Origin of the sequence: Thalassotalea insulae, assembly GCF_030161395.1 — a bacterium.
Lineage (GTDB): Bacteria > Pseudomonadota > Gammaproteobacteria > Enterobacterales > Alteromonadaceae > Thalassotalea_E > Thalassotalea_E insulae.
This window is the reverse complement of the sequence record NZ_BSST01000001.1, coordinates 1382680-1440350: the sequence shown is the minus strand read 5'-3', so window position 1 is coordinate 1440350 and position 57671 is coordinate 1382680. Positions and strand designations below refer to the sequence as shown.

Here is a 57671-nt window from a genome sequence, read left to right as displayed (position 1 = left end):
ATGCCTGCTTTCATAGATAATTTGCTAATTAGTGATATATGCTGGGATTATAGCGTGATTATCATAGGGAATTAAATTTTTTCTAAGTGACATCAGTAATTATCGACAAGTTCCTGTTCTCTCTATATACTCGCCGCGTTTTTGTTAACGCTATGTTAATTTTTGGACATGGCAGGGAAGTAATGAGGATAATTTTATGCAAAAAACGGCACTTTCACTTTTATTGTTAAGCGCTTCTGTTACCGCGACAGAAGATGATGCGCTGGTAGTTTATCAGGTTTCGCCGTCTGCAGAGCAGTTTTATCTCGGCGGATACTTAGGTAAGTCATCTTTTGATGTTGAACAAGTCGATTTGGAAATTAGTAACGATGCTGCTATTGATGATTCAGATTCAGCCTATAAGTTAATTGTTGGCTATAGCTTTAACCCGCATTTTGCTATCGAGGGTGGTTACGCTAACTTAGGCGAAGTGACGGCAAATTTATCTGGAGCATATGTAGATGAATACTATAGCTCTCATTATGAGGTTAATGCGGCAGTTGAAGTTTCTGGCTTGATCTTAAATTTGGTTGGCATTATGCCAGTGAATGAACAAGTAGCGCTTTATGCCAAATTAGGTGTTTTCTCATGGGATGCTGATTTGAAATATAATTTGAGCGCATCTGATGTTTATGATGGTCAGCGTTATAGCTATTCAGATGGTGATTCTGAGTCAGTAGATGATAAAGACGCATTTTATGGCGTAGGTATGAGCTATCAGTGGAATAATTGGTCACTACGTGGAGAGTACGAAATTTACAAAAGCGATAGTGAAGATATCGATGTTATGTCTGTCGGTGTTACTTATCACTTTTAAGTAAAGTGTTATTGGAAATACCATAATAAAAAATGGCTCAACGAGTGCGGGCTATTAAGTCAAGCTGTGGCTGGTGAATAATTTCACCAGCCATTTTTTTATCAAAACCCTTTAAAATCAATATCAACGCGCTTATTTTAATAAAGAAGATTTTACGAGGATTTTTTTAACCTATTAATAAAGCTTAAGATTTTAATAATTTAAACTATAATTACTTCATAGAGGTAATTATGGCATCAAAAAGAATAGTATTTCTAGATACTGAAACCACAGGGTTAAGTCCACATAAAGGCAATCACAGAGTTATCGATATTGCCTGCATCGAATATATTGACAAGAAACCATCAGGTAGAGTGCTTCAGTCCATACTTTGCGCAGGAAATAAGCCATCAAACAAAAACGCTCTTAAAGTACATGGCATCACGGACGAAAGCCGCATGAATAAGCCTGAGTTCGAGTCTATCGCTGATAACCTTTTAGAGTTTCTAGAAGATTGCCACTTAATAATTTACAACAAAGCATTTGATATTGGCTTTATTGAATCCGAATTTAGACTTCTTGGAAAAAATATTCATTTAGATAATCACTGCCATAAAATAAGCTGTGCGATGGAGCTAGCTAAACAGACATTTAATACTAGTCGGATATCCCTCGATGCGGCTTGCAAACGCTACCGTATAGATCTCTCTAATCGAAAGCAGCATGGTGCATATATAGATGCTGATCTTACGGCACAGCTCTATTTTAAACTTACTGATAAAGCAGAAAAACCACTATCTCGCACTCCACACACAAAACCACAACGAAAACCAAAAGCTGTTGCAATTCCGAGAGCATTTAAACACCCCAAAAACAATAAGCTAATTCAGTTAAATTATTGCAAAAATGCAGATTGTAAAAATTTTGGAATCCCTGCTAAGAATCCTAATCGCAATTCTGATGGTACGCCAAAGCGAGGACTAGGTAATGACTATAAGTTAACGCACAATAAAGACGGTACTCATTCTCTTACTTGTTCATTATGCAATCAAAGCTCCATCCTAATTAATAACAGAGCTTATATTCAAGAAAGCCTTCGTATTAAGCAATTGCTTGTTATTGAAGAACCATCATGCGGAAACACAGAACAGGCGTGTAAAAATGTTGGAAAAGGTATTTACACCTATCCAGAGAAATACAAAAAAAATGGATTTACACGTAAAACTCGCCAGTGGGTAGTACCATATGTTACCAAGGGAAAAAACGGAGGAAAACCAAGGCAAGAGCTAAAGATGCAACCTATGTACGGCTCACAACGATATCAATGTAAGTTGTGCAAAAAGAATTTCTCAGTAGTACTCGATCCTCAGCAAAAACATTATCGAAGAGATATAAACGAACCACTGTTTCTGGCCTTTGTAAATAAGGGGATTGTTAATCGACAAATTGAAGTATTGGATGTAAACCCTCAAACCATTTATGACAAAATTGATTTCTTCTATCATCAGGCTTTGACATTTGCTCGATTCTACGAATTTTTATTACCAGAATGCTTGGCTCAATATACTCCAATTTTAAGTTGCGACAGACAGTATTATCTATCTAATTGGAACGATACTAATAGCCCAATGCCTTCTCGTATTGTGAATACTTCAACGGTAGACAATATTACGGGATATACACTTGCATCGACTGTTAATTTCGACCCGAACTCTGATGCAAAAAAGATTAAATCTGAGCATCAACGGAAAAAAGAGTATTTAAAGGCAAGGTACTACAGACGTTTTGGTCAATACATATTGAATGACGAAGACATTGAATTACCAACAGACGATAATTACATCAATGTGCCTCTTCAAATGCCAAGGCGCGGACTTCTGGTACATCAGACCTATAGCACTCTAGCTCACTTCGAAAGAATAAAGTCATTCTTAAGAAAATGTGATCAGGTTATTTACTTTTTAGACAATGACAGTGGTTTTAGCACAATGTGTCCTGCTGTTTTTCATGACATGATTAAAAGCGAAAAGCTTCATGCTTATATGGTTACTACTGAAAAAAATGGTGGTGCAAATCTACTCGATAAAGGTATGGCTGACGAGTTGAATTCTCGTTTGAATGAGCTTAAAAGGGAGTACCCTGATGAATCAGAAAGACAGCTATGGCAGCGAATGTGGAAAATCCAATACAAAACCCCTGTTACTCAACCGGGAAGTCGTTCTGAGTGGTTGGTAAACCCAAATACGAAATCACGCTTTGTTGGAATACATCCATTATCAGGTACAAATAGAGAGTCAATTGAGCTTGCATCCAGTATTTTGCAAGACACTTCTCTTAATGGTGTAGACAACTGGTTTCAAATTTTAAGGCGTTTAATTAATATGCTTGAACGCCCACCAACCAGCGCGACAAATTCAAAGCGCTGGAATGCTTATGCTGGTTATAACCCTACATGGATGTCCAAGCTGATTGAAATTATGCGAGTTTATAACAACTTTTGCCGTACAAATGAAAAATCACTATTAAGTAAAAAAGATCATTCAGAACCAACAACAGCAGCACAGAGACTTGGCATTACTGATAAAGCCTATACAGCCTCTGACATTCTTAGTTTCAGTGTCCATAGTCGGTTTTCGGATGTACCTAAACACATTTCAAATTTTTGAAGTGATTGCTTAATAGCCACAGGGTAATTAATTTATGGTGTCTTTAGAACCCTCAGAAGCAACCACTGAAAGGGGCTTCTAAACGTATAATCTTTTTTCAAACTTAAACTTTGACAGCCTTAAATATTCACTATTTACTTTGTGCAATAATTCAATGAGTTGTGTTTCTACTTCGTAATAATGGTTTCTTGGTTGTGGTGTAATTTGAAAGCCACCTTTAGCAAGTATTTTAATCATTGATTTTTGATGTGATTTGTAACAAAAGCTATCTGCTTTTTTACCATTTATCATATTGTTAGAAGTTGCAATTTGGCTATTTATATCTTTTAACCAATTCGTATATTCATTTTTTTCTGTCAAGGAAATTACACCTTGCGATGAATTAGGAAAAGCCAAATTATAAAGTTTTAATACGTCTATATTTTCAAATTTAAAAAAGTTGTATGAATCAAAAAGGTACTCTACATATTCCTTAAATGATTTTAAATTTGAGAGGTGGATATTGGATTTAGATGAAGATATTGTACTCATATAGCTCACTAGAGCTAGTCTAGTCGCCATTACTCCAATAATCCAAAACGCAATTTGGAAAAGAAAAATTGAATCTTTCAATACCTTATTGAGTGTATCAAAGAAGCTTGCATAGCAGTTAATTTTACTGAGGCAGACGTTATTTAACCCCAAAAGACTTAGTTCATCATGCATTGATAACGAAATAGAAATAAAAATATAAGATGCAAGCCCAATTAAAGTTATTATTATTGTTCTATAGATCGAAGATAAATTATTCATATTAATTTCTTAACTTCTTCCCTGAGTATTATCGCATCTTGCTTATAGATACGTTGAATTAGATTAATGTCGTTGAATGCTATATTTACTATCTTCTGATAATAATACTTATGTTTTTCAGCGGTTCCCTTGTTTTGTAACTTTTTGATAAGGCTCGAAACGCGCTTAATATCATTTTTGTTTGGCAGTGGAAAAATCTTATCTAATCGTTTCATTAAAAGAGTTGCTTGGTTATGACCTACTCGTTTCATTCTTGTAACTCTTCCTAAGCATCGGTAGTAGCTTTTTCTATAATCGATTGTTGTCCTATAGTTGCTCTCTTTTACTGATTTTTCTAAGTTATTTACTGAAGCTCTAATTCTTGATACTTCTTTTGTGGGTAACCTCGGTTCCTTAAAGTTAACTCTCAACCCGTGTACTAAATAGTCAGAAGCGCCTTTTATTAGGTGTTCGGTTTTTTTCTCATTGATGGGCAGATCTTTCTCTGTTAATGCATTTGAGACTAAGTTTTTAGCAAATTCAAAATTGGCTTTATCGGATTTTGAGGAAATAGTAATGTCATCGACAAGCCTTGTATAAACCAAGCCTTTGTTTCTTAGTCTCTGTACTAACGCTGGCTCTACGTCCCATAAAATCATGCTAGCTATATAGCTTGAGGTTAAAGCACCTTGTACCAAAGTACCTTTATACGTACAAAGTTCTGCTAGTGTAGCTGACACATCTCTAGGGAATTTAAACAGCTTGGAAAACAGTTCTTCAACGTGACTTTTGGCGATGTTATCGAAAAAGTTTTCAATATCTATCTTAATCATTTGCTTAGACAAGCAATGATGTTTGGCACAAGAAATATAATCTCTAGATATTTCTTCCAGATTGCTTTTATGATCGAATACATAAGAGTTTGGAACAGAACCAAATATATAATCGGGCCAATGAACAAGACTTTTATTTATAGTTCTGCTGGATTGCTTTAATTGATTACGAGGATTGAATATTCGATTGTTGATTCTGTGTTGAATGTTTCTTAACAAGTTGTGGGGGTTATGAACTAACCTCTGAGTACCGCCTTTCTTATCAACTTTCTTTACAGAGTATTTTTTACTTTCTGGTAACGACAACGCATTATCTAGATCGGCTTCAGTAACCTTCAGCGCTTTGGCTAAATTAGTTTTATTTGAAATCCGGTTATTTGCTTTAATTTTAAATGCGAAATTTTCCATAATATATGCCTAGCTTTTCCCTTACATCTAGGGAGCAATCAATTAAGCCATCAAAAAATTCAATACCACGGTACATAAATACAAAATTGATTGCAGCTAGGCATATCATGCGCTACGGTCGCTTGCGGCCTTAGCGATTGACCTATGGCCATCCTGTTGCGAAATCTAAAACTTAGATATCGCGCTCACCTAAATGAGCTAAGTTGCACCGATTTAATATTGGCTTGATGGAACAGCGAGGCGCTGCCTATAACTTCATAATAAGAAAAAGAAAAACAATAAGCAAGGTTATATATCGGTGAAAGTGTTATAAGAAAGATAGCTGATGAACAATTCTCAAATCTAGACATCTATTTGTAATTTATATAATAAATTGTACGAGGATTACTTTTTGGCTCGAATAATCAATAAAACATCCTTTTTTAACCGAATGTTAGCTATTTATCACTCCTTAATTTCAATCTAATCATTTGAAAAATATGGCTATATGGTGATTACAATCATATAGCCACATTTTGACTTAATAGCCCGCAACGAGTGAGCCATTTTTTATGTTCAGGATGAACGGTATGCCGCGGTGTCAGGGCCGTTCTTAGGCATCCATACCTGCACGGCATTAGTATATCCTTATACGTCATGCACAGAAGCGGCGATGTATTCATTTTAAGCTAATGCGGCAGTGCGTGAGTTTGTGGCAATTGTCTCGGCATTGCAGTATGGGCAGATACCCCATTATTTGGTAACGCCTTTGCTGCAGCGCTTGTAATAACACCGGCTTCAGGTTTAGCTGCTTTTGTTCGTGCTTTTACTAAAGGTGCAGGGATAATTCGACCTTTTATTTTTGGCTCAGGTTTAGTATTACCTAAAATGCGGTTTTTAATACAAGCTCTGATTTCTTCTAGCGTATAGTTACTTTTTACTTTGATCCTTAGGTGAGGAATTGCTGCTGCTTCCATTGCACCACTAACAAACCAGTCTTTTTTCACTTTATAGCCTCTACCTTGAGTATCAACTAAATCGATAGCCCCAAGTAATTTCATGGTGCTTTTCTCGCAAATAACAAAATCCAGGTATTTATTATCAGCATTGCCGACTGCTGTCTGAGTGGCTCTTGTTGAAACACCACTGCGTATCGTGACAATATCAGAAAGCTTTACCCGGTTAATAATACGGTACTCTGTGCCGATAGCTTGTTCCAGCAAATTTTGGAAGTTCTTTTCTGCAGCAGTAAAAACAGTTGTTTTCTTATCAAATGGAAAAGGAAAACTATTGTCATTTAACCGGCTTGCTAGCAGGGCAACAATGACAATAAGGCTGATCATGGCGAATAAGATGAGTTCCATAGATATCTCCAGCTATTCAAAATTTTGACAACAATAGGGTGTACTGACATTAAGCAGAAATTGTGCCACTAGAAGTCATCAGAGCTATTTTATTTGAAGGGAAGTTTAGCTTGGCTATTATTTGAAAATAGCCAAGCTAATTAAGATAAGTATATGCTCGCTAAGGTAGCATTTTTTTAAGAGTATGATCTTTTTTAATTACATGGTGATACAGTGCGGCTAAAGCATGCACTGTTATTAGCAAATAAAATAGTTTACCTAACAGTTCATGGGTTTCTTCAAATACTTCTGCTAGTTCGTGATTTTCAGTTATCAGTCGTGGTAATTCCAATCCGAAATAAACTAGTGACTTCCCTTCTGCACTGAGGATCAACCAACCTAATATTGGCATGGTAATTAGCAGAAAATAAAAGCAAAGGTGCGCATATCTAGCAATTGGAGGGGTGATTGTTTGAATAGCTGCTAAATTATTAGGAAGGCGTCGGATAAACCAACGGATGGCGGTGAGCAATAATAAGGTAAACCCTAAAGTAAAATGGCAGAGTTTCATTAAATCCCTATTGTCGGTGCCTTTTGGGAATATTCCTCTAAACTCGATAAAGGCAAATGTGGCGATAATTAACACGAGCGTTAGCCAATGGAGTTTTTGTAATAAGCCTGAGTATTTAATCACTTGGTTATCGGACATTAGGAAACCTCACTTGTCGATGTTTTATCTCCTTATAGCAACTAATGAGGAAAATCGCTATCGGACATATGTCTATATTGATTAAATTATCATTAATAATCAAGTCGTTATAACGTCGCTAGCACTCGGTGAGAAAGTCTTCAAAAAACCAAGCAGCAAATTCATGTCTTCCTTCAACATTCGCTTTTGCATAAATATGTGATGCTTGTTGGCGCACTGTTTTTTCTTTAGTGTCACGAATGATACTAATTTCTTTGAAGTTCAACCCCTTGAGCATCAATAGGGCTATTTCTTGTTCGCCTTTAGTTAATTGCCATTGGAGAAATTGTTGTTTGATTGATTCACTGTATTGATGTCTGGCGGATGCCATTTCAGTTGAAAGTGCAAGAATTTTTTGGTCAGCGTCAATTAATTGCTGTTTGGTCTGGTGCAGGGCGCTTGCTTGTCGGCGCAGTTTGTGTACCAGTGATATAGATGCTAACGCGGTGGCAAAAACTAATAACGCTTCGGTAATCAGGTGCCAGGCAGAAGAACCACCTTTAAGGTCGTTGTAAAAATCAAACAGGTTAAGCAACATGATGATAACTAATAAGAGGATGATTAGAATATCACGCATATTATCTCGCCTTGATTAACGTTAGCGCTTTGCTGGCATGGCAGTAAAGCAATACCATGCCAATTTTAAGCTGGTTTTAGTTTGGGTACGCTTGTTCTAGGGCGTTATAAAGCTGTTGTTGAAAATCGCTGGCGCTGGCATCTAATTGCTTAACCAAACGAGCAAGTACTTCATTATCTTCTTCACCGTGCCAAATTTTGATGTAGCTACCGTCTTTATAGCCATGGTCCTGACGGAAAAAGTTTAGGGTATTTTTACCGACATATTGGCGGAATAATTCGTCTAAATCCATGCTCATTAAATGCATACAATCAGCAAATGCGTTAGCGTTAAATGCTTTATCTGTTACCGCAGATGAAGCTAATTGTTCTAATGCTAATTTAAAGTCGCTTTCATCCGTGGTTTGTGTCAATTCGTTCGCTAGTTTTTCAGTGATATTGGCGACACTTGCCCCAGTCATCAAACGTAAGCTTAAACCAAAGTGAAAAATATCCACTAACTCTAGTTGTACCTGAGCAACATCGATCTCCTGGTGTTTCCACCATTTCCAGCCATGATGATCGAGCATTTCTGCACATTCGACCCAAATTGCGCGATACCATTCGTAGCCATTATCCCGCCATGTTTCGCTGACTCGTGAATTCATTGCATCTTGCATTGATAGCATTTGGCTGATTTGATTGTTTGCTGTTAATAAATCGCTCATTTAATACTCTGTTTATTGCGTTAACTGTGTCTTGCTATAGTGTGCCGTAGCTCTTAACAAGTCACAAGTTTTACTGGCGGTGTTTAGCGGATTTATTTTTGCTCAGCGATAGATTTGAAACCTAACTTTCTAAAGGCAATGGCAGCCGGGCAAAAGCCAGTAAAAGTTGACTGAAGCATGTTGGCGCCAATAAATACGGTGAACCAGACAAAGCCTGGGTGAACGTAAACCGTTAATACCACGGACAATAACACCATAATGCCAGCGAATCTAAGTACTGCGTTTTCTAAGGTCATGATAAAGCCCTCAATTTATTTACATTAATAATTAAAATTGTGCCGTAACACGCAGCCAGGCGTTGCTGTTTGACTCATGTTGAGCGAAAAAGCTATTGGGCTGACTGCCCCAAAAAACATTGCCACCAAGCGCCACGGACCAGCGATCGCTATAGCGATAGTTGACCGAGGCTTTGACGTAGCCATCATCATCGGACGGCGAGTAAAAATTAAATAACGACCATCGCAACTTTTGTTGCATTGCGCGATAAGTTAAACGCATCGTCAGCACTTGGCGATTTTCCTCTGCCGCGAGTTTTGGTGTTGGATGAGTGCTTAAGTAAGCAGAATAATCTTTGGTTTGCTCGAGATAAAACTGCGCGCTGACGGTTAGATTTTTAACCAGTTCGGTTTCATAGCCGACTAGCCAACGTTGTTGACTATTAGCAATCCGCGGATTACTGCCGCTATTATCTTCCAAGCTATTGTAATTGGCGAATTCTGCATTAAATAAGCCGTTAGCTAATGGCATACGAACACTGGCACCCCAGGAATTTAACTGAGGAAAGTAGGGCAAGGTTTGACCATCTGATGTCTTAGTGATGCCTTGTGGTGTTGACCAGTGGCCTTTGTAACCATAAAGCGCATATTCAACTGAGTCGATAGATGTTGCGATGCGCATCGACCATTGGTCGTTATCGGTGTGCTTGACCTTAAACTGCTTCGCTGGCGCTATCTGACTTTGATTGTTGAGGGAATAAAATGAAAAACGCTCGCCGGTGAGATAGTTATCGGGAGTAAACTCCGGTGTCCACACGAAGTCAATTGAAAAGCCTTGACCATACCAGGTGGTTTTAACACTATCTGATGGTGCTTTAAGGTATTGATCGTCGCGACCGGAAAAAAATGATTGCCAGTCTTTAGCAAATAAATCATTGAGAAATACATAGTCGCCTGTGCCCCAGGTTAATATTTGACGCCCGGCTTTGATATCAAGGTTATTTGCTGGACTAAAAGCGATATTGAGCTCGCGGGTTTGCCAGTCGTTATCGTCAGTGACATGATCAAATAACAGGTCGCCTTTTGCTGTTAACTCAAATAATCGGTGGCTATAGTCAAGGTTAATGCGTGTGCGCAGCTCTTTTAGTGAATTTCTTGAACGGACAATGTTTGATTGTAAAAATTCGCCATAGGCGGCTTCAATAAAACCAGTGATTTGCCAAGGGGATGCTTGTTCTTCGCTCCAATCATCATCGCCCCAGTCTTCGTCACTAAAGCCACTGCTAGCGTTATTGTTCCACTGTTGCTCATTAGCCGTAGCCGTTTCTTGACCGAATGCAGTGAGATGAGCATTAAGAGCGAATAGTAAACTAATGAGTATTGGTTTATTCATAAACGTTGTCTTACTTCAACCAGGTTTTGGGCGGCGTGCGTAAACTACGTTCGGAGAAAATACTATTCGGTAAACCGATATTGTATTTGACATTGCGAAATTGCATTTCGGTATAGCCTCCGCTGTTTAATTGACTGATTTTGGCGTGCACGACTGTTGGAAACCCTTGAATGTTTTCAACTTTCAGCACCTGCATTTCGCGGATCGTTTTACCTTGGTCGTTAAAGTATTGCACTTCCATCGGAATAAAGCTTTGCTTGTCGATAGTGACCTGATAATAGGCGTATTCGACTGATTGAGGATCTTTGGGTTGAGCTTTAACTAGATAACTATCACCATCGTCATTTAATAAAGTAAAGTTATCTTCTGCCGGGTTTCGCCCAGAAACATCTTCGTAATAAAAATGGGCACCGACAAAGGAGGTGCGTTTATCTCCGGCGGAAATACGTTTCACCAGGTCGAGCGCCGGGAGATAGAGCCAGCGGTCATCATCAGCAGTCATTTTTTTGGTGACGCGAAATACAGTGCCTTTGACATCAGTTGGGCGGGAGAAAAACACCAGCATATCCTGGTCGCCTAAGTCCGATTGATCTTTGCGTAAAATGGTAAATTGGCGCATTTGCTTATTACCTTGGGCATCAACAATGATCATCCTAGCTTCTGCGCGGCCATCGTTACCGGCATAATAAGAAGCGAGGTTACTTTGCTTTATGATTTCGTTAACGTCGATGGCTTGAGCTGGTGCTACCAGCACAACCAAAGCAAATAGTGTTTTAGCAAGTATTTGAGTAGTAGTCTTCATTATAACTCCTAAGCGGCTGATACTTTTTTTGCTGAGCGATTAAAGCGTATTAATAGTGCCGGTAGTAAGACCAGAGTCACTATCGCGGAAACCATCATGATGCTGGCGAGGAAAAAACCGACAGTAATATAAGGCACCAAAGGTGATAGCAGCAGCGGGGTAAAACCGACGGCGATCACTATGGCATTGCGTGAAATGGCGCGGCTTGGCTCCTCAAACATTAATGTTAATGCTGTTGTTAAACTTTGCGTTTCTCGTTCTAACTCTCTGACCCGTTGTAAAAAGTGAATAGCGAAATCTATCGATAAACCTAAGGTTAAGGCAGAAAGCACGGCGATTGGCATATCGTAGGCCTTACCCAGCCAGCCGATTAATCCGTAAATCATGCTGATGGTAAAGGTCAGTGGTAACATTGCCATCACGCCGTATTTAAATGAACGAAAGAGTGCGACCATCATCAAAAAGACAATAACAAAAGACGATAATAAGCTGTTAAGCATGCCGTTAACCATGGCATCTTGCCAAACGATATTTAAGTAAGACTTACCTGCCCACGCAACTTCGATATCTGCAGGCGCTGGATTAGAGGCAAGGTACTGATTGACCCAGTCCACTACTGCACTGGTGTGCTGATTATCGCCACTGGTCATTTGTAGCCAGAGTAGTGATTGCTGGTAATCTTTAGTGACAAAGTGCCATAAATCTTGCGGGCGATGCGAAGACTGATATTGCAATAAAGTTTGTGCGACGCCGTTGCTACTTGCAGGAATAACAAAGTCGCTATCATCACCAGAATGTAATTCACGATTAACTGTGCGGACAATATCGCTTAAGCCATTGCTTTTGCCGATCAGCTCGGTGGCATTCATTGCTTGTTGTAACTTCGCAAGCCAGTTTAACATCTCTGGTTGGAGAAATAGTTTTTGCGTAGCATTTTGCTGTTCAGCAAATTGCACCATGTTATCGATGTAAACCTGTTGTTCACTGGTGCTGCTAAACGCCATATCGTCCAGAGCAATTAATAATTCTTGATTAAACAGAGAATTATTTTTATTTTTTTGTGCTTTATCGATAAGAGCCGTTATCGTCGACGTTTCAATATTTGCGGCACTAGCTTGCTTCACAAGGGCGACAAACTGCGCTTTAACTTGTGATGATTGTTCTGTAGCGCGTTTAAATACTAACCACGCATCGTAAGTGCCGGCAAAATGCTGATTTAATACTTTATCGGCAACGCGAATTTCATGGTCTGCTTTAAACCAATTGACTGGGTTATCATTAATTTCAATTTTACTGATACCCAGAATACTGAAGATGAGTAACAGGGTAAAGAGCGTTAAAATCGTTTTGGTCTTTTGGCTGGCAATCGCTCCTAATCCTTGTAGCAAGCTTGCTAATCTACCTTTTTGCTCCATTTTTGCCACGGCTATTTGTAAATTAATCAATGCTTTAGGGCTTAGTCTTGAAATATAAACAGGTAAATAAATCACCGTCAGAGCAAAGGCTAGCAAGATACCTGTGCCAATAAAGGCGCCAAACACTTTAACTGGTGGGATCGGCGTCAGCAACAGTGAATAAAAACCAACTGCTGAAGTAATTGAGGTATAAAGCATAGGAGTGTATAAATGCGACATCACTTTATTTAATACGGTGTTAACATCATCTCCGGCTTTATAACGATCGGCAAATTCCGATAATATATGGACGGAATCAACCACAGCGATCGGCATCAAAAAGATAGCGATCATTGAGGACATAATATGCACGGTAAAACCTAAGCCGATAAGCGCACCCATAATGGTGATAACGGTCGCCATGGCCACTGCCATCGGCGCTATGATCAATGGAATGTTGCGAAAGAAAAACCATAGTAATGCAAATATTGCACAACCGGCTAATGGCGCAGCGACTCCCATTTGGACAAACATTTCATAGCCAAACTGATCTTCGGCAATAGGCAGTCCTGTAATATGAAAATCAAGCTCGCTATTGGCATATTGCTGGCTCAGGGCTCTGATTTTTTCGGCAACCGGATAACTGAGATCCTTCGATGTGATCGGTACGTAAATCGCCGCCGCTTTGTTATCTCCTGATACTAAGGTATTATCTAACATCGGTAGGCGTTTTATCGCTTGCGCTATCGCTTGACTTGCTGCTTGCGTTGTTGGTGCTTGCTTCATCAGGTATTCAAAGCGAATACCGCCATTGGCTTGTTGGCTAATATTGTCGACGACGCTTAAGGACAGTAAATCCTGACTGATCACTCCTTCAATGTTTAAAATGTCGTTTGACAGTTGCGTTAGTATTGCTAATGTTTTTGGCTGATAGATACTGGTTGGGCTAACAATACCGACAACTATCATATCCGGCATATTAAATTGCGATTTAACCTGATTATGAAAAACTCGGTCGGTATTGCTGTGGCTGAGCATATTTTCAGGGTCGGTATCTATCGTCAGTTTAGGCATCATTGCTAAACTTGTTAACACCATGAATAATACCAAGGCGTAGATAGTTTTCGGCTTAGTTAATGCATATTGTAGCAATTGAGTATAACGCAACAGGACACCCTCTTATATTAGGATTTGTTAATATACTTTTATATTAGCATGTTCTAATGTAAAATCAATAGTAAGTTTTAATATGTGTGCATGGCAAAATGATGAATAAAAAGACAGAAATAGATATCGCCGAGTTACGTAACAATGCTAGTCAGGCCGCTGAGCTACTCAAGGTAATGGGCAATGAAAATCGTCTGTTGATTTTATGTCATTTAGGGGCAGAAGAGTTATCGGTCAGTGAATTAAATAGTTTTATCGATTTGAGTCAGTCGAGTTTGTCACAGCATTTAGCAAGGTTGCGTAAAGACGGTTTAGTGAAAACGCGGCGTGAGTCACAAACTATTTATTACAGCATTGCTAATCAGTCGGTGGTGCGTTTAATTGGCTTTTTACAACAGGAATTCTGTCGTTAATAACAGATGTGAAGCTTATTTTTCATGCTGGCTAAACAATTTGCGTTTTACCATCACCCGATAAGCACTTGGCGTAGTACTGAGTTCCTTTTTAAATAATTTAGTCAGTTGCCCCTGATCCTGATAGCCTATTTGAAAGGCAATTTCCTGTAATGTCAGGTTACTTGATGCCAGTAATTCTTTGGCAAGTTCCAGTTTTAACTGCCGCCAGTATGTCATGGCATTGATACCATTTGCTGCTTTAAAACGTCGGGTAAAGCTGCGTTGGCTAATGCCAAATTGCTGTGCAAGTTGTTGTAATGACAAATCTGAGCCTAGGTTAGTACGCATCCAAAACTGAATTTGGGTGATCAGTTCATCAGAATGTCGGTCGACGGCACCTTCCAAATAGCGTTGTTCTTCATATGGTTTGCGGATTTCATGAGAAAAATTGCGCTCAACTTGCTGCGCAGCATTTTTCCCATAAATTTGTTCAATAATATGCACTATGATATCTGCCAATGCATTTAGGCTTGCGGCACAATAAATTCGGTCAGATTGAGTAATAAAAAAATCAGGTTTGAGCTCAACATCTGGATAATCTCGCTTAAATTGCTCAACATAATGCCAATGGGTTGTTGCGGAATGACCATTAAGCACGCCGGATTCAGCCATAAAACAAACGCCGGTGCCGCCACCGATCAGAGTGCTGCCATGGTCCCAGATGGTTTTAAGCCATTTAACGAGTTTTGGCTGTTTTCTAATACATGGACGAGGATTACGCCACAAACTGGGAATAAAGGCGAAATCAGGCAGTGCGGCATGTTCAACATCGATATCAGGCAGTAGTTTAATCAAGGCTCGCGTTGTGACCGGGGCCGATGATTCTGCCACCATTTGAATACGCAGACGTGGTGCCTGTTTATTTTCCTGCAACCCCGCTGCTTCACCCGCTCGTAGCATTTCAACTGGTAAGCTAACACTAGTTGCTAGCATATGATCGTAGAGGATCAGTGCTATCGTTACGGTATTTGCTCGAGCTTTAGCCATCACTTACTTATTTTTCGCTTAATAATGAACTGGTGGCTATTTTGGCATAAATTTTGGCCGAAATTAACCATTATTTATTCAGTAATATTTTTACACTAGCGTTAATAGTGTTTTATTTGAATTGAGAGAGTATCTATGACTGCATTACCTGTCATTGTTGGTATGGGCGGCATTAACGCCGCGGGGCGTACGTCGTTCCATCAAGGTTTTCGTCGTATTGTCATTGATAAGTTAAATGCCGAAGCGCGTCAGGAAACCTTTGTTGGTTTGGCGACCTTAATGAATTTATTAACGTTTAATGATGGTCAGTTACATGATCAACAAGGAAATATTGTTGCCGCGAGTGAGGTGGAAGCCCGCTTTGGTGAGCAGATTTTAGCTGGCACCTTGATTCGTAAAATAGAAGCCGATCATTTTGATCCTGATGCGACACCATGGCAGCAGAAATTGGTAATGCAAGCGACAGATAACGCGATTTGCTTTGAAACGCGTGCTCGCGATTTACCTTCGCCGTTACCTCGTAGCTGGCAAGTAACTGAACTGGAAGATAAGCGAGTCCGAGTTGAAATTGCTGGCGAGGTTGAAGTGACTCACGCCGCAACTCGTGATAACCCGATCAAAGCCGCAGGTCAGTTTCCTACCGGTTTTAATCCTGCTGTTTTGTATAATAGCCGTTATCAGCCAAGAGGTTTGCAGGCAACTATTTTCGGTGCTGCCGATGCGATTCATTCTACCGGTTATTCATGGCAGCAGATTGCCAGCCATGTTAGTCCGGATGAAATCGGCACCTACTCGGCATCGGTCTTTGGTCAGGTACAATCAGAAGGCCATGGCGGTATGATGCAAAACCGCTTACGTGGCGAACGTGTGTCAACTAAAAATCTGGCGCTGGGTTTAAATACCATGTCGACTGACTTTATTAATGCTTATGTTACCGGTAGTGTTGGTACTACCTTTACCTCAACCGGTGCTTGTGCGACGTTTTTATATAACTTAAAAGCGGCAGTTCAGGATATTCAGGCCGGACGCATACGTTTAGCCATTGTTGGTAGTAATGACTGTGCGGTAACACCGGAAGTCATTGAAGGCTTTGGTAATATGAGCGCCTTGGCTAATGAAGAAGGCTTGAAAAAGCTTGATGGTATCACTGAGGGGGAAGCCAATCATCGTAAAACCAGTCGTCCGTTTGGTGAAAATTGTGGTTTTACTATCGGTGAAGCGGCACAGTTTGTCGTGCTAATGGATGATAGTCTGGCGGTCGAACTCGGGGCTAAAGTGCTGGGTTCTGTCGCTGATGTTTATACTAATGCCGATGGTATTAAGAAATCTATCACAGCACCTGGCCCTGGTAATTATATTACTATGGCGAAATCTGTTGCCTTGGCAAAATCAGTCCTAGGTGAAGACGCGGTACAAAAGCGTAGCTTTATTTTGGCGCATGGTTCAAGCACACCGCAAAACAGGGTGACTGAATCTTTAATTTACCATAGAGTGGCGGAGAGCTTTGCAATAAATGATTGGCCGGTTGCCGCTCCTAAAGCCTATCTAGGTCATACCATAGGTCCGGCAAGTGGTGATCAGCTGGCGTGGGCACTTGGCGTTTTTGAATACAATATTATGCCGGGGATCACCACTATTGATAATGTTGCCGATGATGTTTATAGCGAGCGTTTGAACATTGCTACCGATCATTGGCGCTGTCAGGCAATGGATGTTGCCTTTATTAATTCAAAAGGCTTTGGTGGTAACAATGCTACAGCTACCGTGTTTTCCCCTAAAGTTACTTTAGCTATGATGGAGAAACGCCACGGTGAGCAGGCATTTGCAGCCTATCAGGATAAGCTCGCTACGGTTGAGCACGCACAGCAAACGTATCAAACCAAGGCCGATAATGCACAGTTTGAGCTGATTTATAAATTTGGCGATGGTGTGCTTAGCGATGAAGATATTGAATTGACAGCGAATGATATTGCCATGACAGGGTTAACTCATAAAATTACTTTACCGAGTAAGAATCCATTCGCTGATATGGTTTAACAGCTCATTTTTACTGAATAAAAAAACGGACATTTTTTCTATGTCCGTTTTTTTATAACTTCAGGTTAACTCTTATTCTGCTACAGGGGCAGGAATGATGCCCCATTTTATTTTTAACCGTTTAATAATCCCTTGTTGTTCTATGGCTTGATAAGCTTGTTGAAAATGTTGCACCATGGCAGGATCCGACTTTTTACTAAAAGCGATGCTCAAATTATTATTTAGTTCGAGCACTTCCGTAATTTTTCTGATTTTTGAAGTATCTAAACTTAAGCGTTTAGCGCGGGATTGCATATTAAGTTCTGTATCGATCATTAAGTCAATTCGATTGCGATAAAGCATCTGCATCGCCTGTTGCTCATTGGTGATGTAATAGAGATGAAAAAAATTATTGGCTTCAAGATATTGGGCAACATTCGAGTCCTTTGATGTCGCAATTCGATACCCTTTTAATAAGGCGATTATCGGAGTAGGGGGCGGAAATTGATTTTGTAAGCCCCAGAAATAGAGGCGTTCACGAGTTAAGTGACCTACCCAGTGAAATAGTGACCGACGCTCTTTGGTTTGAGCGATGGAATAGATCATAACATTTTTTTCTGTTGTTGCTGTTTTATAGGCTCTGGCCCAGGACATTACTTGAAAATCCGCATTGCTATTGGCTTGTTTAAAGAGTGCTTTGATGACATCAGTTGAAAACCCACCCAATGAACCATCGCCATTTTTAATTTGATAGGGGTCTAAGTATTCAGTCACTACTTTAATTTGGTAAATCGGTGTGTTTGTCGCAGCAATTAACTTGCAAGAAAAAACTATCGAGAGAATTATGAAGAAGTGAATTTGGCTTTGTGTGCAGTTCATTCTACTTTATTTAGACCGTTACTATTTTTATCATGAGATAGATACTCTATCAGTTTAAATCTTAGACGATTACTTGTTTATTATTGAAGTATAGGGCATAAAAAAAGATAGCTTAAGCTATCTTTTTAATTTTAACTTGATTTTAATTTAATTATTAGTCACTTAATACATAGTCTAAAATGCCGAGCGCGGCTTTTCTGCCTTGATCTATTGCGGTGACTACTAAATCTGAACCTAGCACCATATCACCACCAGCGAAGATGTTTTCTTTTGACGTTTGTAAAGCAAAGTCGCTACTATCGACAGCAACAACCCGGCCTTTAGCATCGAGTTCAACGCCGGCATCTTTCATCCATTGCGGTGGACTAGGCAAGAATCCAAAAGCGATCACCACGGCGTCAGCCGCCATAATAAACTCGCTGCCCGCAATAGGCTCAGGACTGCGGCGACCATTGGCATCCGGTTGTCCTAGCTGAGTTTTAACAAACTTAACCCCACAGGCTTTGCCGTCTTGATCAACAGCTATATCTAGCGGTTGCAGGTTAAATTGAAAATTCACTCCTTCTTCTTTAGCATTTTGTACTTCCCGTGGAGAGCCGGGCATATTGGCTTCGTCACGGCGATAGGCACAAGTCACTTCGGTCGCACCCTGGCGAATTGAGCTACGGACACAGTCCATTGCTGTATCACCACCACCTAATACCACGACTTTTTTACCTTCAAAGTTAACGTAAGGTTTTACATTTTCTGTTAAGCCCATTAAGTGCTGGGTATTACCAATAAGAAAATCTAACGCGCTATAGACGCCTTGAGCATTTTCATGGTCAAAACCACCGCTCATATCGGTATAAGTACCTAATGCTAAAAAGACGGCATCATACTCATTGCTGAGCTGGTTAAACTCTATATCTACACCGACATTAGTATTAAGGCAGAACTCTATCCCCATGCCTTCTAGAATTTCACGACGCTTTTGAATAACAGATTTTTCTAGTTTAAATGCCGGGATACCGAACGTTAATAAGCCGCCAATTTGAGCATGTTTGTCAAATACCACACAGCTGACTCCGTTTCGGGTTAGTACATCGGCACAAGCGAGACCTGCGGGTCCTGCGCCAACAATAGCGACCTTTTTCCCAGTCGCTTCTACATGGGATAAATCCGGTTTCCACCCTTGGGCAAACGCGGTGTCGGTAATGTATTTTTCAATATTGCCGATAGTCACTGCGCCAAACTCATCATTTAGGGTACAGGCTGATTCACACAATCGGTCCTGCGGACATACGCGGCCACACATTTCAGGTAAGCTATTGGTTTGATGGCATAATTCCGCTGCTTCAAAAATCTTGCCTTCAGTGACCAGTTCTAACCATTGTGGGATATAGTTATGTACCGGGCATTTCCATTCACAATACGGATTACCACAGTCTAGGCAACGATCTGCCTGACCGGCACTTTGATCGCTACTTAGTGGATCATAGATTTCAACAAAATCGATTTTTCGCTGATCTATTGGCTTTTTCGGCGGATCGATACGTTTGACATCGATAAATTGATAAACATTTTTACTCATACTAATTCTTCCTCAACTCGCGCTCTGTATTACTGTGCTTGAACGCGTAGTTCAGCAGATGAACGGCTGCGATGCCCTAATAGGGTTTTTACATCGGTGGCTGTTGGTTTTACCAGTTTAAATAACGGCGCATACTGATCGAAATTTGCGAGAATTTCTTGTGCCCGTAAACTGCCAGTTTCTTCAAAATGTTGGCTGATAATGCCACGCAAATGTTCCTGGTGTATGGTTAAGTCTGCAATGGCTAAACTTTCGATGGATTCATTATTTAAACGAATTGCTAAATCATCTGCTTCATCGAGTACATAAGCAAAACCACCGGTCATACCAGCACCAAAATTGACACCGACTTGCCCTAATACAGTGACAATGCCGCCAGTCATATATTCACAGGTGTGATCGCCGGTACCTTCAACTACGGCATGACAACCAGAATTTCGCACGGCAAAACGTTCACCGGCACGACCACAAGCATAGAGCTTACCGCCTGTGGCACCGTATAAGCAGGTATTACCCATGATCATGGTGCGATGGCTTTGATAGGCTACGCCTTTTGGTGGTTTAATGGTTAATTTACCTCCAGTCATGCCTTTACCGACGTAATCATTAGCATCACCTGTTAGTGCCATTTCTAAACCGCCAGCATTCCATACACCAAAGCTTTGGCCGGCAGTACCGGATAAGTGAATCTTGATCGGTGATGACGCCATACCTTGATCACCGTGCTGACGCGCAATTTCACCAGATAAAGCCGCACCAACAGAGCGATCGGTATTTTGGATAGCAAAACGGAATTCCCCACCACTACTATGAGCAACCGCATCTTGGCAAGCGCTTAACAGTTGCTGGTTTAATTGCCCTTGGTCAAACGGTGTATTTGCCTCCGTTTGATAGAGCGCGGTATTCTCGCCAGCCACCACTGGTGCAATGATTGGAGATAAGTCCAATTTTTGCTGTTTGGCGCTGATCCCTGCTAGTGGCACTAACAGATCAGTACGGCCAATAATGGCCGTTAAACTTTCGACACCTAATTGCGCTAAAATTTCACGGACATCATGAGCAATAAACTTAAAGTAGTTCATTACCTGATCAGGCAAGCCTTTGAAAAATTGCTCACGTAAGACATCGTCTTGAGTGGCAACTCCCGTTGCACAGTTATTTAAATGACAGATACGGAGGAATTTACAGCCTAGGGTCACCATAGGTGCGGTGCCAAAACCAAAGCTTTCAGCCCCTAAAATAGCGGCTTTGACAATATCTAGGCCCGTTTTTAAACCACCATCAACTTGTAAGCGAACTTTATGACGTAGACCATTACTCACTAGCGACTGATGCGCTTCTGCTAAGCCTAGCTCCCACGGACAACCGGCATATTTTACTGAGGTTAACGGGCTGGCACCGGTACCGCCGTCATAACCTGAAATGGTGATAAAATCAGCATAAGCTTTGGCAACACCTGATGCGATAGTGCCGACGCCAGGACCAGAAACCAGTTTGACAGAAATCACCGCTTTTGGATTAATTTGTTTAAGATCGAAAATCAGCTGAGCTAAATCTTCAATTGAGTAAATATCATGGTGTGGTGGTGGTGATATGAGTGTCACCCCCGGCACAGAAAAGCGCAATTTTGCGATCAGAGGGGTTACTTTATCACCGGGTAATTGACCACCTTCGCCTGGTTTGGCTCCCTGAGCGACTTTGATTTGTAGGACATCAGCATTAACCAGATAATGTGGCGTGACGCCAAAACGACCCGAGGCTATTTGTTTGATACGGGAGTTTTTTACCGTGCCGAATCGACGCTCGTCTTCACCCCCTTCACCGGAATTAGAGAAACCGCCTAATCGGTTCATCGCTATTGCTAGCGCTTCATGTGCTTCCGGACTTAATGCACCAATCGACATCGCGGCGCTGTCAAAGCGTTTAAATAATTCGGTTTCCGCTTCTACTTTATCTAACGCTATCGCTTGAGTATCGTCTTTTAAGGCTAACAGATCTCTTAGCGCTGCTACCGGGCGGTTATTGACTTGCTGAGCAAATGTTTGATAATCAGCATAATCACCACTTTGTACGGCTTTTTGCAGGTAACTAACTACGTCTGGATTGTAGGCGTGGTATTCGCCACCGTGAACATATTTCAGTAGCCCGCCGTGATTGACTTTCTGATGCGCTAAGAAAGCTTTACGGGCGAGGTTGATATTATCTTGTTCAATATCATTAAAGTCAGCTCCCTGAATACGGCTTGGCAGATCAGGAAAACATAGCTCCATGACATTTTGCTGTAGGCCGATCACTTCAAACAGGCCGGCACAACGATAGCTGGCTATGGTTGAAATTCCCATTTTAGAGAGAATTTTTAACAAACCTTTATTAATGCCGTTACGGTAGTTGATCACTGCTTCGCGTGCGGTTAACTGAATTTGTCCCTGATCTACTAGCTGTTCAACTGTTTCTAATGCTAAATAAGGGTAAATTGCTGTCGCCCCTAGACCCAGTAATACTGCAAACTGGTGTGAGTCTCTGACAGAGGCGGTTTCTACTATGATATTTGAGTCGCAGCGCAGTTGTTCGTCAACTAAGCGTTTTTGCACGGCACCGACAGCCATTGCTGCAGGAACAGGCAGCATGCCTTTATGAATTTGGCGGTCAGAAAGTACTAAAATAACCGTGTTTTGATTACGAACCAAATCAACGGCTTCATCAGTGATGCGACGAATAGCGGCTTCTAATCCTTCTTCCGGATCATAATTTAGCGTCAAAGTATCACTGCGATAATGTTTAGGATCTAGTTCACGTAATTGTTTGAGACCGGTATACATTAGTACTGGGGTATCAAATAAAATCCGATCGGCGTGACCAGTGGTTTCATTAAAAACGTTGTGTTCGCGGCCAATACAGGTACCTAAAGACATGACGTAGCGTTCACGCAGTGGATCGATAGGGGGATTGGTAACCTGGGCAAATTGCTGGCGGAAGTAATCATACAAGGTACGAGGCTGGCTTGATAACACAGCCATGGGTGTATCATCCCCCATGGAGCCCGTTGCTTCCTGTCCATTTTCCGCCAAGGTTTTAATGACTTGCTGGATCTCTTCATAACTGTAGTTAAACAGTTTGTGATACTGAGCGATATGCTGATCGTCAAATACTCGTTGACCGATTTGCTCTGCCGCTAGCTCGTTAAAAGGCACTAGTCGGCGAATGTTTTTATCCAACCATTCACGATAAGGGTGACGTACCTTTAATTCATTATCAATATCGTTAGAAAGAAAGACATTGCCGGTATATGTATCAATTGCCAGCATTTCACCTGGGCCAACACGACCTTTTTCTATGACTTCGTCTTCGCCATAATCCCAGATACCGACCTCTGATGCTAAGGTAATAAAACCATTACGAGTGATCACATAACGAGCCGGACGCAGGCCGTTACGGTCTAAATTACAGGCAACATGGCGACCGTTGGTCATGACCACGCCAGCTGGGCCATCCCAAGGTTCCATATGCATGGAATTAAATTCGTAAAAGGCTTTGAGATCATCATCCATGAGTGGACTGTTTTGCCAGGCTGGTGGCATTAATAGACGCATAGCGCGGAACAAATCCATCCCACCGGCTAAAAACAATTCAAGCATATTATCCAGTGATGACGAGTCAGAGCCACTTTCATTAACAAACGGTGCGGCATCACGTAAATCTGGTAATAAAGGCGATTGGAAACGATAAGTACGTGCTCTAGCCCATTGGCGATTGCCTTTAATGGTATTGATTTCACCGTTATGAGCCAAATAACGAAACGGCTGTGCTAAATGCCATTGGGGCGAAGTATTGGTGGAAAAGCGCTGATGAAATACACAAATAGCGGTTTGCATGCGAATATCTGCCAGATCTAGATAGAAGTTTGGCAGATCTACCGGCATCATTAAGCCTTTGTAAATAGTCACTAAACAGGAAAGACTGGCGATATAAAAACGCTGATCATCAATGCGTTTTTCTGCCCGGCGGCGCGCCATATATAAGCGACGTTCAAGATCCCGGTTACGCCAGCCCGGAGGAGCATCAACAAATACTTGCTCTATAGCTGGTACATTGCTCGCTGCTATTTCACCGAGAATGGATTGATTAGTAGGGACTTTTCGCCAGCCTACCAGAGTCAGCATTTCTCGAGTAAGTTCTTGTTCTAAAATTTCTTTTGATTGCGCTGCCAGCACCGGATCGGGATTAAGAAAAATCATGCCGACGGCATACTTTCTTCCTAGCTGCCAATTATTCTCTTCAGCAATGGCACGAAAGAATGAGTCAGGCTTTTGCATAAGTAAACCGCAACCATCGCCGGTTTTACCGTCAGCGTTAATACCTCCTCGATGTTGCATACGATCGAGGGCTGAAATCGCGGTTTTTACAAGCTTATGACTGGTTTCCCCTTGTTGATGGGCGATTAAACCAAATCCACAATTATCTTTTTGCGTGTTGGGATCATAAAGCTGCATGTCATTTCTCCTAATAATAATACCGACTTAGCAACGAATTTATGCGAAAGAATAAAGCAGTGCTAAAATTGCATAAATAATCTATTTTGAGCTAAGAGGAATGGCTAACATTAACCACTTATTAGTGAAAGGTCAATAAAAATAGAGTTTTTGCTCGTAATTTTTTTACATTTTTGTAAGTTGTTGTTTTGTATTGTTGTTGTCGTTTTTATTGAGCGTTTGTATGTAAAATAAAATGAGAATTATTATCAGGTTTAGGCTATTTGTTAGTAAAACACTTAACCTTATGTAATTTAATTACATTTTTAGTGAGATCGAGATAGATATCAAAAATATTCATTATTTATTCAAAAAATATTGTTATTGCCTATATAAGCGTTTGTCGAGGGGATGCAAAAAGTTATATGCCCCTTATTTGAGTGATGTTGGGTCCTTATTAGGTAACAAGAATAAAGTTTGCTGGCCTGGCGTTTTTTCTGCAATGAGGCATTGCGCCCTTTGAATTGTGTTATTTATACTATATATTAAAGTTTGACATATTAAGGGGAAGGTAAATGATTAAATCAATTGTAGTGCTCGGTGGTGGAACCGCCGGTTGGCTAACCGCAAGCCTTATTGCTGCTAAGCATGTTAACGATTACTCTCCTTTTAAAGTAACTTTAGTTGAATCACCTAACATACCAACTATCGGTGTTGGTGAGGGCACTTGGCCTACTATGGTCAACACTTTAAAGCAACTTGGTATCAGTGAGTTAACTTTTATGCAGCACTGCGATGCATCATTCAAGCAAGCATCAAAATTTGTTCACTGGGTAAACGGTAAAGAAAACGACTATTACTATCACCCATTTACACCACCACAATCATTTGAAGATCTTAGTTTGGTCGCTGGATGGCAAAAGCTCAATGTAAATGGAAAAAATGAAAAGTTTGCTGATGCCGTTAGTTTACAAACGACGTTATGTCAGCAAAAAAAAGCCCCCAAACAGCTCAAATTAGGTGATTTTAACACCATTGAAAATTATGGTTATCATTTAGACGCAGGGAAATTTGCAAAACTATTAACTGAACACGGTGTAAATAAATTAGGTGTCATTCATGTATTGGATGATGTTATTGACGTTATAAGCGATGAAAATGGGGATATTGCCGCATTAATGACTCAAGAGCATGGTAACATTGAAGGTGATTTATTTATTGATTGCTCAGGCCAAGCCGCCAAATTAATTGGTCAACATTATAATGTCCCTTTTATCAGTAAAAAGGATGTGCTTTTCATCGATAAGGCCATTGCGACGCAAGTACCCTATAAAACAGTGCAAGATCCTGTTGAATCTGCGACGATTTCTACCGCTCAATCGGCAGGGTGGATTTGGGATATAGGCTTACCTACAAGACGTGGTGTCGGTCATGTCTTTAGCAGTAAATATATCTCAGTAGAGCAGGCAAAAGCACAATTAAAAGAATACTTACATAATAGCGTTACTGATGTAGAGCAATTGCAATTTAGAGTATTAGATATTAATCCCGGGCACCGTGAAGTCTTCTGGCATAAAAACTGTGTTGCGGTAGGTATGTCATCCGGCTTTTTGGAACCGTTAGAAGCATCAGCATTAGTTATGGTTGAACTTGCAGCTAAAACCATTGCTTTACATATGCCTGCCAGCAGAGAAGTAATGGATATTGTTGCTCTGCAATACAATGACAATATGCGTTTTCGTTGGCAACGTATCATTGATTTTTTAAAGTTGCACTACGTATTAAGCGAACGTGATGACGAAGGCTTTTGGCGAGATAATCGCGACTTAACGACTATTCCTGATTCATTACAAGCGTTACTGCGGCTGTGGTATCATCAGGCTCCTGATAACAACGGCTTTCTTAGCCCATATGATCTTTTCCCTGCAGCAAGTTATCAATATATTCTTTATGGTATGGGTTTTAAAACTCAAGAAAATCACTTAGGCAACCCCGTTATGCTTGCTAAACGAGCTCTACAAGCATTTAGTAAAGTAAAAGAACGCCAAGATAAAATGCCGGGTTTATTGCCAACAAATCGTGAAATTTTAAATGAAATACACCAGCTAAACCGAGATGTTACGCTTGACATTGACCAATCTACGCTTGGATATTGGCATTACTTATGTCCGACAAAGTTAAATGATATTAGTCAACGTTATCCGATATTTTTTAAAAAAGAATCACAGGGCTTTACGCCTATCTATTTAACAAGCTTGAGTGACAAAACCAAAAAAGCATTGTCTATGTCTCATGATACTCAGAAAAAGTCTTGGCTAACAAATGAATTAGCGACAATGCTTAATCAACCAAATTTTTTGGAACCGGTTAAATTAGCAATTACCTTAAATGACGATACCGACATTAATGTTTCAGGCTTACATGTTATCGAAAAAAATAAATGGCAGCAGGTAAAATTATCTAATAAGTTACCTGCACAGGTTAGCCAGCAATTAGAAGTGTTCATCTCTTCGCTACAGCATGTTCCCAGGCTTATTGAGCAAGAGAATAATGCCAGAAGTTAATAACTAGCAAAGAGGGCGTCTAGGAGCAATTTACTATTACGTATATGCTGTCAACTAGCCCTTTATTCTGTTGGTCTTTGATTAATTTAAGGTTGGTAGCCGCCAGAGACGCCTTTAGTGGTGACACTGACAGCGTCATGAGCATGTAGTGATTCCAAATGATTTATTTTAAGCCAGAAGTCATCGTACTCTGGTGCAAGATTCATCGCGTGTTGTAAGCGGCGAGCGGCATCTTCACAAAACATCAGGTTTTGACCATTAAGACGGGCAAACTCTTGTTCATCTTCTCGTTTGACTGCCGCTTGTACCGGTGTTTGTAAAGCATCTTCTATCAAGTCTACCAATTCGGTGATCGGAAATTCTGTGCTCGCAGCATTGAGTTTAACTTTAATCTCTGCGACCGAACGTTGGCTGTGAGGAGTGGCAACTATGCCTTCAGTAGTGCCTAACCATTCATGGATTGCATCTAAATCGACGCCGCTGTCAGCGCTAAATGAATCTCTAAAAGATTTCTGAATTAACTGACGTGCCAATGCCGCTGAACATGGACAAGTTGACGAGTAACGAACATCGATGGCTAATTCTACCATCAATTTACCTTTATCCAGGCGACCGGTAATGGTTATAGGATAGGCTTTCCAGCCTTGTTTACCACTGATCAGGGATTTGCGTCTTAAGTGATAGTCGAAGTTAAATACCACTTTTGCATTATCGCTAAGATCCTGATGACTAGAAATAAAGCCGTCAAGTAAGGCGACTAAACTCTGATAATTTAGTTCATTACTAGTAGATAATTCATCAAGCAATAGATAAAGGCGAGACATATGAATGCCTTTGGCTTGTGGATCGTTAAGGTTTACTAAGGCATCAACATAGGCTGAAACCATGCGTGATGATTCGCCTTTGGAAGCAAGCATAATAGGCATTTCTATATTGCTCATTCCAACCCAATCTAGGGTCCCTTCTGTTTGGGCCGTCGTGTGATTGGCAATATCAGGCATTGATGTAGACATGGTTTCTCCGAAGTGTGTTGTGCTATGTAAAGGGCTAGGTCTTTCCTAACTACAGTCATAACGAAATAGTTGGCAAACGTTATAGATTGATACTCTACTTTGTCGCGAGTTATCTTTTTATACCATGGCATAAAAAGGGCGGCTATTTTGAATGAATTCATGGATAAAAGCAATATAAATAGCGGGAGTTACCCTATTGAGTAAGATTTTATTGGGCTGATGGAGATGACTTTATTATTTGACTTGTTACAATGAGACGGACTTAAGGAATAAAGGGTTAGTTTGTGAGCGAAAATAATCAGTTAGATATGGCATTATTGTCGGGATATCTCGATAATTTAGGCGCAGAAATTGTTCAGCAAATGTTGGATCTCTATCAACAGCAATCTGTGGTTTACTTGAATGATATTAATCAGGCAATGGAAGTTCAGTCACAGCCAGATTGGCAAGAGTCTTGTCATAAAATGAAAGGTGCGGCGGGGAGTGCGGGCTTAATTGGTGTTCATCAAAAATTAGTAGCAATTGAAAAATCTACTGATAGTTGGCCGATAAAAAAACAATATTTTCAGGAGCTTAGCACACTTAATCAAGCGGCAATTAGTTGCTTTACCCAGTGGTTGAGTAACGAGCAATAAAAAAGGCTAGTGATGGACTAGCCTTAGCAAATCGGTTTGGTTATTCAACCGTACCAACAAAGCGATAACCTTCACCATGTATGGTGTTGATTAATTCCGGTGAGTCTTCTACCGATTCAAAATGTTTACGTAATCGTCGAATAGTAACATCGACCGTTCTGTCGTTAGAGCGAAGATCACGGCCAGTCATTTCTTTAATTAACTGCTGACGAGTCACTATTTGCCCGGTATTAGCAATCAATAACCTTAAAGCGCGGTATTCTCCCCGAGGTATCGAGATCACTTCGCCGCTCGGTGACGTCATCTTACGAGAATTACCATCTAGTACCCATTGATTAAAGCGGATAATGGCATTGTCAGATTCTGTTTTACCCTGAGACAGGCGGTTTAAAATATTGCGTGCGCGTATAGTTAATTCTCTTGGGTTAAACGGTTTAGTGAGATAGTCATCGGCACCAATTTCCAGTCCAAGAATTTTATCGATATCACTGTCTCTGCCAGTTAAGAAAATCAGCCCTAAGTTGGGATTGTTAGTTAATTCTCGTGCTAACAATAAACCATTTTTTCCTGGCAGATTGATATCCATAATGATGAGGTTAATGATGTTTTTCTGGAGTTGCGATTCCATTTCCTCACCGTTAATGGCTTCTGAAACTGTATAGCCTTCTGCTTCAAATAAATTGCGAAGGTTAAAGCGAGTTACATCTTCATCTTCTACGATAAGTATGTGAGGTTTTTGCATGCCTAATATCCAGTTGAAGTGCTGTTAATGTTGTGAACTTCCCTTTATGTTTTGCTTAAATTAAGGGCGTTGTTTTCACTATATTTACATAAATTAATATTAACTGTTAACTATGTTATACAGCCTAGCGTTAAAAAACAATTATTACGAACCTAATCTATAGCAGATCTTTAGTGTTTTTTGTAATCAATATAAGTTGATTAATATAACTAAAGTAATTGTTCACTAACGGGAAAATTGATTTCAAAGGTCGCGCCTTTGCCCGGTTCACTGTCTAAACGAATATTTCCGCCGAGTGCTTGGGTGACTAAATTGTAAACTAAATGTAGCCCAAGACCACTACCTCCTTCACCTCGTTTAGTGGTGGTAAAGGGATCGAATACTTTATCTTTAATCAACGGGTCTATGCCTTTGCCATCATCTTGATAATGAATATTGAGCTGTTCCCCTAGTTTCATTACTTTCACGGTAATCGTACCTTGAGGACTGTGGTCAAAACCGTGAGTAATTGAGTTTAAGATCAAATTGATCATCACTTGGTTGATTGGACCAGGTTTGCTGACGATCATTAAATCTTCAGGGCAATCAAAATGAATTTGATACGGAGTATTTTTTATTTGCGGTGCTAAGGTCAGTAAAATTTCATTAAGTAATTCGGCAAAGTTAAACTGACGAAATTCATCACTGGATTGATCTACGGCGACTTTTTTAAAGCTCGATATTAACTCGGCGGCACGTTTTAAATTACGATAGATAATACCGACATTTTCTTCCCCTTCGGCAAGAAATTTCCTTAGCTGACTAGATTTTAAGGTCTTATCATGAAAGGCTTTGGATATCTCGTTGAGGCGATCAGACAGTAAGGTTGACGCGGTCACACCGAGTCCTATCGGGGTATTGACTTCATGAGCGACGCCGGCAACCATATCGCCTAGTGATGCCATTTTTTCACTCTCAACTAACTGGTCTTGATACTGATGTAGTTTTTCTAATGTTGATAACAGCTCTTGGTTCGACTCTTTTAATGCTTCTGTTCGGGTATGGACCTTGCCTTCTAGCTCTGCATTGAGTTTTAGACTTTTTTGTTCGGCAGCCCTTAACTGATTAATGTGTCGCTCAACTCGGTTTAAAAAGCTATTGATGTTTCTGGCAAGAAAATCGAGTTCTTGATAAGGCATGGTTTTGATTCTCATCGAATAATTTTTCGATTGAGACATCGCCAATAAGTCACTACCGAGCAATTTAAGTGGCAAGGTTATGTTGTTTTCTAAACGAAACGCAATGATAAAAACCACTACCAGTAAGATAAAAAAGATAATCGTTAGCGCGATAATTAACTGAGTGGTTAAAGATAAACCATTCTGGCTGTCCATCTGAATAAAGACATATCCAATTGTCTCTTCTTTGTATTGGATTGGCCTGATGTATCTGACCAGCGCCTGATCAAATTGCGGCTCACGATAAATGGCTCTTTGTTCGGCAGTCAGTCCCACGACGTTTGGGCTTTGCTCGCCTCTTTTAAAGTGGTCATAAGTAGCAACAATACTATACTTGTTTTCAGGTTGCTGAAGTTGATAAATATCAACATGTTGGATACTTTTAATCGTTTTAAAATTAGCGAGCTGGTTGACAACATCATTGATTTGGCCGCTATTAAGTGCTGACGCACTCATTTGAGCAATGTAACGGCTCCAATGTTTTACATGTTGCGCTATTTGTTGTTTTGACTCATCAAGAAAAATATTGGCAATAAATATCATCGCTAGAAAAACAAAAGTAAACGCAAAGCCAATCATGGTTATTAAAACCGTTTGGCGTATAGATTTTATTTTCCTAATTTCTTGCATGCTTTACTTTTATTATGAACAACCATCTACTTGGATAATTGTTGATATTTGAAAAGATTGCAACCATTTCACTTTAATAATTCAATAAATCCTCTGCTATTTTTAGCGTTTGGCTTGATAAACACTAAAGCCCTGTTTTGTGCAAATAATCTCAAAGCTACCAAATGCCTGCTCGATAATAGGCTGATATTGGAGAAAGCTATTCGCGACTATGACTAAGCTGCCAGCTGGCGTTAGCTGATGTTTGATCTTCGCTAAAAATTGTTCGGTAGCCGCGTAGCAAGTTTTGACTCCTTGGTGAAAAGGGGGATTAGATATTACGAACTGATAATTGTCTTTTATGTGGGAGAGGCTATTGGTTGCTAAGGTTTGACCATGCAAGCCATTAATTTCAAGTGTTTTTTCGGACGACGCTAAGGCTAATGCACTGACGTCGGCTAGTGTCAGTGAAGCATCCGGATGATTAAGGCCAATAAAAGTGGCGATAACGCCGGCGCCGCAGCCAAAGTCCAGCACTTTACCCTCAATAGTTTTGGGTAAGTGTTCCAGTAAAACTTTGGTGCCGATATCTAGTGATTTTTGGCTAAATACTCCCGGTAAGGCAGCTACTTTAAACTGACGACCAGCTAAATTCACTTGATAGTAGCTATACCAATCATCTAAGTTAAAGGGCGCTTGAGATAGACGCAGACTGGCTTCAAATAAAAGGCAATGGCGCGCGGCATCCACTTTATGACAAAAATGACTTAACGAGTCGATGAGCTTGTTTAGAGATTTAATACCACTTTTATTTTCACCGACGATCAATAGTCTGTTTTGCGCAGTTATGCACTGATTAAGCATGGCTAAGGTAAACAGTAATTCTGGCTTACTTTTAGGGAATGAAATGATCACTAAGTCATGTTTTTCAGTGGATTGATAGTGCGCGTTATAGCTACAGTGGCTGTCGCCAAATTTTCTATGTGCTAAATGATACTGGTAATTAGTATCATAAAAGCTGAGCTGACAATCAGGATTTTGCTGTTTGATAAGTGCTGCTAGGTCATCATCAGGCATATTTACCAGTAACGGACGCTTACTACTTAATAATTCTTCATTTCTTTGAAGTACTTGGCTGAGGTTGGCTAAATGCATTAAAGTCCTAAAGGGGTTGTCAGGCTGAATTTAAAAAAGCGTATTACAACAAATTTATGTCATACTATCAGGGTATTTTACAGGGGATTTTCATAAGAACCAAACGCTTCTATCTTAATGTGAGGGAAAGACTATTTTTGTAAAGTGGCTGACAACGCTGAAAACCATCTGGTTGCGCAGTGTGTTGAGAAAACAATACCTGATATTAAGACATTATTATCTTGCTAAGTGGTTCGGTTATTCTCCTAAAGTTGAAGTTTACCTGGCGCTACAAGACCCTTATAGCTTTATGCTGGTGCAAGTATTAGCCGATCTGGCTGAGCGTTATCGTGTTCAGTTTAAGCTTTATCTCGTCTATCAGGCGGTGCCAGGTGTAACTATTGCGCCTGGTTTAATGCAGCAATGGGCGCTCAAAGATGCTAATTTTATCGCTTCTCAGTATCAGCTGACACAAGTCAAAGCTTACCCTAACGCTAAAGCCCTGTTAACTGGGCAGCAGTTGTGGCAGCTCAGCTCCCAAAATATTGAAACGGCAGTGAACATTTTTCATCAAACTTGGTTTGATCAATATGATAGTTACTACAGCACTTCGACGCCGGTGATTAATTTTCAGGTGAAAAATTTACATCGTTTAGTAGCGAAAGGCCATTACTTGCCTGGAGCATTATTATTTGCGGGGGAGTGGTTTTTAGGAGTTGATCGACTGAGCTTTTTTGAAGATAAATTATTAGCTCTGGGATTAAATTATGGTAAACCTGAACGTAAATACTTAGCCAATCAGCTGCAATTTATTACCGCAGAGGATTCACCTCAAAGTGACGGTGCGCACAGTGATAATGGAGTCATAGAAGCTTATATTTCATTACGTAGCCCATATTCTTATCTGGGGTTTGTTAAAGCCAAGAAAATGGCCGCGCATTATCAGTTATTATTAGTGGTTAAGCCAGTATTACCACTAATGATGCGAGGCTTTGATGTTTCACATAATAAACAAAAATACCTCTATCTCGATGCATATCGAGAAGCGCAACAAGCTGATATTGACTTTAGAGGTTTTGTTGACCCGTTAGGTAAAGGTATTATTGACTGTTATCAACTAGTTAGTTATGCCGATAGCCAAGGCAAAGCGATTGATTACATCGAACAGGTTTTTCAGGCGATATATGTTGATGGACTGGATGTCGCTAATCCTGATGTGATTAAAGAGGTTTGCCGGCGCCTAGGACTAAATTACCAGCATGCTATGCGTTATAACGAACAGCATGACTGGCAACAATGGGTCGATAATAATCAGGTAGAGCTAGAAAAAATGGGCTTTTGGGGCGTGCCCTGTTTTAAATATCGAGATATTAGTTGTTGGGGACAAGACAGATTAGTACAAATAGAACAAGCAATACAGAATACAGTCAACTAATGGTATTGAGATATTAAACGTCTTTAATTATCCATTCCTTAAGTTTGTCTTAAGGTTAGCCAGTTATAAATCAAAATTAAAAGGCTAAATTATGAAACACCAACAGATACTCATCACTTTTTTAAGCGCTACTTTGTTAGCCGGGTGTTCTTCCTTAGGAGTTGAACCCTGGGAGCGGGATATTCTGGCTAAGAAAGAAATGGCGCTAACTTCATCCCCTCTCGATGCGGCATTAGACGATCATATCTATTTTAGTAAGGAAGCGTCCAGTGGCGGTCGCAGCTTTGGTGGCGGAGGTTGCGGATGCAATTAACAAAAACAACCGATCTTAAAGGGTTGTTAACAACCGCAACTTGTGCGTTATTAACGACGAATCAGGTGAGCGCTACTGAAACGGCGGTAGATGAATGGCAGTTTGATACCGCTATTATGTATTACGGTGAGAGCGATAGAGTGACAGCCGTTGAAGGGATAGTTGCCGGACAAAAAACTTTTGCCGATGAACAAGTGCTAAATCTTAAAGTAACGGTAGATGCTTTAACTGGGGCGTCGGCAAATGGTGCTGTTGCTCAGCCTGATGTGCAAACTTTTACCCGGCCATCCGGTAATGGTCAATATCAGGTCAAAGCAAAACAAACGCCATTAGACGATACGTTTCATGATACCCGGTTGCAGTTAACCGGCTCTTGGAGTCAGCCGTTGTATCATGATTATACCTGGACAGTGGGGGGGAACTTATCAAAAGAGTATGATTACCTATCTGTCTCAGTTAACAGTAACTTAGCGCGTGATTTTAATAAGAAAAATACCACAGTGTCCGCTGGTTTTTCTTACGCCTTTGATCAAATAGAGCCGGAAGGCGGTTTGCCCAAAGCATTAAGTGAAATGACGGTTGAGCAATTTGGTAGCACTGAATTTGATGCGTTGTTTGAGCAAACTCGCATTGGTTCAAGCGATGATAAAAATACCCTAGATTTGTTATTAGGCCTGACTCAAGTTATTAATCGTAATACCATTGTTCAACTCAATTATAGTTATTCTGATGTTAGTGGCTACCTGACGGATCCTTTTAAAGTCGTCAGCGTGGTTAATCAACAAGGGTATAGTCAGCGGGCGATTTATGAACACCGGCCTGATAGTCGTACTAAGCATGCGGTTTTTGCACAGCTTAAAACGCATTTTAGTAATACGGTGCTAGATGCTTCTTATCGCTATATGACAGATGATTGGCAAATAGACTCACATACGCTGGATCTTCGTTATCATATGGCGTTAAATAACGGCCATTATATTGAACCTCATATCCGTTATTACACTCAGACGGCGGCGGAATTTTATACTCCTTTTATAATCGAAGGGCAGTCGATAAATCAGGACATAAGTGCGGATTATCGTATCGGCGAAATGGACGCTTATACCTTTGGTATAAAGTATGGCATGCCAATGAACAGCGGTGACAGTTTAGCATTTCGTCTTGAGTACTATCGACAATCACCCAAAAGCGATGGTACTGCGGCTGTTGGTGTGTTAAATGACGTTGAACTGTATGAGACTATTGATGCAGTGATTGCTCAGGTGAGTTATTCTTTTTAGTGCAGTAGGACTGATTAGCGTAATAGATGATAAGAGAAGTAGAATGTACTAAACGAGATAAGGGCTATGCGATAATATTTGATGCTATGGCAAGTCCTTGTGAAGTACTGATTGATAGCCCCGAACAATGGCTAGCTAGTTTAATTGGTGAACAGGTAGCTGGCGAAGCCTGGCGTATTGAAGATAAATATTCCCGTTATCAAACCACTAGTGTTTGTGGTCAGTTAAATGCGAATGCCGGTAAAAAATGCCCAATTGATAGTGAAACCTTTCATTTATTGCAGTTTGCCGATCAATGTTATCAGCTCAGTGATGGTTTGTTTGATATTACTTCTGGCGTGTTGCGTAAAGCGTGGCATTTCGATTGTTCTGATAATATTCCAAGCCAGCAACAAATTGATCGTTTGTTGCCATTTGTTGGTTGGCAACAACTTGAATTTGATGAAAATCATCTGCAAATGCAGCAAGGTATGGAAATAGATTTTGGTGGTATCGGTAAGGAATATGCGGTTGATAAAGCAATATTACTGGCCAATCAAGTGATAGCTCAACATGCGAAAAATTCTGTGCCGGTATTAGTGAATTTTGGTGGTGACCTGGCAGTCAATGGCCCTAGAGATAAAGAGCAAGCCTGGCACGTTGGGGTAGAACACCCGAGTTTAGCGGCACATAGCACTATGGTGGTGACGATCAAACAAGGAGCCATAGCGACGAGTGGAGACGCTAAACGTTTTTTACTCAAAGATGGTCGACGTTATAGTCATGTGTTAAATGTTAAAACCGGCTGGCCGGTAGAAAATCCACCTAAGTCTATTACTGTGGCAGCGCCAAAATGTATACAAGCAGGGCTGCTAGCAACACTAGCCTTGTTACAAGGGAAAAATGCCACAAAATTTCTTAAAACACAGGATATCACTCACTGGCAGATCAGCTGATGATCGCCCTGAGGCTCTTGTTCAATTTATTGGTAAATTGGTGATTTTATTTTATATTTCATAGTAACGATAAAATATAATCACGGCGATAAATGACACATCCTAAAGTCACCTTAGCGTTGACTGTGTTGACTGCTTTTAGTTGCTACGGCAATAATGCGGATTCCATTTTTGATTTGAGCTTAGCGGAACTGTCTAAGATCACGGTGGTAACAGCTGCCGCTGGCTTTGAACAACAATCCAGTAAAGCGCCCGCTAATGTCACTGTGATAACCGCTGAACAGTGGCAAGCGATGGGAGCACGCACCTTTGCTGACGTCTTAAGAACCATTCCCGGTGTTCATCTAAGTAAATCGATTCAGTATGATCATAATGCCATAATCTTTAGAGGGTTATCGGGTAATAGTTCATCAAAAATTAAAGTGTTGATCGATGGCGAGCCAATCAATTCTTTACAAGATAGCGGCAGTCATAGTGGTTTTCAGTTACCGCTAACTAGCTTTAAGCGTATTGAGATTGTGCTCGGGCCTGGTTCTGTGGTTTACGGTGCAGATGCTTTTGCCGGAGTCATCAATCTTGTTTCTTATGACTTTGATGAAATGAGTTCAGCCTTTACCGCTCGTGCCGGTAGTTTTGACACTTATGATTTTTCTTTGCGGCATAACGTTGACTTTGGGCCGTCAACGTTTCAGTTATCATTAGATTATTTAGAAAGTGCTGATGATAATGAACGAATAATTACAACGGATCTTCAGTCAATTTTAGATACGGTATTTGGCACCAGTGCTTCCAATGCGCCAGGACGTATTGATGAACATTACCGGGTATTTTCAGGCTTAGCTAAATGGCAAAGAAAAAACTTGGCGTTGTCATTTTTTACCTGGCGTAATTTTGATTTAGGTTTGGCAGCTGGTATTGCACAGGCCTTAGATACTAAAGGTCATTCATCTGTCCGTCATGATGTATATCGTTTAGATTATGATCTGAGTGAATATATCACAGGCTCATTAGATGCCACATTAAGTTATAAGGAACAAGATACTCAATCATTTCTCTATGTCTTTCCTGCCGGCACTGTATTGCCCATCGGCGCGGATGGGAATATAGATTTTGTTACTCCGACGACTGTTACTTTATTTAGTGACGGTTATATTGGTACGCCAAGTCCTAAAGGTAATAGTACTACTTTGCGTTTAACGCATTTATTTGAGCCAGCCGATCATCACTTTATTCGCTGGGAAGTGGGTGCAGAACGGCAAAGCTTCCGTGCAACGGAAGAAAAAAACTTCGGCCCCGGGATCTTAAATGGCATTGAGTTAGTGGTTGATGGCAAGTTAACTTCAGTGACCAATACGCCCTATATTTATATCGAAGATGTCAGTAGAGATTTTTATTATTTATCACTTCAGGATGAATGGCAGATAAATCAAGAGCTGCAGGCTACACTTGGCGTCAGATATGATAACTATTCCGATTTTGGCTCGACGCTTAATCCGAGAGTGGCGTTTATCTGGCAAGCAACAGAAAGTTTAAATTTGAAATTATTTGCCGGTAGTGCGTTTCAGTCGCCGTCTGTCGAGCAATTGTACGCGCAAAATAATCCGGTTGGTTTAGGCAATAAAACACTGCAACCAGAGACTGTTGATACGGTTGAATCGGGTTTAAACCTAGAATATTTCATTGATGATAATACCCTAGTGGCAATGAGTGTATTCCGTTTTCATGCTAAAGATATTGTGCAGTTTGTCTTTGACGAAACACGTAAAGGTAATGTTGCACAAAATATTGGTCAGCAAAAAGGTCATGGCGGTGAAGTTAGTTTTAAATGGAAGCCGATGGATAATATGACCATTAATGCAAACTATTCATTATTGTCATTAAAGGATGAATATGACAATAATGTCGCCGATGTACCTAAGCAAATGGCGTATTTAGCGATGAACTGGAAAGTCTCTGATAATTGGAACTGGAATCTCGATGCTAAATGGATAGGCGAACGTTTGCGCGGAGCATCGGATCTTAGAGCTAATGTCGCTCAATATACCTGGATTAGCACTAAGCTAGAACGCCGCGAACTTATCGATAACTTGTCGGCGGCAATCATTGTTAATAACCTATTTGATACCGATGCCAGAGAGCCGAGCAGTGTCAATATTAGTGATGATATTCCATTGCCTGGAAGGCAAGTATTGTTTGAGCTTAATTATCAGTTTTAGTTGAAAAATTACTAATAAGTGTTTTCATCGAAAGGCCACTGTCCTTACTTGTCATCAATTAAGGCAGTGGCAAAAAGGGAAATTGTTATTTAGCTAAGTTATTGTGCTAATCCATAACGATATAAGGCTGCTAATAATGGCATTAATTGCTCGTCAAGCTCATCGTTACCGACATATCCGTCTTCACCATTCATTAATACCACCAGACCGGTTTTTGTCGCGGTGTTATATTGCATGATAGCATTGGTACCGGGATCGCCGCCGCTATGGCCAATATATGCGCCATGTCTGTACCAGAATACCCCTTGAGTATCACGTTGGTTTAACACCTCTGTTTGTGAAGACAACATGGCTTCAACGGTTTCTTGTGCTAAAATTCGGGTGCCCTGATATTGACCGCCTTGGGTAATAGCGATTAAAAATCTGGCTAAATCACTGGCACTGATATTTAAATCTCCGTCGTAGAAGGTTGGATAGCTAAATTCCGGAACTGCTATCGGATTGAGCTCTGTATCAAGCGAATATTGTACTGCTTTGGCATTATTTGGATTCAGTTCAGTATGATGCCAGGCGGTATTGTTCATATTGAGCGGAGTAAATATTTGCTGTTGCATCACTTCGGAAAAGTCGATATTGAGTTTCTGTTCGACCGCATAGCCAGCCAAACCCGCACCAATATTGCTATATTGATGCGTTTTATTAGGAAAGCCGTCTTCGTCCTCATTATAAATACCGTTCATGACATAACGACCATTTTCGTTGAAGTACTCAGTGGCAAAGAAAGTGGTTGGCTCTACAGGAACAAACTCTGGGCACTCTTCAACACCATATAGACGGTATAACGAACGGTTGTTTTCGTGTAAGTAGTAGCTACAGCCGTAACCATCACTATCACGTATCCCTGAGGTATGAGTCACTAAGTGGCGTAGGGTAATGCCATCACTTTCATCTGTATTGGCAGGATTGTTGGGGTTAAAACTTAGGTTCATCTCGGTCAGCTTATCATCCAGGCTGATATTGCCTTGCTCTACTTGTTGCATGATACCTGCGGCAAGCATTGCTTTACTGATAGAACCGACATTAAAGGGTGTGTCCATAGTGATGGCAATGTCTTGTTCGATATTGGCTAAGCCGTGTGCTTTTTGATAAACAATTTTGTCGTTTTTAATGATGGCAACCGCAACGCCAGGTATTTTCGTCGGGACAAAATATTGCTCAAACGCCTGATCAACTTCGGCTTTGCTTGGCGTAGTATCTGTTATCGCGTCAGTTGCTTGCAAGACATAATCTATCGGTGTGTTGGAATAATATAACAAGTCTTGGGTGGCATAGACCGGCATTTCAACCTCAGGCGTGACACCTATACGTTCGACAACCTTACCTTCACTATCCCGGTATACTTCATTGCTTAAGGTTAATGCCCAGCCATTAGGGAGTTGATGGTCTAAGACATCAGAAACACTGCCATTAGTCGGTTCGCCAATCATGGTGACTTGTGGTAGGGCCTTTAATGCCATGGATAGCACTTCGCCGCCACTGCCAGTGCTACGACCGGTGATCACATAGACCGGCTTATCAAAGACTGCAATCGGAGATTTTGTTAGCTTAAGCTCATAATTGTCGCCCTGGTAATTGCGGTTATTGATGGATTTAGTGGCGATAACTTGTTCTTTATCGCTAAAGTAACTGGCTATTTTTAACGCGATATTATCAAAGCCACCACCGTTATAACGTAGATCGATAATAAGCGCGTCGCTGTTGGTAAAATCCGCTAATGCCGTTTGCATGATAATGTCGGTATCAGCTAGATCTTGGCTGATTAATGCTAGGGTGTCTAAAAAGTTGTCGCCATCCTGTTCTTCGCTGTCGTTAATATTTTGTACTCTATCGATACGTAGATATCCGAGATTATCAGCGAGTTTACCCCAGCGAATAGCATTGCTGTCTTGATAGCTGTTAAGTTGGTGTTCTTGCAGCAATTGGGCTACTACCTGGTCGTTGTAGTTCATTAATTCTTGCCAGGCTTGGGCAAAATCTTCTTCGGCATCAACTACCGAACTTCGAAGCACTTCTAAGATAAATCCGTTTAATGCATCTCCGCTAACATCTTCATCGTCGCCGTCATAAAGCGCTAGATGGCTATCACCAAAGGTCGAGATAATGTCTTCAATGATTTCAAAGAACTCCTGCTTAGTGGTTGAGCTGGTAATTAACGGACGATACTCATCATAAACCAATTGCCAATCGATATTACGTGTTTCAAAGAAGGCATAATAGTCGTTCATGGTATGCCAGAAATACTCAAAGTTAGTTTCTGGATCGGTTTGGGAAAGTAAACTTTCTTGCTGACAGTTTTCAGGTAATTGCTGCTTGCTGATAAATACTTGGTCATTGGAGCCGGTCCCACTAAACCTTAGCTGGTTGTTATCAATCGATAATAAACTGGCAGCCGCTTCAATATCATCAAGTTGGGCGCTGTCGGTTTTGACACAGCCATAGCTATTGAAGTTATAAGAACTAAAGTGCTCATTATCTATCTGCCATAAGTTACCCGTGCCTGGTAGCTCCCAGATGCCTTGATACTTAGCGAAAACCGAGGCGACAGGCTCGACAACATCCGGCTTTTTATTTTTTGCATCTGAACCGCCGCAAGCGCTTAACAGTACAGCAATGGCAATCAAACTAGGGATTGCAATGTTTTTCATTTGTTAAATTCCTTGTTAATTATTTAGACTCCAAGGATATTAAGTTCAAACGCAGTGAGAATCTGTGAGTAGATTGTGGTGTTTTTGTTGGCAAATGTCAGAAAGTGTAAAAGTCCGATAAAGTCGTTTTCGGCTATTGTCAAAAGTTAGAATAAATGTTCTAATAATCGCGTCCCTTATTCCCGTGAGTTAGTTTGTAGAATGATTTTTATTCATTAACTCACTAAAAAGGGCCAGAAGAGGAGCGTTAACTAGGTAGTTATCATGAAGAGATCAAACTCTAATGATTGATAATGATGGAGATTAACGCCGAGGCAGTGACATTTTTGATGATGCAACTGTCGGTTGTTTAGGTTGAATCCTAACAATTGTCACCTGTGCTTAATTTATTATTTTGATGAGTAATAAATTAAGCAAATTTATGGTGGAGAGCTTCTGGCCTTTGTAAGCCTCTCTGCCGTTCGTGGCGAATACAGGTATTACAAACGCCACTAAGTTCTCCGAACAACTAGAGTTCGTGAGAAATGAATCTGACAAATCACATAACAAATTTAAACCACATCTCATTGTGGACCGCTCTGGTGACGCCGATGCGGCCTGATGGTGCCATCGATTTTGATAATCTGATTGCATTGGCCCGGCTGCAGGCGAAGGCCGGTAATGGCATTACCTTACTTGGTAGTACCGGCGAAGGGCTTGCATTAACTCTTGATGAACAATTGGCCGTGGTTCAGTGTGTTACAAAGCTATCACTTAATGTCCCTATTATGGTGGCTGTTGGCGGCTATAACCTGGCGGCGCAAAAAGCCTGGATTAAACAGTGCAATCAAATGGCTATTCACGGTTATTTATTAACCTCGCCAATTTATGCTAAGCCGGGCACTGTAGGTCTGAGTCATTGGTTTAATGAACTGCTTGAGCAAGCCACTTTCCCTTGTATGATTTACAACGTGCCGTCACGTAGTGGCGTGACTATTCCTGTTTCAACGCTACAAAATATTCAGCATCACCCCAATTGTTGGGCGCTAAAAGAAGCCAGTGGCGATTTAGCCACTTTATTGGCGTATCGCCAGCATTGTCCCAAGATTGAAATTTATAGTGGTGAAGATGCCATGATGCCGTATCTGGCTGCTGCTGGAGTAAAAGGCTTAGTGTCGGTTGCCGCCAATATCTGGCCACAAGCTACCCATCGCTATGTCGAGCTGGCGTTAGCAGGTCAACATCATGAATTATTTCCTGTCTGGCAAAACGCGGTAGATGCCTTGTTTCAAGTGGCGAGTCCTATTGCTACTAAAGTACTGATGACAATGAAAGGGCAATTAAATCATAGCAGATTACGGGCACCGTTAATTGAACAGGAGTTAGATTCAGAGAATCGCTTAGCTGAAGTTGATCAACAAATTAGTCGCTGGTTTAACAGCAAACAAAATTTAGCAATTATTGAAAATAAACAAGTTATTGGAGTGAAGTAGTAATGAGCTGGCAAGACACATTAGCCGAACTAGAAACGGGCACTATTCGCGCAGCAAATCAGGACGAACAAGGTAACTGGCATGCAAATGTCGCTGCAAAAGAGGCTATTCTCGCGGCATTTGGCGCCGGAGAAAATATTGAATTTAACGGCAATTATCAAGGCTTTGTTGATAAACATAATCTCGCGGCTCGTCAGTTTACTGTCAGTGATGGCGTTCGTTTAGTACCTGGGGGCTCGTCTGTGCGCCGCGGTGCTTATGTTGCGCCTGGTGTCATTGTAATGCCGCCGGCCTATATTAATGTTGGTGCTTTTGTTGATTCCGGCACTATGGTGGATAGCCATGCATTGATCGGTTCTTGTGCTCAAGTCGGCAAAAATGTCCATGTTTCTGCGGCGGTGCAAATTGGTGGGGTGTTAGAGCCGATAGGCGCTAGTCCGGTGATTATTGAAGATGACGCATTTTTAAGTGCTGGTGTGGTGATCGTTGAAGGTATCGTAGTGAAAAAAGGCGCGGTGCTAGCACCAGGGGTGTCGTTATCGGCTTCTGTGCCTGTTTATGATTGTGTTAATCAAGTGATGCTAGAAAAAGGTGCAGATATTCCTGAGCGTGCGGTGGTGGTACCAGGTACTCGCCCAATGAATGGAGCTTGGGCGCAATCACAAGGTTTAAATATGGCGTGTGCTTTAATTGTGAAATATCGCGATGAAAAAAGCGATGCCTCGTTAGAGCTTGAGTCTGTTTTACGTTAATAGGTGAGCATATGTCAGCACATCCGCATTGGTTAGCTAAGCCGTTAGCCGCATCGTTACAGCAACAGTTTGCCGATGATATTGAGTATCAAGTCGCTAACGGTTGCTTTGTTTATGATCTCGAGCAGCTACAACAGCATTTAGCTAAGTTGCAGCAACAGGACGTGATCAAACTGTGGTTTGCCGTTAAAGCAAACCCATTGTCGCGTATTATTCAAACCTTAGATCAGGCGGGATTTAATTTTGATGTTGCCAGCACAGGCGAATTATCTCAAGTGTTGGCGCAAGGCATTTTACCTGAGCGAGTATTAAACACAGGGCCGGCAAAATCACAACGGCAAATTCATGCTTTTATAAAACAAGGCGTGCGGGTGTTTGTTGCTGAAAGTATTAATCAGCTTAAGTGGATAAACCAAGCCGCGGCTATTGAGCAGGTAACGCCTCAGGTCTTGCTGCGGGTGCAATTACAATGGCCAGAAGGTGAGAAAAACCCACTTGGTGGTAATGCACTGACGCCATTTGGTCTATCAGTGGCTGAATGGCAACACGTTCAGGTTAGCGATTTTCTTGCAATCGACCTTTGTGGTCTGCATATTTTCCAGTGGGGCAATATGCTCAGCAACGAGAAAATGTATCAACTGTGGCAGCAGATGGTACCACCGCTTTGTCAGCTTGCTGAATCAATCGGCATGCAGTTACGGATATTAGATTTGGGCGGTGGCTTAGGCATAGATTATTTACAGCAAGGGCAACAATTGTCTTGGCCGAAAATTATTGAAGATTTAGCAAAGATAAAGAGTGAAGCTGGTGTTGAAGAACTATGGTTGGAACTTGGACGCTATGCGGTAGCAGAATGTGGTTATTACTTAACGCCGGTTGTTGATAGAAAAACTAATTATGCTCAAGAGCAGTTAGTCTTAGCCGGCGGAATCAATCATTTGTTGCGTCCGGCAATTACCGAACAGCCGTTTCCGGTTAAATTATTACGCGATTCACATGCATCAGTTAAAGGGTTTGATGTTCACGGGCCATTGTGCACTAGTCTGGATAAGCTCGGACATTTACCTTTGCCCGACGATATCGCCGTAGACGATATTCTCGTGTTTGGTTTGTGCGGTGCTTATGGTTTTACCGAAAGTATGCCATTTTTTCTTTGTCATGAAATTGCCAGTGAATGGGTATGGCAAAACGATAAATTAACGCCTGTTCGTGATGCTGAGCCGGCGAACTGGTACCTGAGATAAGTGAAATAATAATGATGAAATTTTCTAAAGAAGTGATGCATGTTGGTGAGATGGCCAGTGGTGCAGCACTTACCGTACCTGTTTATCGTTTTAAAGGACTGGGTGATGGGCCTAGTGTTTATATTCAGGCCAATATGCATGGTGCTGAAGTGCAGGGCAATGCGGTCATTTTTCAGTTATTGGAATTACTGCGTAACATGGAAATCATGGGTGATATCACCTTAGTGCCTTATGCCAACCCGGTCGGCTGTAATCACAAAAATGGCGAGTATACCTTAGGGCGTTTTGATCCGATCACTGGGGTTAACTGGAATCGGATGTATCATTTTGATGAGTCGATTATCAAACCGTTTGTTCAACAATGCATCGGCAAAGATGATGCAACCATAGAGCGTGATTTTAAATTGCTGATGATAGAAACTATCGAACAAAAGCTCGATCATAATATTTTTGGCTTAACTACCGGGCAACGTATTGCCTATCAGCTACAACGGCTGGCGCACCAGGCAGATCTGGTCTTGGATCTCCATACCGGGCCGATTTCCAGTAAGCATTTATATTGTCCAGAATATGCTAAGGAAAGCGCGCAATATTTTGATATTCCCCATACCTTGTTAATTCCTAATGTCTTTGATGGCGCGCTCGATGAAGCCACATTTTGTCCGTGGTGGAAATTACAGCAAGCATTTGCCGAATTAGGTATTGAATTTTCTATTACATCACAACAAGTTAATAAGGAAAGTTTTACTGTCGAATTAGGCTCACAGGAGCAAATTGATCTGGATGTTGCATTAGAAGACGCGAAAAGTATTTTAAGTTACTTGCAGCACAAAAATGTGATTGCTACTACTGACTATCAACCGAGTACCATGACACGTTATGCCTGTTATTTAAAAGACTATAAAGCGTATTATTCTCCTATGGGGGGCATGGTGGATTATTTAGCAAAATTTGGCCAGCCGTTAGCTGCAGGAAAACCACTGGCTCGGATACTGCGTATGGATAATTACGGTGATGGTGACCCTTTACACTATTTGTCTTTGGATCAGGAAGTGATCCCGATTTTGCATTTCGCTTCGGCTAGTGTTAATCAAGGCACCGAACTTTATAAAGTGTTTACCAATTTTTTTACTTTGTAAAAATCAGCAGTCTACGAAAACCATTGTAGAAAACTGTGAGAAACGCTTGTATCTGTTATTTTTATTGGATAAGGTACAAAGTGCTTATAATTTAATCACTTAAGATAATAAGGATGTATGATGAAACAAGCTTTTGCCAAGGTATTGGCTGTTGCAGTGTTATTTCTTAGTCTGTGCTTAGCCGTCGATGCTATGCCAACTAAGCTCCCTAATCACAATGAAAAATCTCAACGTATAGTCATTTATTTAAATGAATACATTGAGCAATTAGCCGCTAAAGGTGAATTTTCCGGCACAGTGTTGTTAGCAAAAGGGGATAAGATTTTCTATAGCGCTGCTTATGGTTTGGCAAGTAAGCGCTTTAATGTACCAAACAATTTGGACACTAAGTTTAACTTAGGCTCGATGAACAAAATGTTTACTGCAATAGGGATAATGCAACTGGTGCAAGCGGGTAAATTATCGCTCACTGACAAGTTAAGTGATTTTGTTGATGAAACCTGGCTGGCGAAAGAGGTCAGTCAGAAAATTGAAATTCATCACCTACTTAGTCATTCATCAGGGTTAGACAATTATTTCAATCGTACTTTTATGACTAGTTCGAAAAATAATTTTCGTCAGCTAGATGACTACAAGTCATTGATTGTCGATAGTACTTTGCTGTTTGAGCCTGGAAGTAAGGCTCGTTACAGCAATACCGGTATGTTTATGGCAGGAGTTGTAATCGAAAAAGTCAGTGGCCAGGATTATTTTAGCTATATTCGTGAGCATATTTATCAACCGGCAAAAATGGTTAATTCTGATAGTTATGAAATGGATCAGCCGGTGGCTAATCTTGCTATTGGTTATGAAGCTAACGAGAACAAAGCAACCGGTTGGCAAAATAATAACTATATGCATGTGTTAAAAGGAGGGCCCTCAGGAGGAGGTTTTTCTACCGTGCATGATTTACATCAATTTGCGCTGGCACTGACTCAGTATCAATTGCTAAATGAGAAACTCACCAAGGAGCTATTTTTAGCCAAATCAAAATTAGCCTATTTTGATTATGGTTTTGGTTTTACTCTCCGTGGCGATGCAAGTAATCGTATTGTCGGACATGGCGGAGGATTTTCCGGCATCGGTTCAAATCTCGATATTTATTTAGACCAAGGTTATGTCGCAATCGTTATGTCTAATTACACACGTGGTGATCGTCAGGTTCGTAATAAGATCAGAGAGTTATTAGTAAAATCCTAAAGATAGGATTTACTTTTTGCCGATAGTGATAAATTAAAAGTTGTTAAACTCCAGTTAACGCTATGTTGTTTACTGGAGCTTTATAAGTGTTAAATTAATTCGACATCTAACGCTTCTGCCAGTCGTTTACGATACGAGTTTAGTTCATTGTAAGGTCGTAAATTGGCGATAAGTGCTCTGATCAAGGTATTATTTGACTCGGCTTTGGCTAATTCCGTTTCGATTAATGTCGTGGTTTCCAAGACTAATTGCTGTTGCTCTTTAGGCATATCATTGGCTTCAAGCTTAATGCTTTCGATCAACTGTAGCGCTTTTTTGCTTTGTATCTGTGCGATGTCGGTGTGCTTGATTAATGGAAAGTTTTTGGCCGTTAATAACGGTTCAATATCTGAATGACTCAGCGCGACAATGGCGCTGTCTAAACAAAAAGTCACTAACTGGGCGCAGCGCTTAATCGAGAAGTTGGCATTATCCAGCGTTAAAAACACGGTATATTCTTGCAGCAAACCGTTAACCAGCGACACTATGTCGTATAACCAGGGATTGATGTGCTCGCCATAGGCCTGTAGCAGCACTTTTTGTTGCGACAAATGATAGTTTATCCGACATTCCTGAACCACGGCCATTACTTCACTGTCCATGATCACCATATCATCGGTTAAGAATACCTGAATAAATGACCGTTCGTTCAAAACTTCCTGAAACTCGGTGGTCAGGTATTGCTCCAGCAGTCCCTTACCTTTACTTTTTTCATTGAGCAATAGTTGCTCAACCATTAGCTGGTTTTTTTCATCTGATTGTAAAAACAGCGCTTTAACAATATCAAGTTTGCTGGTGAAGTAGGAATATACCGAGCCTTTAGCGATACCTGCAGCTTCTGCAATGCCTGCTATCGTGGTTCCTCTAAAGCCTTTTTCAATAAATAATGACTTGGCTGTCGCCATAATTAAATCACGTTTTGACCTTGTATTCTGTGACATAGATGTTCAGACCTTAAGAATATATGACTCGCATATTGTGCCATAAAAATAATATTTGACCAATAAGTCATTTGACAAATGACCAGGTGGTCACTATAGTTCAGAAAATGAAGTTTGTGATGACCAACAAGTCATTTAGTGAGGATGTATGAAGAATTCACCAGATAATACCCAATCTTTGTGGCAGTTATTAACGCCGCATAAACCTAACCGTAAAGCCTTTAGTTACTTGGTACTGTTAGTCATTATTGCCACCGGACTGGAACTGGTCTTGCCAATTTATTCCAGTTATTTGGTCGACTCGATCAGTAGTGATGGTATTGACCATATTATCATTATTGGTCTGGTAGCGATTGTTTTGACCGCGGCATTTTTTGAAGCGGTACTCGGCTGGTATGGTGGCAGGTTAGGGCATAAGGTTAGTTTCAGTTTACGTTATAGCCTGATCGGTCGGCTCTTACACAGTGAAAGTCAATCGTTAGATGATGAGCATAGCGCTGAGCTCAGCGCCAGAGTGGTTAACGATTCAAAAGAAGTGAAATCTGTACTGGCTGAAGACTTAATCGGTTTACTTAGTGGGGTTATTTCATTGCTGGCTGTGGTTACCATCATGTTTATCTTAGATTGGCGCCTGACTTTAGTGCTGGTGACTTGTGTCTTGACCGGCTTTGTCTTGATCACGCCAATAGCCTTGATGATGAATAATATTGGTAAGGCAACCCAGACAGCAGAAGCAAATTTACTTAAACAGGTTACCGAATGGTTACGTTATGGCAAGTTGATCAAATCGCACAATGCGGCAGCGCAATTACAACGGCAGTCAAAATCATTATTAGATGACTGTTTTACCCAGGAGATGCGAGCAACTAAGGTGATGGCGCTGATCGGGCCAATTTCAAATTTAGTGCTGATGATCAGCATGATAGCTATCCTGGCATTTTCCACATACTGGCTTAAGCAAGGCACCATGACCTTAGGAACTATCACGGCGTTTTTATTGTATCTGTTTGGTCTGGCGTTTCCATTAATGGCGATGGCAATGTTTTTTAGTAACTTAAATAAAGCGGCAGGGGCAGCCAGCCGGTTGACACACATTAGCCAGCTAAAAAGCGAGCATAGTGATGCAACTTTGATGTTGGAACAAGTCAGTGATTTTTCCGTCAGAGATTTAACTTTTACCCGGGGTGATAAAACGATTTTAAACAAGGTCAATTGTCGGTTTGGCAGTAAGGGGCTATACCTGCTGTTGGGTGAGAGCGGTAGTGGTAAATCCAGCCTGTTAAATCAATTTTTGGGCTTTTATCCAGAAACGTTTGAGCAGGTTCTGATCAACGATAAACCTTTAACTGCCTATAACTTATTATCGGTGCGGCAGGCATTTGCCTGGGTCGATCAAGAACCTAAGCTGCTACATGCCACCATTAGAGATAATTTAACATTAGGGCTAGATACACAGGTCAGTGATGAAAAGATTTTTCAAGTGTTAACTGTGGTTGGTTTAGATAGCTGGTTACAACGCATCAACAGGAATTTGCAGTTAGTGGTGTCAGAGCAGGCGATGCAATTCTCGGGTGGCGAAAAGCAGCGTTTTGCAATTGCGCGTGCGTTGTTGCGTCAGGCCAAAGTGTTGTTGCTGGATGAACCAACTTCCGCCTTGGACGAGGCTAACAAAAAAGACCTGATGGCCCTGATCAGAGAATTGGCGGCTACGATGCCGGTAGTGATGATCAGTCATCACCTGGAGCTGATGGAGCCGGACGATCAAGTGATAGAAATGGCTGCAGGCGAAGTGATGACGACTATGGATAGAAAGCTGGCTTAAGGCGAAATGTCCAGCCAGATATTAAGGGTCTGGCTGGGTAATACTTAATTTGTGATATGTGATTTCAGATAAGCGAGCAGTTCATTAAAATACTTGCCCGGTTTTTCCGCTTTTTGTTCTTTACTGGCCTGACGAATTAACTGACGCAGTTTTTGGCGTTCCATTGATGGATTTTCTGTCAGTAATTCTTCTATTACTTGATTATCAGCATTCAGTAGCTGATCACGTAAATCTGCCAGTTGTTGATGACGGTTAGATTCTTGTTGATGTTTATTCGCCATAATATCTAGCGCTTTGTGAATCGGCTCCAGATCAGTTTCGGTTAATACTTTAGCCATAAAACGGACATGGCGACGTAACGCTTCCGGCTTATTTTTAATTTTATCTGCCAGAGTTAATGACTCCAACAGCTCTTCAGTAAAAGGCACCTTGCTTCTCTGGTGCTTACTGAGTTTCACCAAACTAAAAGCAAACTCTTGCATGGCGTGCATTTCACGCTTTAAGTCGGTTTTACTTTTATAATCTTCATCGAATTCATCGATATCGTGCGCAGAGTGGGGCATAATAATAACAATAGATAATTTAACCTTGTATTGTGCATTATACATCAAACTCAGTTAGGCACTCTAGCAAGAAATAAGAGATATTCATTTTAATGACAGATTCAATCAGTATTCCCAAGCAAATGGAACAAGTAGAAAGTCGTGTTGCCGAAGTATTGGCGTTAGCTAAATCCTTAGGTGCCGATGGCGCGGAAGTGGCAATGAGCAAGCAACAAGGCTTAAGTGTCAGTACTCGTTTAGGTGAAGTTGAAACGGTTGAATTTACCAATGATGGTGCGCTTGGTATTACCGTTTATCAGCAGGGACGTAAAGGGAGTGCCTCAACCGCTGATTTATCCGACAAAGCGTTACACCAAGCAGTGCAAGCAGCTGTGAATATAGCTAAATATACCTCAGTTGATGAATTTTCTGGCTTGGCAGATAAAGAGTTACTGGCAATGTCGCCTCCCGATCTGGATTTATACCATAGTAAAGAATTATCAACCGATAGTGCAATTGCGATTGCTAAAGAATGTGAAAATGCAGCATTATCGAGTGATAAACGTATCACTAATTCAGATGGTGCGACCTTAGCATGTTTTGAAGGCTTTAAAGTTTATGGCAATAGCCATGGACAATTGGTTGGTTACCCAAGCTCTCGTCATACCTTAAGCTGTGTGATGATAGCCAGTGAAAATGAAGATATGCAGCGGGATTATGCTTACACTATTAATCGGGATTTTAACTTACTGGAGCAGCCACAACAGGTTGGTATAAACGCTGCTAACGAAGCGATTTCTCGTTTGCATGCAAGAAAAATAGCTACTGCTAAGGTACCAGTAATGTTTCGTGCTGATATTGCGAATACCTTTTGGGGCCATTTTATTGCGGCGATCAGCGGTGGCAATTTATATCGAAAATCATCGTTTTTACTCGATGCGTTAGGACAACCGATATTTCCTGAGTTTTTAACTATTGAAGAACAACCGCATATTAAAAAGGCATTAGCGAGTAGTTCGTTTGATAATGAAGGTGTTGCCACAGTCGACCGCGATATTATTAAAGCGGGTGTGTTGGAAACTTACCTTTTAACCAGCTATTCCGCGCGAAAACTGGGTATGACAACTACAGGTCATGCTGGTGGTATTCATAATTGGCAGGTATCAGCAAACGGCGGTGATTTTCAACAGATGCTAAAACAGTTAGGTACTGGTTTATTGGTGACCGAACTTATGGGGCAAGGGGTTAATGTTGTTAATGGTGACTACTCTCGCGGAGCTGCAGGTTTTTGGGTGGAAAATGGTGAGATTGCTTATCCGGTCTCAGAAGTAACTATTGCAGGTAACTTAGCGGATATGTTCAAAAATATTGTTGCTGTTGGTAGTGATACTGACGTCAAAGGCAGTATTCGTACCGGCTCTATTATTGTTGATCAAATGCAGATTGCTGGTAATTAACTTAGTATATTCTAGCTTGCTTGTTACAGGAACTTAGCGCAAGTATTTGTTAAGTTCCTAAAAATAAAGTGGCGGTGCCAAGAAAAGCAAAAATACCGACGACATCAGTAATAGTGGTTAAAATTACGCTACCAGCAAGCGCTGGATCTATATCCATTTTCTTTAAGATTAATGGAATACTAACTCCAGCAATACCCGCCGCAGTTAAATTCATTAGCATGGCAAAGGCAATGACCCCACCTAACACCATATCTTGCTTCCATAGCGCGACCACGGTAGCGATTAATAACGCCCAGATAATACCGTTGAGAAAACCAACCGCTAATTCTTTATAAAGTAATGCTTTTGAGTTACTTTCGCCGACGTGACCCAAAGCAATACCGCGGATCACCAGAGTTAATGTTTGATTGCCAGCTACGCCGCCCATACTGGGTACCAGAGTATTTAAAATCGCGAGAATGGCTAACTGACCAAGAATTTCTTCAAACATGCTGGAAACGGCAACCGCCATTAAGGCGGTAACTAGGTTGACACCTAGCCAGATTGAGCGCTGTTGAGTACTTTTTACTATCGGTGCGAAGGTATCGGCTTCGTCATCTAGACCCGCCATACTCATCATCGAGTGTTCTGCTTCTTCCCGAATAATATCAACGACATCATCAATAGTAATACGGCCGAGTAAGTGTTTTTCTTCATCGATAACCGGCGCAGAGACCCAGTCGTAACGTTCAAATAGCTGTGCGACTTCGGTTTCTGGCATCTCGACATTGATAGCGGTGATTTCTTCGTCGATTAAGCTGGAAATAACTTCTTCTGGCTTGCTGGTTACTATTGCGGTCAGTGAAACCGCACCGATAAAGTGATCTTGACGATCGACGACATAAAATGAATCTGTAGCTTCCGGTAGTTCGCCTTTAAGGCGTAAATAACGTAATACCACATCAACGGTGACATCTGGTCTGATAGTCATGGTATCGGTATTCATGATACCACCGGCGGTATCTTCTTCATAAGATAACGCGGTTTCTACCCGACTTCTGTCCTGAGAGTCCATCGAGTTTAGCACTTCCCGATAAACACTGTCTGGCAAGGTACGTAATACTTCTGCCAGATCATCGACATCCATGCCTTCGGCAACAGCGGCTAGTTTTTCCGGACGAATATTTTTCAGTATGCCTTTACGAACTTCTTCATTCAGTTCTTCTAAGACTTCACCATGATGATCGTGATCGATGAGTTGCCATAAGATAGTACGGCTTTTTGTCGGGGAAGATTCTAAGATCAGAGCGAGATCATAGGCGGGCATGTTTTGTAATAACTTACGAACATAGACAAACATACCGCTACCAAGTGCTTCATTGACTTGTTGTAGGCGTTGTTGGCTGTATTCTTGCTCTGAAATTTCCGGCATATATTGCTATCCTGTGCCGTTATAAAACGAAATTCGAAAATTGAAAAACTGGGCCGAAATTACGAAACTCGTCGAATAATTATTGGTTGCCCAGTGAGTGTAAGTCTATCTCAACTTACTGGTTTTATCAGCTTTTTTATTAGTTTATCTGAAAAGTTTTATCTTGAAGCTGATTGTCGGTGCTAAAATTATTCACCTTCATCAAATTTATCGGTGAATAATTGACAGACGTCGGCTAATGCTTGTTCGGCATCCTGGCCTTCGGTGATGATAGTAACCGTTTTCCCTTGTCCGCCGGCTAATAGCATTAAGCCCATAATACTGGTAGCTTCTGCTTGGTTATTATCTAGTTCAATGATGACTTTGGCATCAAATTTTTGGCTCAATTGGGCTAGTTTAGTGGCGGCTCTGGCGTGCAAACCAAGTTTATTCGAGATAGTTAATGATTGTTGTAAGCGTTTTGTCATTTACTTGCCTTACATCAGGTACTTTTGACTTGTAAATCTCGGTGACGGGCCTGAACATCTTTGCGATCTTTTTTCAGGTTGGCTGCGAGCAATTCTGCTATGTATACAGAGCGGTGTTTACCACCAGTACAGCCGATAGCGATAGTAATATAACTGCGATTATTTCGCTCTAAATGTGGTAGCCAAGTCATCATAAAGCTATTGATTTGCCAGATAAATTTAGTCACTATTGGCTGGCTGGCAAGAAAGTCCTGTACTGGTTTATCTAAGCCGGTATATGGCTTGAGGTCTTTTTCCCAAAAAGGGTTGGGAAGAAAGCGCGCATCAAAAACAAAGTCAGCGTCTTTAGGGATGCCGTGCTTATAGCCGAATGACTCAAATACCACTACCATGTTTCCTGTGGTTTTACCCAAAATGCGTTCGCGAATTAAATCTGCTAGCTGGTGTGGTGTTAACTGGCTGGTATTAATGTATAAATTGGCGCGGCTGGCTATTGGCTCTAAAAGCTTTTTCTCCAGCGAAATAGCTTGATCAAGAGCGATATTTTGTTTGATCAGCGGATGTAGTCGGCGCGTTTCACTGAATCGTCTGATCAGGTCGCTATCATCCGCATCTAAGTAAACGATACTTAGTTCTACGGCACTAGGGAGATAATCTATGATCTCTGAAACATCACTTGGTTCTGCCGGCAGGTTGCGAACATCAAGGCTTACTGCGACTGTTTCATAGTCGTTGATCACCGTATGAGTTAATGCTGGCAGTAAATTTACTGGAATGTTGTCAACGCAGTAGTAACCTAAATCTTCTAGAACGCGAAGAGCTACAGTTTTACCAGAGCCAGAACGGCCACTGACAATCGTGAGTTTCATTAATATTGATTTCCTTTTAGCCGTGTTAACAGTTGTCTTTGATTAACTGATATAATTCGGCATTACTTTGACACTTTCTTGCCTGTTTGCATACCTGTTTATTACTAAAGATTTTTGCAATACTTTGTAATGTCGATAGGTGTTGCTGGCAATGTTCTTCAGGTACAAATAGCGCGATAAAAATGTCGACCGGGCGGTTATCTATGGCGTCAAAGGCAATGGGATTTGCTGATGTTGCCACGATAGCAATCACTTGCTCTCCGTGTGGTAATCGTCCATGTGGAATCGCAATACCGTTACCTATGCCGGTTGAGCCCATTTTCTCTCTGACCAATAAACTTTCAAGTAACTGATAAGTGTTGTAGTGAGTGTTGGAGGCTGCTGCTTTTTCACACAGCGTTTCTAGCATTTTCTTTTTGCTAGTAGCAGGAACTGCACACATGGTGCAGTCCTGAGTAATGATGTCAGATAAATTCATAAGGTTCTTTCGAATTTGACATAAAGAATGGGTTAGTGCTGATTAAGCTTACCCTTATATTTTAATACTTGTTTATCCAGTTTACTGACTAAGGCATCAATAGAGACATACATGTCACCATTTTCAGCTTTAGCGTGTATTTCGTTACCGTTTAAATGCACGGTTGCTTCGGCGATTTGATTTAGTTTTTCTACGGTTAGCACGACATGGACATTATTAATATGATCAAAATGTCGTTCTAGCTTTGCAAACTTGCTATGAACAGATTCGCGTAATGAGTCGGTAATTTCTACATGGTGACCGGCAAGATTAATTTGCATAAGCTTAAATCCTTATTGTTAATTAAAGAAGACTCTTACGTTGGTTCGACGGAGGAATAGACAAAGATTCACGATATTTGGCTATAGTGCGACGAGCAACGTTGATACCTTGTTCAGCTAATAATTCTGCCATTTTACTATCGCTTAATGGCTTAGCTGGAATTTCTGCTGCCACGAGTTTTTTGATTAACGCGCGAATTGCAGTAGAAGAGCACTCTCCGCCATTTTCGGTACTGACATGGCTGGAGAAAAAATATTTCAGTTCAAAAATCCCTCTTGGGGTATGCATGTATTTTTGGGTAGTTACACGGGAAATGGTCGATTCATGCATATCAACAGCTTCGGCAATGTCATTTAGTACCATAGGGCGCATGGCTTCTGGGCCGTGTTCAAAAAAGCCTTGCTGACGTTGTACTATGCAATTGGAAACTTTTAATAAGGTATCGTTTCTGCTCTCCAGACTTTTAATAAACCATTTCGCTTCCTGCAGGTTAGAGCGAATAAACTGGCTGTCACTGGATGACTTCATTGAACGTGCCATTGAAGCATATTGTTGATTAACAGAAAGTTTAGGTGCTGTATCTGGATTAAGTTCAACTACCCAACGACCGTTTTTCTTCTCGACCGAGACGTCTGGAATAACGTATTGCTCTTCGCTTTTAATAACACTGTCGCCAGGACGAGGATCTAATGATTGAATGAGTTTAATGACTTCTCGCAATTGATCTTCTTTCAAGCGGGTTTTACGCATGATTTGTCGATAATCACGGTTACCTAATAAATCTATATGCTCAGTAATGATCTGCTTGCTTTCTGCTAGCCAAGGCGTACTTTTATCAAACTGATTCAGTTGGATCAATAAGCACTCAGGGATCGAGCGAGCACCGACACCAACGGGATCAAACATGTTAATGCGCTTGAGTACGGCTTCCACTTCGTCTAATTCTACGCCTTCATGGCCAAGAGATTCTAAAATGTCTTCTGCCGTTACCGTTAAGTAACCAGCATCATCGATGGCGTCAATAATAGCCGTGGCAATGGCTAAATCTGTTTCACTAAAAGGTGTAAGTTCCATTTGCCAGCGCAGATGATCTTGAATGGAATCTGTGGTTTCACCTTGGTAAGTATAATCTTCAGAAGCAACGCCTACGCCTGAACTAGATACACCGGCACTAAAAGATTCGTCCCAGGTAGTATCAATATTTAATTCTTCCGGGATATCCGATTTATCCATGGCTTCTGTAGTGCTGATTTCATCTGCAGTAGGTGTTGAATCTTCACTACCATCGGATGAGTCATTGTTTGGTGATGAACTTGTGGCGGAAAAAGCTTCTTCTAAATGATCGGGCTGCGATTCCTGATTGTTTGGAGTTGATTCATCGACCTCTAGTAAAGGATTGCTTTCTAACGCTTCCTGAATTTCCTGTTGAAGATCCAATGTGGATAATTGCAGCAGTTTGATTGCTTGCTGCAATTGTGGCGTCATTGTAAGTTGTTGTCCAATTCGGAGCTGCAGACTAGGGCGCATTAATGAATATATTTCCTGTTAATTGTTATCATTATCTTCTCTGGAGCATATCATAACTATAGCGTGAATTGCTCACCAAGGTATACATCTCTTACTTGTTGATTAGCAAGAATTTGATCTGCATTGCCTTCGGCGATTAATTCGCCATGGCTGACAATATAGGCATGCTCACAAACATCTAGTGTTTCTCTGACATTGTGGTCTGTGATTAAGATTCCAATGCCTCGTTGCTTTAAGTGTAGAATAATTTTTTTTATATCTCCTACTGAGATGGGGTCGACACCGGCAAATGGTTCATCTAACAGAATAAATTTTGGTTCTGCGGCTAATGCTCGGGCAATTTCAACTCGGCGTCGTTCACCACCGGAAAGACTCATGCCTAAATTTTCGGTAATATGGCCAATATTAAACTCTTCGACCAGGTGCTCGAGTTGTTCTTCCCGCTCCACTTCAGAAAGTTCTTTTCTGGTTTGCAGAATCGCCATAATATTTTCATAGACAGTGAGTTTACGAAAGATTGACGCTTCTTGAGGTAAATAACCTATGCCTTTACGCGCTCTTTCATGCATTGGCAGTAAAGTAATATCTTCATCATTTAAGGTAATAGTGCCACTGTCATTGTTAACCAGACCTACTATCATATAAAAAGACGTGGTTTTACCGGCACCATTTGGCCCTAGTAAGCCAACGATTTGCCCTTCTTTGACTTTCATGCCAACGTTTTTGACAACTTTTCTACCTTTATAGGATTTGGCAAGGTTTTGAGCAATTAAAGTAGCGCGAGTCATTTTTTCTTCTTATCTAAAGCTTGTGGCTGTAATACCGTTTGAACGCGTTCGTTGCTGTCACTATTTGCCAGTACTTGTTCGGTCAGAAA

The 57671-nt window shown here is 41.0% G+C and carries 48 protein-coding genes and 1 riboswitch (2 of these 49 only partly in view); of the genes, 18 read left to right on the top strand and 30 right to left on the bottom strand.

What is annotated here, in order from left to right; all coding sequences use genetic code 11:
- Positions 1-14 carry the beginning of a 5'-methylthioadenosine/S-adenosylhomocysteine nucleosidase gene (gene mtnN, locus QQK06_RS06565; RefSeq protein ID WP_284243869.1) on the bottom strand. 700 nt of this gene lie to the left of the window's left edge, so 14 of the gene's 714 nt are visible here — the first part of the coding sequence; the start codon lies at positions 12-14; the stop codon falls past the left edge of the window.
- 182 nt (positions 15-196) lie between these two features.
- Here mtnN and QQK06_RS06560 point away from each other — a divergent pair, with 182 nt between their 5' ends.
- Together QQK06_RS06560 and QQK06_RS06555 are read left to right on the top strand one after the other, a co-directional pair.
- A complete protein-coding gene (locus QQK06_RS06560) occupies positions 197-856 on the top strand; it encodes an outer membrane beta-barrel protein (RefSeq protein ID WP_284243868.1) in 660 nt (219 codons plus the stop codon).
- Positions 857-1086: 230 nt separating this feature from the next.
- A complete protein-coding gene (locus QQK06_RS06555) occupies positions 1087-3501 on the top strand; it encodes an exonuclease domain-containing protein (RefSeq protein WP_284243867.1) in 2415 nt (804 codons plus the stop codon).
- A gap of 78 nt (positions 3502-3579) precedes the next feature.
- Here the strand turns inward: QQK06_RS06555 and QQK06_RS06550 are convergent, their stop codons facing one another.
- The 10 genes from QQK06_RS06550 to QQK06_RS06505 all read right to left on the bottom strand — a co-directional run bounded on the left by QQK06_RS06550 (position 3580) and on the right by QQK06_RS06505 (position 13897).
- Positions 3580-4293 carry a retron Ec48 family effector membrane protein gene (locus QQK06_RS06550; RefSeq protein ID WP_284243866.1) on the bottom strand — a complete coding sequence of 238 codons (714 nt, stop codon included), beginning with the start codon at positions 4291-4293 and terminating at the stop codon, positions 3580-3582.
- Positions 4290-5513, bottom strand: coding sequence for a reverse transcriptase family protein (locus tag QQK06_RS06545; RefSeq protein ID WP_284243865.1), 1224 nt, complete (start codon positions 5511-5513; stop codon positions 4290-4292). The genes QQK06_RS06550 and QQK06_RS06545 overlap by 4 nt, the downstream gene beginning before the upstream one ends.
- Positions 5514-6181: 668 nt before the next feature.
- Positions 6182-6856, bottom strand: coding sequence for a DUF2726 domain-containing protein (locus tag QQK06_RS06540; protein WP_284243864.1), 675 nt, complete (start codon positions 6854-6856; stop codon positions 6182-6184).
- 160 nt (positions 6857-7016) lie between these two features.
- Complete coding sequence (locus tag QQK06_RS06535) at positions 7017-7544, bottom strand: cytochrome b (RefSeq protein WP_284243863.1); 528 nt, start codon at positions 7542-7544, stop codon at positions 7017-7019.
- 118 nt (positions 7545-7662) lie between these two features.
- Positions 7663-8160 carry a helix-turn-helix transcriptional regulator gene (locus tag QQK06_RS06530; protein WP_284243862.1) on the bottom strand — a complete coding sequence of 166 codons (498 nt, stop codon included), beginning with the start codon at positions 8158-8160 and terminating at the stop codon, positions 7663-7665.
- Positions 8161-8236: 76 nt separating this feature from the next.
- On the bottom strand, positions 8237-8866 hold the full coding sequence (locus QQK06_RS06525; RefSeq protein WP_284243861.1) for a dUTP diphosphatase: 630 nt from the start codon (positions 8864-8866) through the stop codon (positions 8237-8239).
- Between the two features lie 92 nt (positions 8867-8958).
- A complete protein-coding gene (locus tag QQK06_RS06520; protein ID WP_284243860.1) occupies positions 8959-9162 on the bottom strand; it encodes a YgaP family membrane protein in 204 nt (67 codons plus the stop codon).
- A 31-nt stretch (positions 9163-9193) separates the two neighbouring features.
- Entirely contained in the window at positions 9194-10534 is a 1341-nt protein-coding gene (locus tag QQK06_RS06515; RefSeq protein ID WP_284243859.1) for a hypothetical protein, read from the bottom strand.
- Positions 10535-10544: 10 nt separating this feature from the next.
- Positions 10545-11336: an outer membrane lipoprotein-sorting protein gene (locus QQK06_RS06510; RefSeq protein WP_284243858.1), complete on the bottom strand. Its 792-nt coding sequence runs from the start codon at positions 11334-11336 to the stop codon at positions 10545-10547.
- 8 nt (positions 11337-11344) lie between these two features.
- Positions 11345-13897, bottom strand: a complete 2553-nt coding sequence (locus QQK06_RS06505; protein WP_284243857.1) for an efflux RND transporter permease subunit — start codon at positions 13895-13897, stop codon at positions 11345-11347.
- A 98-nt stretch (positions 13898-13995) separates the two neighbouring features.
- Here QQK06_RS06505 and QQK06_RS06500 point away from each other — a divergent pair, with 98 nt between their 5' ends.
- Positions 13996-14310, top strand: a complete 315-nt coding sequence (locus QQK06_RS06500) for an ArsR/SmtB family transcription factor (protein ID WP_431313641.1) — start codon at positions 13996-13998, stop codon at positions 14308-14310.
- A 15-nt stretch (positions 14311-14325) separates the two neighbouring features.
- Here QQK06_RS06500 and QQK06_RS06495 read toward each other — a convergent pair whose 3' ends face one another.
- Positions 14326-15339, bottom strand: coding sequence for a GlxA family transcriptional regulator (locus QQK06_RS06495; protein WP_284243856.1), 1014 nt, complete (start codon positions 15337-15339; stop codon positions 14326-14328).
- 135 nt (positions 15340-15474) lie between these two features.
- Between QQK06_RS06495 and QQK06_RS06490 the strand changes: the two genes are divergently transcribed.
- A complete protein-coding gene (locus tag QQK06_RS06490) occupies positions 15475-17376 on the top strand; it encodes a beta-ketoacyl synthase (protein WP_284243855.1) in 1902 nt (633 codons plus the stop codon).
- A gap of 72 nt (positions 17377-17448) precedes the next feature.
- On the opposite strand, the gene QQK06_RS06485 is transcribed toward QQK06_RS06490, so the two are convergent.
- The 3 genes from QQK06_RS06485 to gltB form a co-directional block, all read right to left on the bottom strand.
- Positions 17449-18129, bottom strand: coding sequence for a substrate-binding periplasmic protein (locus QQK06_RS06485; RefSeq protein ID WP_284243854.1), 681 nt, complete (start codon positions 18127-18129; stop codon positions 17449-17451).
- 259 nt (positions 18130-18388) lie between these two features.
- Complete coding sequence (locus QQK06_RS06480) at positions 18389-19807, bottom strand: FAD-dependent oxidoreductase (protein ID WP_284243853.1); 1419 nt, start codon at positions 19805-19807, stop codon at positions 18389-18391.
- Positions 19808-19836: 29 nt separating this feature from the next.
- On the bottom strand, positions 19837-24297 hold the full coding sequence (gene gltB / locus QQK06_RS06475) for a glutamate synthase large subunit (RefSeq protein ID WP_284243852.1): 4461 nt from the start codon (positions 24295-24297) through the stop codon (positions 19837-19839).
- 554 nt (positions 24298-24851) lie between these two features.
- Between gltB and QQK06_RS06470 the strand changes: the two genes are divergently transcribed.
- Positions 24852-26840, top strand: coding sequence for a tryptophan halogenase family protein (locus tag QQK06_RS06470; protein WP_284243851.1), 1989 nt, complete (start codon positions 24852-24854; stop codon positions 26838-26840).
- An 86-nt stretch (positions 26841-26926) separates the two neighbouring features.
- Here QQK06_RS06470 and folE2 read toward each other — a convergent pair whose 3' ends face one another.
- Positions 26927-27853, bottom strand: coding sequence for a GTP cyclohydrolase FolE2 (gene folE2, locus QQK06_RS06465; protein ID WP_284243850.1), 927 nt, complete (start codon positions 27851-27853; stop codon positions 26927-26929).
- A 284-nt stretch (positions 27854-28137) separates the two neighbouring features.
- Between folE2 and QQK06_RS06460 the strand changes: the two genes are divergently transcribed.
- Positions 28138-28488, top strand: a complete 351-nt coding sequence (locus QQK06_RS06460; RefSeq protein WP_284243849.1) for an Hpt domain-containing protein — start codon at positions 28138-28140, stop codon at positions 28486-28488.
- Positions 28489-28528: 40 nt separating this feature from the next.
- Here QQK06_RS06460 and arcA read toward each other — a convergent pair whose 3' ends face one another.
- From arcA to QQK06_RS06445, 3 genes are all read right to left on the bottom strand, one after another.
- Positions 28529-29230: a two-component system response regulator ArcA gene (gene arcA, locus QQK06_RS06455; RefSeq protein ID WP_284243848.1), complete on the bottom strand. Its 702-nt coding sequence runs from the start codon at positions 29228-29230 to the stop codon at positions 28529-28531.
- Positions 29231-29439: 209 nt separating this feature from the next.
- The gene (locus QQK06_RS06450; RefSeq protein WP_284243847.1) at positions 29440-31077 is read right to left on the bottom strand and encodes a sensor histidine kinase; all 1638 of its coding nucleotides are present in this window, start codon (positions 31075-31077) and stop codon (positions 29440-29442) included.
- Between the two features lie 102 nt (positions 31078-31179).
- Entirely contained in the window at positions 31180-32211 is a 1032-nt protein-coding gene (locus QQK06_RS06445; RefSeq protein ID WP_284243846.1) for a methyltransferase, read from the bottom strand.
- A 181-nt stretch (positions 32212-32392) separates the two neighbouring features.
- On the opposite strand from QQK06_RS06445, the gene QQK06_RS06440 reads away from it, so the two are divergent.
- From QQK06_RS06440 to QQK06_RS06420, 5 genes are all read left to right on the top strand, one after another.
- A complete protein-coding gene (locus tag QQK06_RS06440) occupies positions 32393-33625 on the top strand; it encodes a DsbA family protein (RefSeq protein WP_284243845.1) in 1233 nt (410 codons plus the stop codon).
- A gap of 91 nt (positions 33626-33716) precedes the next feature.
- Positions 33717-33938 (top strand): DUF4266 domain-containing protein, encoded by a 222-nt coding sequence (locus QQK06_RS06435; RefSeq protein WP_284243844.1) that lies wholly within the window; start codon positions 33717-33719, stop codon positions 33936-33938.
- Positions 33929-35218 carry a DUF3570 domain-containing protein gene (locus QQK06_RS06430; RefSeq protein WP_284243843.1) on the top strand — a complete coding sequence of 430 codons (1290 nt, stop codon included), beginning with the start codon at positions 33929-33931 and terminating at the stop codon, positions 35216-35218. Before QQK06_RS06435 ends, QQK06_RS06430 begins: the two co-directional genes overlap by 10 nt.
- A 26-nt stretch (positions 35219-35244) precedes the next feature.
- Positions 35245-36153 carry an FAD:protein FMN transferase gene (locus QQK06_RS06425; RefSeq protein WP_284243842.1) on the top strand — a complete coding sequence of 303 codons (909 nt, stop codon included), beginning with the start codon at positions 35245-35247 and terminating at the stop codon, positions 36151-36153.
- Between the two features lie 92 nt (positions 36154-36245).
- Positions 36246-38369, top strand: a complete 2124-nt coding sequence (locus QQK06_RS06420; RefSeq protein WP_284243841.1) for a TonB-dependent receptor plug domain-containing protein — start codon at positions 36246-36248, stop codon at positions 38367-38369.
- 98 nt (positions 38370-38467) lie between these two features.
- Here QQK06_RS06420 and QQK06_RS06415 read toward each other — a convergent pair whose 3' ends face one another.
- On the bottom strand, positions 38468-41074 hold the full coding sequence (locus QQK06_RS06415; protein ID WP_284243840.1) for a serine hydrolase: 2607 nt from the start codon (positions 41072-41074) through the stop codon (positions 38468-38470).
- Between the two features lie 229 nt (positions 41075-41303).
- A riboswitch (Lysine riboswitch) is annotated at positions 41304-41517 on the top strand.
- Positions 41518-41598: 81 nt separating this feature from the next.
- On the opposite strand from QQK06_RS06415, the gene dapA reads away from it, so the two are divergent.
- The 5 genes from dapA (at position 41599) to QQK06_RS06390 (ending at position 46920) form a co-directional block, all read left to right on the top strand.
- Positions 41599-42546 carry a 4-hydroxy-tetrahydrodipicolinate synthase gene (dapA, locus tag QQK06_RS06410; protein ID WP_284243839.1) on the top strand — a complete coding sequence of 316 codons (948 nt, stop codon included), beginning with the start codon at positions 41599-41601 and terminating at the stop codon, positions 42544-42546.
- A gap of 2 nt (positions 42547-42548) precedes the next feature.
- Complete coding sequence (locus QQK06_RS06405) at positions 42549-43298, top strand: 2,3,4,5-tetrahydropyridine-2,6-dicarboxylate N-succinyltransferase (RefSeq protein WP_284243838.1); 750 nt, start codon at positions 42549-42551, stop codon at positions 43296-43298.
- 11 nt (positions 43299-43309) lie between these two features.
- Complete coding sequence (locus tag QQK06_RS06400) at positions 43310-44542, top strand: PLP-dependent decarboxylase (RefSeq protein ID WP_284243837.1); 1233 nt, start codon at positions 43310-43312, stop codon at positions 44540-44542.
- An 11-nt stretch (positions 44543-44553) separates the two neighbouring features.
- Complete coding sequence (locus QQK06_RS06395) at positions 44554-45681, top strand: succinylglutamate desuccinylase/aspartoacylase family protein (RefSeq protein WP_284243836.1); 1128 nt, start codon at positions 44554-44556, stop codon at positions 45679-45681.
- Positions 45682-45798: 117 nt separating this feature from the next.
- Positions 45799-46920, top strand: a complete 1122-nt coding sequence (locus tag QQK06_RS06390) for a serine hydrolase domain-containing protein (protein WP_284243835.1) — start codon at positions 45799-45801, stop codon at positions 46918-46920.
- Between the two features lie 89 nt (positions 46921-47009).
- On the opposite strand, the gene QQK06_RS06385 is transcribed toward QQK06_RS06390, so the two are convergent.
- Entirely contained in the window at positions 47010-47900 is an 891-nt protein-coding gene (locus QQK06_RS06385) for a TetR/AcrR family transcriptional regulator (RefSeq protein ID WP_284243834.1), read from the bottom strand.
- 148 nt (positions 47901-48048) lie between these two features.
- Between QQK06_RS06385 and QQK06_RS06380 the strand changes: the two genes are divergently transcribed.
- Complete coding sequence (locus QQK06_RS06380; RefSeq protein WP_284243833.1) at positions 48049-49722, top strand: ABC transporter ATP-binding protein; 1674 nt, start codon at positions 48049-48051, stop codon at positions 49720-49722.
- A 44-nt stretch (positions 49723-49766) separates the two neighbouring features.
- Here the strand turns inward: QQK06_RS06380 and yjgA are convergent, their stop codons facing one another.
- A complete protein-coding gene (yjgA, locus tag QQK06_RS06375) occupies positions 49767-50285 on the bottom strand; it encodes a ribosome biogenesis factor YjgA (RefSeq protein WP_284243832.1) in 519 nt (172 codons plus the stop codon).
- A 92-nt stretch (positions 50286-50377) separates the two neighbouring features.
- On the opposite strand from yjgA, the gene pmbA reads away from it, so the two are divergent.
- Positions 50378-51721 (top strand): metalloprotease PmbA, encoded by a 1344-nt coding sequence (gene pmbA / locus QQK06_RS06370; protein ID WP_284243831.1) that lies wholly within the window; start codon positions 50378-50380, stop codon positions 51719-51721.
- A gap of 49 nt (positions 51722-51770) precedes the next feature.
- Here the strand turns inward: pmbA and mgtE are convergent, their stop codons facing one another.
- From mgtE to lptA, 8 genes are all read right to left on the bottom strand, one after another.
- Positions 51771-53132 (bottom strand): magnesium transporter, encoded by a 1362-nt coding sequence (gene mgtE / locus QQK06_RS06365; RefSeq protein ID WP_284243830.1) that lies wholly within the window; start codon positions 53130-53132, stop codon positions 51771-51773.
- 188 nt (positions 53133-53320) lie between these two features.
- Positions 53321-53599 (bottom strand): HPr family phosphocarrier protein, encoded by a 279-nt coding sequence (locus QQK06_RS06360; RefSeq protein WP_284243829.1) that lies wholly within the window; start codon positions 53597-53599, stop codon positions 53321-53323.
- A gap of 14 nt (positions 53600-53613) precedes the next feature.
- Positions 53614-54468 carry an RNase adapter RapZ gene (gene rapZ / locus QQK06_RS06355; protein WP_284243828.1) on the bottom strand — a complete coding sequence of 285 codons (855 nt, stop codon included), beginning with the start codon at positions 54466-54468 and terminating at the stop codon, positions 53614-53616.
- Positions 54469-54493: 25 nt separating this feature from the next.
- Positions 54494-54946 (bottom strand): PTS IIA-like nitrogen regulatory protein PtsN, encoded by a 453-nt coding sequence (ptsN, locus tag QQK06_RS06350; RefSeq protein ID WP_284243827.1) that lies wholly within the window; start codon positions 54944-54946, stop codon positions 54494-54496.
- A 32-nt stretch (positions 54947-54978) separates the two neighbouring features.
- Positions 54979-55266: a ribosome hibernation promoting factor gene (gene hpf, locus QQK06_RS06345; protein ID WP_284243826.1), complete on the bottom strand. Its 288-nt coding sequence runs from the start codon at positions 55264-55266 to the stop codon at positions 54979-54981.
- A gap of 22 nt (positions 55267-55288) precedes the next feature.
- Positions 55289-56794 carry an RNA polymerase factor sigma-54 gene (locus tag QQK06_RS06340; protein WP_284243825.1) on the bottom strand — a complete coding sequence of 502 codons (1506 nt, stop codon included), beginning with the start codon at positions 56792-56794 and terminating at the stop codon, positions 55289-55291.
- 56 nt (positions 56795-56850) lie between these two features.
- Positions 56851-57582 (bottom strand): LPS export ABC transporter ATP-binding protein, encoded by a 732-nt coding sequence (gene lptB / locus QQK06_RS06335; RefSeq protein WP_284243824.1) that lies wholly within the window; start codon positions 57580-57582, stop codon positions 56851-56853.
- Positions 57579-57671, bottom strand: partial view of a lipopolysaccharide transport periplasmic protein LptA gene (gene lptA / locus QQK06_RS06330; RefSeq protein WP_284243823.1) — the final stretch only. It continues 432 nt past the right edge of the window; the window shows 93 of its 525 coding nt (coding positions 433-525); its start codon lies beyond the right edge, outside the window — the gene reads right to left on this strand; the stop codon is at positions 57579-57581. The genes lptB and lptA overlap by 4 nt, the downstream gene beginning before the upstream one ends.

Bases quoted from the DNA above. Each gene is read 5' to 3' on its own strand.
- QQK06_RS06420 (WP_284243841.1), top strand. From the start codon at position 36,246: ATGACACATCCTAAAGTCACCTTAGCGTTGACTGTGTTGACTGCTTTT.
- QQK06_RS06405 (WP_284243838.1), top strand. From the start codon at position 42,549: ATGAGCTGGCAAGACACATTAGCCGAACTAGAAACGGGCACTATTCGC.
- QQK06_RS06430 (WP_284243843.1), top strand. From the start codon at position 33,929: ATGCAATTAACAAAAACAACCGATCTTAAAGGGTTGTTAACAACCGCA.
- QQK06_RS06560 (WP_284243868.1), top strand. From the start codon at position 197: ATGCAAAAAACGGCACTTTCACTTTTATTGTTAAGCGCTTCTGTTACC.
- QQK06_RS06470 (WP_284243851.1), top strand. From the start codon at position 24,852: ATGATTAAATCAATTGTAGTGCTCGGTGGTGGAACCGCCGGTTGGCTA.
- QQK06_RS06425 (WP_284243842.1), top strand. From the start codon at position 35,245: ATGATAAGAGAAGTAGAATGTACTAAACGAGATAAGGGCTATGCGATA.
- mgtE (WP_284243830.1), bottom strand. From the start codon at position 53,132: ATGCCGGAAATTTCAGAGCAAGAATACAGCCAACAACGCCTACAACAA.
- QQK06_RS06445 (WP_284243846.1), bottom strand. From the start codon at position 32,211: ATGCATTTAGCCAACCTCAGCCAAGTACTTCAAAGAAATGAAGAATTA.
- gltB (WP_284243852.1), bottom strand. From the start codon at position 24,297: ATGCAGCTTTATGATCCCAACACGCAAAAAGATAATTGTGGATTTGGT.
- QQK06_RS06540 (WP_284243864.1), bottom strand. From the start codon at position 6,856: ATGGAACTCATCTTATTCGCCATGATCAGCCTTATTGTCATTGTTGCC.
- QQK06_RS06520 (WP_284243860.1), bottom strand. From the start codon at position 9,162: ATGACCTTAGAAAACGCAGTACTTAGATTCGCTGGCATTATGGTGTTA.
- dapA (WP_284243839.1), top strand. From the start codon at position 41,599: ATGAATCTGACAAATCACATAACAAATTTAAACCACATCTCATTGTGG.
- QQK06_RS06415 (WP_284243840.1), bottom strand. From the start codon at position 41,074: ATGAAAAACATTGCAATCCCTAGTTTGATTGCCATTGCTGTACTGTTA.
- QQK06_RS06385 (WP_284243834.1), bottom strand. From the start codon at position 47,900: ATGTCACAGAATACAAGGTCAAAACGTGATTTAATTATGGCGACAGCC.
- QQK06_RS06450 (WP_284243847.1), bottom strand. From the start codon at position 31,077: ATGCAAGAAATTAGGAAAATAAAATCTATACGCCAAACGGTTTTAATA.
- QQK06_RS06545 (WP_284243865.1), bottom strand. From the start codon at position 5,513: ATGGAAAATTTCGCATTTAAAATTAAAGCAAATAACCGGATTTCAAAT.
- QQK06_RS06480 (WP_284243853.1), bottom strand. From the start codon at position 19,807: ATGAGTAAAAATGTTTATCAATTTATCGATGTCAAACGTATCGATCCG.
- rapZ (WP_284243828.1), bottom strand. From the start codon at position 54,468: ATGAAACTCACGATTGTCAGTGGCCGTTCTGGCTCTGGTAAAACTGTA.
- lptB (WP_284243824.1), bottom strand. From the start codon at position 57,582: ATGACTCGCGCTACTTTAATTGCTCAAAACCTTGCCAAATCCTATAAA.
- QQK06_RS06550 (WP_284243866.1), bottom strand. From the start codon at position 4,293: ATGAATAATTTATCTTCGATCTATAGAACAATAATAATAACTTTAATT.
- QQK06_RS06400 (WP_284243837.1), top strand. From the start codon at position 43,310: ATGTCAGCACATCCGCATTGGTTAGCTAAGCCGTTAGCCGCATCGTTA.
- QQK06_RS06535 (WP_284243863.1), bottom strand. From the start codon at position 7,544: ATGTCCGATAACCAAGTGATTAAATACTCAGGCTTATTACAAAAACTC.
- QQK06_RS06390 (WP_284243835.1), top strand. From the start codon at position 45,799: ATGATGAAACAAGCTTTTGCCAAGGTATTGGCTGTTGCAGTGTTATTT.
- arcA (WP_284243848.1), bottom strand. From the start codon at position 29,230: ATGCAAAAACCTCACATACTTATCGTAGAAGATGAAGATGTAACTCGC.
- QQK06_RS06530 (WP_284243862.1), bottom strand. From the start codon at position 8,160: ATGCGTGATATTCTAATCATCCTCTTATTAGTTATCATCATGTTGCTT.
- pmbA (WP_284243831.1), top strand. From the start codon at position 50,378: ATGACAGATTCAATCAGTATTCCCAAGCAAATGGAACAAGTAGAAAGT.
- hpf (WP_284243826.1), bottom strand. From the start codon at position 55,266: ATGCAAATTAATCTTGCCGGTCACCATGTAGAAATTACCGACTCATTA.
- yjgA (WP_284243832.1), bottom strand. From the start codon at position 50,285: ATGCCCCACTCTGCGCACGATATCGATGAATTCGATGAAGATTATAAA.
- ptsN (WP_284243827.1), bottom strand. From the start codon at position 54,946: ATGAATTTATCTGACATCATTACTCAGGACTGCACCATGTGTGCAGTT.
- QQK06_RS06490 (WP_284243855.1), top strand. From the start codon at position 15,475: ATGACTGCATTACCTGTCATTGTTGGTATGGGCGGCATTAACGCCGCG.
- QQK06_RS06395 (WP_284243836.1), top strand. From the start codon at position 44,554: ATGATGAAATTTTCTAAAGAAGTGATGCATGTTGGTGAGATGGCCAGT.
- QQK06_RS06380 (WP_284243833.1), top strand. From the start codon at position 48,049: ATGAAGAATTCACCAGATAATACCCAATCTTTGTGGCAGTTATTAACG.
- QQK06_RS06360 (WP_284243829.1), bottom strand. From the start codon at position 53,599: ATGACAAAACGCTTACAACAATCATTAACTATCTCGAATAAACTTGGT.
- QQK06_RS06510 (WP_284243858.1), bottom strand. From the start codon at position 11,336: ATGAAGACTACTACTCAAATACTTGCTAAAACACTATTTGCTTTGGTT.
- QQK06_RS06555 (WP_284243867.1), top strand. From the start codon at position 1,087: ATGGCATCAAAAAGAATAGTATTTCTAGATACTGAAACCACAGGGTTA.
- QQK06_RS06340 (WP_284243825.1), bottom strand. From the start codon at position 56,794: ATGCGCCCTAGTCTGCAGCTCCGAATTGGACAACAACTTACAATGACG.
- QQK06_RS06500 (WP_431313641.1), top strand. From the start codon at position 13,996: ATGATGAATAAAAAGACAGAAATAGATATCGCCGAGTTACGTAACAAT.
- QQK06_RS06515 (WP_284243859.1), bottom strand. From the start codon at position 10,534: ATGAATAAACCAATACTCATTAGTTTACTATTCGCTCTTAATGCTCAT.
- QQK06_RS06435 (WP_284243844.1), top strand. From the start codon at position 33,717: ATGAAACACCAACAGATACTCATCACTTTTTTAAGCGCTACTTTGTTA.
- folE2 (WP_284243850.1), bottom strand. From the start codon at position 27,853: ATGTCTACATCAATGCCTGATATTGCCAATCACACGACGGCCCAAACA.
- QQK06_RS06525 (WP_284243861.1), bottom strand. From the start codon at position 8,866: ATGAGCGATTTATTAACAGCAAACAATCAAATCAGCCAAATGCTATCA.
- QQK06_RS06495 (WP_284243856.1), bottom strand. From the start codon at position 15,339: ATGGCTAAAGCTCGAGCAAATACCGTAACGATAGCACTGATCCTCTAC.